At 41.7% G+C, this 43,168-nt stretch carries 37 protein-coding genes; 19 read left to right on the top strand and 18 right to left on the bottom strand.

What is annotated here, in order from left to right:
* Positions 1-184: 184 nt before the first annotated feature.
* Positions 185-697 carry a hypothetical protein gene (locus tag V7L31_RS30420; protein WP_334699681.1) on the bottom strand — a complete coding sequence of 171 codons (513 nt, stop codon included), beginning with the start codon at positions 695-697 and terminating at the stop codon, positions 185-187.
* 246 nt (positions 698-943) lie between these two features.
* On the opposite strand from V7L31_RS30420, the gene nfi reads away from it, so the two are divergent.
* From nfi to V7L31_RS30400, 4 genes are all read left to right on the top strand, one after another.
* A complete protein-coding gene (nfi, locus tag V7L31_RS30415) occupies positions 944-1,609 on the top strand; it encodes a deoxyribonuclease V (RefSeq protein WP_334699680.1) in 666 nt (221 codons plus the stop codon).
* A gap of 107 nt (positions 1,610-1,716) precedes the next feature.
* On the top strand, positions 1,717-2,268 hold the full coding sequence (locus V7L31_RS30410; protein WP_334699679.1) for an FHA domain-containing protein: 552 nt from the start codon (positions 1,717-1,719) through the stop codon (positions 2,266-2,268).
* A gap of 76 nt (positions 2,269-2,344) precedes the next feature.
* On the top strand, positions 2,345-4,303 hold the full coding sequence (locus V7L31_RS30405; protein WP_334699678.1) for an FHA domain-containing protein: 1,959 nt from the start codon (positions 2,345-2,347) through the stop codon (positions 4,301-4,303).
* Between the two features lie 67 nt (positions 4,304-4,370).
* On the top strand, positions 4,371-4,859 hold the full coding sequence (locus tag V7L31_RS30400; protein ID WP_334699677.1) for a hypothetical protein: 489 nt from the start codon (positions 4,371-4,373) through the stop codon (positions 4,857-4,859).
* Between the two features lie 148 nt (positions 4,860-5,007).
* Here V7L31_RS30400 and V7L31_RS30395 read toward each other — a convergent pair whose 3' ends face one another.
* Positions 5,008-5,268: a hypothetical protein gene (locus V7L31_RS30395; protein WP_334699676.1), complete on the bottom strand. Its 261-nt coding sequence runs from the start codon at positions 5,266-5,268 to the stop codon at positions 5,008-5,010.
* Positions 5,269-5,402: 134 nt separating this feature from the next.
* On the opposite strand from V7L31_RS30395, the gene V7L31_RS30390 reads away from it, so the two are divergent.
* Entirely contained in the window at positions 5,403-7,919 is a 2,517-nt protein-coding gene (locus V7L31_RS30390; RefSeq protein WP_334699675.1) for a tetratricopeptide repeat protein, read from the top strand.
* 34 nt (positions 7,920-7,953) lie between these two features.
* Here the strand turns inward: V7L31_RS30390 and V7L31_RS30385 are convergent, their stop codons facing one another.
* Together V7L31_RS30385 and V7L31_RS30380 are read right to left on the bottom strand one after the other, a co-directional pair.
* The gene (locus V7L31_RS30385; RefSeq protein ID WP_334699674.1) at positions 7,954-8,103 is read right to left on the bottom strand and encodes a hypothetical protein; all 150 of its coding nucleotides are present in this window, start codon (positions 8,101-8,103) and stop codon (positions 7,954-7,956) included.
* Positions 8,104-8,183: 80 nt separating this feature from the next.
* Positions 8,184-8,318 (bottom strand): hypothetical protein, encoded by a 135-nt coding sequence (locus tag V7L31_RS30380; protein ID WP_334699673.1) that lies wholly within the window; start codon positions 8,316-8,318, stop codon positions 8,184-8,186.
* A gap of 2 nt (positions 8,319-8,320) precedes the next feature.
* Between V7L31_RS30380 and V7L31_RS30375 the strand changes: the two genes are divergently transcribed.
* Entirely contained in the window at positions 8,321-9,700 is a 1,380-nt protein-coding gene (locus tag V7L31_RS30375; protein WP_334699672.1) for a tetratricopeptide repeat protein, read from the top strand.
* Positions 9,701-9,751: 51 nt separating this feature from the next.
* The gene (locus tag V7L31_RS30370) at positions 9,752-9,919 is read left to right on the top strand and encodes a type II toxin-antitoxin system HicB family antitoxin (RefSeq protein WP_334699671.1); all 168 of its coding nucleotides are present in this window, start codon (positions 9,752-9,754) and stop codon (positions 9,917-9,919) included.
* 76 nt (positions 9,920-9,995) lie between these two features.
* On the opposite strand, the gene V7L31_RS30365 is transcribed toward V7L31_RS30370, so the two are convergent.
* Positions 9,996-10,493: a pentapeptide repeat-containing protein gene (locus V7L31_RS30365; protein ID WP_334699670.1), complete on the bottom strand. Its 498-nt coding sequence runs from the start codon at positions 10,491-10,493 to the stop codon at positions 9,996-9,998.
* An 85-nt stretch (positions 10,494-10,578) separates the two neighbouring features.
* Between V7L31_RS30365 and V7L31_RS30360 the strand changes: the two genes are divergently transcribed.
* From V7L31_RS30360 to V7L31_RS30340, 5 genes are all read left to right on the top strand, one after another.
* Positions 10,579-10,767, top strand: a complete 189-nt coding sequence (locus V7L31_RS30360; protein ID WP_334699669.1) for a hypothetical protein — start codon at positions 10,579-10,581, stop codon at positions 10,765-10,767.
* Positions 10,704-11,840, top strand: coding sequence for a glycine cleavage system aminomethyltransferase GcvT (gene gcvT, locus V7L31_RS30355; RefSeq protein ID WP_334699668.1), 1,137 nt, complete (start codon positions 10,704-10,706; stop codon positions 11,838-11,840). The genes V7L31_RS30360 and gcvT overlap by 64 nt, the downstream gene beginning before the upstream one ends.
* A gap of 124 nt (positions 11,841-11,964) precedes the next feature.
* A complete protein-coding gene (gcvH, locus tag V7L31_RS30350; protein WP_179065104.1) occupies positions 11,965-12,354 on the top strand; it encodes a glycine cleavage system protein GcvH in 390 nt (129 codons plus the stop codon).
* A gap of 227 nt (positions 12,355-12,581) precedes the next feature.
* The gene (gene gcvP, locus V7L31_RS30345; RefSeq protein ID WP_334699667.1) at positions 12,582-15,545 is read left to right on the top strand and encodes an aminomethyl-transferring glycine dehydrogenase; all 2,964 of its coding nucleotides are present in this window, start codon (positions 12,582-12,584) and stop codon (positions 15,543-15,545) included.
* 271 nt (positions 15,546-15,816) lie between these two features.
* A complete protein-coding gene (locus tag V7L31_RS30340; protein WP_334699666.1) occupies positions 15,817-17,271 on the top strand; it encodes a hypothetical protein in 1,455 nt (484 codons plus the stop codon).
* A gap of 93 nt (positions 17,272-17,364) precedes the next feature.
* On the opposite strand, the gene V7L31_RS30335 is transcribed toward V7L31_RS30340, so the two are convergent.
* From V7L31_RS30335 to V7L31_RS30320, 4 genes are all read right to left on the bottom strand, one after another.
* Positions 17,365-18,228: an SDR family oxidoreductase gene (locus V7L31_RS30335; protein WP_334699665.1), complete on the bottom strand. Its 864-nt coding sequence runs from the start codon at positions 18,226-18,228 to the stop codon at positions 17,365-17,367.
* A gap of 78 nt (positions 18,229-18,306) precedes the next feature.
* Positions 18,307-19,050 (bottom strand): tetratricopeptide repeat protein, encoded by a 744-nt coding sequence (locus V7L31_RS30330; protein WP_334699664.1) that lies wholly within the window; start codon positions 19,048-19,050, stop codon positions 18,307-18,309.
* 836 nt (positions 19,051-19,886) lie between these two features.
* Positions 19,887-21,581, bottom strand: a complete 1,695-nt coding sequence (crtO, locus tag V7L31_RS30325) for a beta-carotene ketolase CrtO (protein WP_334699663.1) — start codon at positions 21,579-21,581, stop codon at positions 19,887-19,889.
* Between the two features lie 109 nt (positions 21,582-21,690).
* Positions 21,691-22,449, bottom strand: coding sequence for an LmeA family phospholipid-binding protein (locus V7L31_RS30320; RefSeq protein WP_334699662.1), 759 nt, complete (start codon positions 22,447-22,449; stop codon positions 21,691-21,693).
* A 390-nt stretch (positions 22,450-22,839) separates the two neighbouring features.
* On the opposite strand from V7L31_RS30320, the gene ribD reads away from it, so the two are divergent.
* Positions 22,840-24,051, top strand: a complete 1,212-nt coding sequence (ribD, locus tag V7L31_RS30315; protein WP_334699661.1) for a bifunctional diaminohydroxyphosphoribosylaminopyrimidine deaminase/5-amino-6-(5-phosphoribosylamino)uracil reductase RibD — start codon at positions 22,840-22,842, stop codon at positions 24,049-24,051.
* Between the two features lie 25 nt (positions 24,052-24,076).
* Here ribD and V7L31_RS30310 read toward each other — a convergent pair whose 3' ends face one another.
* Both V7L31_RS30310 and V7L31_RS30305 read right to left on the bottom strand, forming a co-directional pair.
* Positions 24,077-24,295, bottom strand: a complete 219-nt coding sequence (locus V7L31_RS30310) for a hypothetical protein (RefSeq protein ID WP_179065111.1) — start codon at positions 24,293-24,295, stop codon at positions 24,077-24,079.
* Between the two features lie 341 nt (positions 24,296-24,636).
* Complete coding sequence (locus V7L31_RS30305) at positions 24,637-26,463, bottom strand: protein kinase domain-containing protein (protein ID WP_334699660.1); 1,827 nt, start codon at positions 26,461-26,463, stop codon at positions 24,637-24,639.
* 438 nt (positions 26,464-26,901) lie between these two features.
* Between V7L31_RS30305 and V7L31_RS30300 the strand changes: the two genes are divergently transcribed.
* Entirely contained in the window at positions 26,902-28,056 is a 1,155-nt protein-coding gene (locus V7L31_RS30300; RefSeq protein ID WP_334699659.1) for a hypothetical protein, read from the top strand.
* A gap of 288 nt (positions 28,057-28,344) precedes the next feature.
* Here V7L31_RS30300 and V7L31_RS30295 read toward each other — a convergent pair whose 3' ends face one another.
* Positions 28,345-29,403 carry a hypothetical protein gene (locus V7L31_RS30295; RefSeq protein WP_334699658.1) on the bottom strand — a complete coding sequence of 353 codons (1,059 nt, stop codon included), beginning with the start codon at positions 29,401-29,403 and terminating at the stop codon, positions 28,345-28,347.
* A gap of 477 nt (positions 29,404-29,880) precedes the next feature.
* On the opposite strand from V7L31_RS30295, the gene V7L31_RS30290 reads away from it, so the two are divergent.
* Both V7L31_RS30290 and V7L31_RS30285 read left to right on the top strand, forming a co-directional pair.
* Complete coding sequence (locus V7L31_RS30290; protein WP_334699657.1) at positions 29,881-31,809, top strand: alpha-amylase family glycosyl hydrolase; 1,929 nt, start codon at positions 29,881-29,883, stop codon at positions 31,807-31,809.
* 754 nt (positions 31,810-32,563) lie between these two features.
* A complete protein-coding gene (locus V7L31_RS30285) occupies positions 32,564-32,746 on the top strand; it encodes a CsbD family protein (protein WP_292853925.1) in 183 nt (60 codons plus the stop codon).
* A 283-nt stretch (positions 32,747-33,029) separates the two neighbouring features.
* Here the strand turns inward: V7L31_RS30285 and V7L31_RS30280 are convergent, their stop codons facing one another.
* Positions 33,030-34,124 carry a hybrid sensor histidine kinase/response regulator gene (locus V7L31_RS30280; RefSeq protein WP_334699656.1) on the bottom strand — a complete coding sequence of 365 codons (1,095 nt, stop codon included), beginning with the start codon at positions 34,122-34,124 and terminating at the stop codon, positions 33,030-33,032.
* A gap of 394 nt (positions 34,125-34,518) precedes the next feature.
* On the opposite strand from V7L31_RS30280, the gene V7L31_RS30275 reads away from it, so the two are divergent.
* Complete coding sequence (locus tag V7L31_RS30275) at positions 34,519-35,238, top strand: response regulator transcription factor (protein ID WP_334699655.1); 720 nt, start codon at positions 34,519-34,521, stop codon at positions 35,236-35,238.
* 193 nt (positions 35,239-35,431) lie between these two features.
* The gene (locus V7L31_RS30270) at positions 35,432-37,120 is read left to right on the top strand and encodes an NAD(P)H-quinone oxidoreductase subunit 4 (protein WP_334699654.1); all 1,689 of its coding nucleotides are present in this window, start codon (positions 35,432-35,434) and stop codon (positions 37,118-37,120) included.
* Positions 37,121-38,228: 1,108 nt separating this feature from the next.
* Here V7L31_RS30270 and V7L31_RS30265 read toward each other — a convergent pair.
* The 3 genes from V7L31_RS30265 to egtC all read right to left on the bottom strand — a co-directional run bounded on the left by V7L31_RS30265 (position 38,229) and on the right by egtC (position 41,066).
* Positions 38,229-38,426, bottom strand: coding sequence for a hypothetical protein (locus V7L31_RS30265; protein ID WP_334699653.1), 198 nt, complete (start codon positions 38,424-38,426; stop codon positions 38,229-38,231).
* Between the two features lie 391 nt (positions 38,427-38,817).
* Positions 38,818-39,705 (bottom strand): pirin family protein, encoded by an 888-nt coding sequence (locus tag V7L31_RS30260; RefSeq protein ID WP_334699652.1) that lies wholly within the window; start codon positions 39,703-39,705, stop codon positions 38,818-38,820.
* Between the two features lie 572 nt (positions 39,706-40,277).
* Positions 40,278-41,066 (bottom strand): ergothioneine biosynthesis protein EgtC, encoded by a 789-nt coding sequence (gene egtC, locus V7L31_RS30255; RefSeq protein ID WP_334699651.1) that lies wholly within the window; start codon positions 41,064-41,066, stop codon positions 40,278-40,280.
* Position 41,067: 1 nt separating this feature from the next.
* On the opposite strand from egtC, the gene V7L31_RS30250 reads away from it, so the two are divergent.
* Positions 41,068-41,826 carry a nucleotidyltransferase domain-containing protein gene (locus tag V7L31_RS30250; RefSeq protein WP_334699650.1) on the top strand — a complete coding sequence of 253 codons (759 nt, stop codon included), beginning with the start codon at positions 41,068-41,070 and terminating at the stop codon, positions 41,824-41,826.
* Positions 41,827-42,015: 189 nt separating this feature from the next.
* Here V7L31_RS30250 and V7L31_RS30245 read toward each other — a convergent pair whose 3' ends face one another.
* Together V7L31_RS30245 and V7L31_RS30240 are read right to left on the bottom strand one after the other, a co-directional pair.
* Positions 42,016-42,378: a hypothetical protein gene (locus tag V7L31_RS30245; protein ID WP_334699649.1), complete on the bottom strand. Its 363-nt coding sequence runs from the start codon at positions 42,376-42,378 to the stop codon at positions 42,016-42,018.
* The gene (locus V7L31_RS30240) at positions 42,375-42,701 is read right to left on the bottom strand and encodes a DUF5674 family protein (RefSeq protein ID WP_334699648.1); all 327 of its coding nucleotides are present in this window, start codon (positions 42,699-42,701) and stop codon (positions 42,375-42,377) included. The genes V7L31_RS30245 and V7L31_RS30240 overlap by 4 nt, the downstream gene beginning before the upstream one ends.
* Between the last annotated feature and the right edge of the window lie 467 nt (positions 42,702-43,168).

The raw sequence follows: 43,168 nt of genomic DNA, 5'->3' as shown, positions 1-43,168 counted from the left end.
AATCACAATCAAACTAATATATTTTAAGCCTTCGCCCAAAACTACCATATTTTGGGTTATTTTTATCGAATTTTTCTTAACATTCAACACTTTTGATTTAAAAGTTACTTTAATTTATTAGACTTCTTGCAAAAAAACGGTTATCAATTCTTTATCAACGTCTATACTTGAGCAACATTAAATACTAACGTTCTTTTGTGATTGTGGAGCTACCATTACTAATACTTACTTTTTGAATAAAAACGTTAGTAGAAGATGATAAAATATCAGTGCTGATTTGATTAGCAATAAATTCAAAATCTTGGTTTGTTAATCTCTGTGCGATATCGCCACTTAAGTTAATACAAATAGTTAAATTTTGAGGATTACTATAAGACTCTACCGCTTCTATTTCAGCTTCTTCTATGCCCAAATCAAACTCTTTACTCCAATCTGGAAAATCCTTACCAGTTTGTTGTCCATAAACTTTGACTATTTCAACAGATGCAGCCCCTAAAGCTGTTAAACCTTTGCGGATAAATGCAACTAAAATTTGCTGATTTAGTATTTGGGTAGATTCTAGTATTACCTCTAAGCAAGCATCTTTGAAGGCAACTTTTGCATTGATCCTTTTGGGGTGTAGGTGGCGGTTCATCAGAGATGCGATCGCATCTGCATCTCCCTGCTTTGCAAGTTTGAGAATATTTGGCTGTGTCATAACCACTAAAAGAAAAATCTCGGAAAATAAACTTATATTCTCAGGATTCCCTCTTGACAGCCTTAAGTAACATTATGATGCAAAATCTCAGCTAATCTAAGCTAAAATATTTAGTATAAAGATAGTCTTTACACAGATTTTTAAAAAAATTATATTTCCCCTAAAACAACATCAAAAACTAGTGTTTTTGTGCTTGCCAAATTAACAATATTAATATTAATCAGTTTACTTCCAATTTTAATAAATATGAAGTTTTATCGAGATCATGCTTGGCCATCGACGCTAGAAGAAGCGATAGTTATCCAAGAAGCGCTGCGAGATCGAGTAATTACTGAGGATCAACTGCAAGAACCTATCCAGTACGTTGCTGGAGTAGATATGGGTTTTGAAGCTGATGGAACCATTAGCCGTGCAGCTGTGGCAGTATTGAGTTTTCCTGATTTGCAAGTAATTGAGACAAGCCTAGCACATCGTCCTACGACCTTTCCTTATGTTCCTGGGTTTCTCTCATTTCGGGAAATTCCAGCCGTTCTCGATGCTCTAGAAAAGATTAAAACAACACCTGATATCATCCTGTGTGATGGTCAGGGAATTGCTCATCCCCGCAGATTAGGTATAGCTAGCCATTTAGGTTTACTTATAGATATGCCGACAATTGGTGTAGCTAAGTCCAGGTTGTTAGGGAAACATGAAGAATTGGCAGAAACCAAAGGCAGTACGCAACCACTGATATATGAGGGTGAAACCGTTGGGGCTGTTTTGCGATCGCGCACAGGAGTAAAACCTCTGTACATCTCCAGTGGTCATCGAATTAGCTTACCGACAGCGATTGACTATGTATTACGCTGCACGCCAAAATATCGGCTGCCAGAAACTACACGTATTGCTGATAAATTAGCGTCGGACAGATAAAGCTTGTTGAAGTTTTTTCTAAATACTTGCTTCCACCTACTCAATCGTGTTAGGAATCGCACAGGAAGATGTTGAAGTAGCTAAATACGATTTACAAAGTTAGAACAATGAACGCACTAACTTTACAGTGGCATGATGCAGGTCAAGATAAAACTCAGAACATTTACGAGCAACAGCCAAGTCAAAATCCTGGCACTGTCCGCATCGGTCGCGACCCCCTCCGGTGCGATATTGTTCTGAGTCATCCCACCGTCTCTGGACTGCACGTTGAAATCTTTTTTCATCACCAGCAACAGCGCTTTTATATTAGAAATTTGCGATCGCAAAATCCCCCCGTTGTCGATGGACGGCAATTAGTCCAAGGTGAAATGCCTTTAACTGAGGGCACTAGTATCACTTTGGGACAAATAAAACTCAATGTTACTAGCGTTTCGACGGGTAGCATTCCAGCAACAATTTTGCTGCCACCCCATCCACCAGTAAACATCGGACATCACCACCATCCACCAACACCCTTCGCACCACCGCCAGCAGGAGTTTATGGCTTAGAATGCCCCAAATGTCATAAAGTTTCCCCAGGAGAGAATCTACAAATTGGCTGTCATTGGTGTGGGACATCTTTAGCGGCGGCTGTAAGTGTTTTGGTAGCAAGGAATTAGGGAGCAGGGGGCAGGGGGCAGGGGGCAGGGGGCAGGGAGCAGGGAGCAGGGGAGAATAACTAATGACAAATGACAAATGACAAATGACTTACAAATCCAATTAAGTTGGGAAGAACCAGCGACAGGTGAACGGCGAGAACCAAGGTTGAATATGCCGATCGCTTTTGGTCGAGAATTCGCTCGTTTACCTGCTGAACTTAAGGGAGTGCGCGTTTCTCGGATGCTGCTTAACAGTAACGAAGTTTCTCGCTACCATGCCCTAATTGAGTGGGAACAAGACCATCTAGTGGTGATTGACCAAGGCAGTGTTAACGGTGTCTATGTCAATGGTCAACCACAAACGCGGAGTGTCCTGGCGAATGGCGATACCTTGCAAATTGGCCCCTATTTAATAACGGTGACATTTGTTGCTAACGCCTCTGCACCAGATACTAGCCCCCCTTCAACGATTCGCTTTAACGCAAATACCAATCTTCCAGACCCCAGCTTGCCTGTAGTCCAGCCGCTAACGCCTTTGACAAGTAATTTCCCGCCATTGGCATTTCAAACACAAAAGGTGGCTGTGCAGGCACTTCATGCTACGGGATTGCCAGTAGATGAATCTGATTATCTAGCGATCGGGGCGGGATTGGGTAGCTTTTTATGGACTGATTTGCTGCGAATTAGTGGTGTACGTGCTGACAAAATTGTGGCTTTGGGATTAGAGGCGGAACCTTATGCCCGTTACAAGCGCCTCTGTCTGAATTCGCAAATTCCCTTATATGAAAGACTGCGTTCTAATTCTGACTCTTGTCCTGATAATATTTGGGGCTGGCCTAGTTATGCCTTGCGAGAAGCTTGGGGAGACTTAGGCAAAGGAGAGATAAAGTCAGCATTCAAGTATTTGTGGCAAGTGTTTGCTGAACCAACATTTGCCGAAACTTATACTCCCCGTGCGGGTAACGTCTTTGATTCTATAGATAGGGAGACAAAGCGTATTGGCTGGAATCAAATTTATCGCTATGGGCGAGTTAGAGGAATTCGCAAAACTGATGATGGCAGATATTGCGTAGCTTATTCTCGCGGCCCTGGAAATTATGCTTTTTTAGTTAGTCGTTATTTACATTTAGCTACTGGATATCCAGCAATTCAGTTTCTCCCAGATTTACAAGCTTATAGGGAAAAATATCAAGATTTTAAATCTGTCGTCAATGCTTATGAAGCCCACGATCATGTTTATGAACAACTAGAGCAACATGGTGGTACGGTATTGATTCGGGGGCGGGGAATTGTGGCTTCGCGGATTGTGCAGCGGATTTATGAAGCGAGAAAACGAAATCGGAATATTGCAGTTTTGCATTTAATGCGATCGCCTAAACCCCAAGGTAACAAATTTCAAAGAGCCACGCGCCTAGTCAAAAATCATTACGAATTTCAACCCTTTAACTGGCCGAAAGCCTGTTGGGGCGGCGAACTCCGGGCAATGTTAGAAAAAGCTAGTCCCGATGAACGCAAGCGTTTACTAGCAGACTGGGGTGGAACTACCACCGCCGACCGTCAAGACTGGCAGCAAATTACTGCCCAAGGGTTAAGCGAAGGTTGGTATCAAATTACCTTCGGTGAGGTGCTGGATGTAGAACGAGATGCCCAAAACCGGACTATTACCCGTATCCGAGAGCAAAGTTTTGGGGAAATGAAATTGCTCGCTGACTTTATTGTTGATGCTACTGGACTGGATGCCAAAGTAGATACCAATCCCCTTCTAGCAGATTTGGTGAAACATTACAATCTCCCAGTGAATCATCTGGGGCGATTGACTGTAGCGAACAATTTTGAATTGGTAGAAATGCGTAGTGATAGAGGTCAAATGTATGCTGCTGGGGCGATTACTTTAGGTGGCCCTTATGCAGCAGTTGATAGTTTTTTGGGCTTGCAATACGCCGCATTAGTCGCCGTTGATGGACTCGCCGCCGCCCGTGCTACTGGAGTGCAAAGGTTGAATGTTTTAAGTTCCTTTAGTCAGTGGTTGAAGTGGGTGTTAAATCAGTCACCTTAGTATTAGGGGGCATGAGGCATGGGGGATAGAGTATTTATCTGGCTGTTTTGAGTAGCAAATCCCAACATTGAGGATAAAAGGTGCAACATTGAGGATAAAAGACGCAACGTTGAGGATAAAAGGTGGAACGTTGAAGATAAAAGACGCAACGTTGAGGATAAAAGGTGGAACGTTGAAGATAAAAGGCGCAACGTTGAGGATAAAAGGCGCAACGTTGAAGATAAAAGGCGCAACGTTGAGGATAAAAGGCGCAACGTTGAAGATAAAAGGCGCAGCGTTGAGGATAAAAGGCGCAACGTTGAAGATAAAAGGCGCAACGTTGAGGATAAAAGGTGCAGCGTTGAGGATAAAAGGTGCAGCGTTGAAGATAAAAGGCGCAACGTTGAGGATAAAAGGCTCAGCGTTGAAGATAAAAGGCTCAACGTTGAGGATAAAAGGCGCAACGTTGAGGATAAAAGGCTCAACGTTGAGGATAAAAGGCGCAACGTTGAGGATAAAAGGCTCAAATGGCGATGTCTACGACTGGCTACGCCTACGCAAAATTCTTGTTCTCTGATATTGTGAATAAAATCGGCGGTTAGAAACCGCGTCTACACAGGCAAAACCCACCTCCGTGGGTTTCAACGCTTCAATTTTTCCTTAGTCCGCGCAGGCGGACTTTGTTTGTGTAGCCGCGAATTCCATTCGCCCCAGTTCTAAATTGACTACTTCTTATTTTCCCTTGTCGGCTGCACCATTACAGGCACTAAAGTTTTAACTAAACCCGTAATCGCCACAATCACAGAAGCAATTCCCCCAATGGACAATGAAGTTAAAATTGCCGCCGCCAGAATAATTTCAGTAGGACTGTATCCATCTCGCATCCAGGTAGATGGATTCTCTACCGATGTTGGCGAGGCGGGGATTAATTGCGAAGTTTGGGTGGTTTGATTGGAGTTGACTGGAGTTGTTAAGGCAGTTTTCATGGCTGAACCTCTTCTAAATGTTTCTATGCAAATGGTATTTCTGCCAGAAGAAGAGGAGATTCCCTAGAAATGGAGACAAAGTAGAGAGAAGGTAGAAATTAAGTAGAATCAAGAAGAAATCTCACAAGCTGTCTATGCAATGGGCTGATTTTCTAGCCAATGAAGCTGCTACTAATAGCTTATCCCCAGAGCAAACGGCAGCTTTTGTAGAGCGTTTGAAGACTGAAAACTCAGGGAAGAGTGAGGCAAAACTTGCTAGCGAATTAAACATTGGTGCTGCTGCTCTCAAAAAACGGATGACAGAGGTTTATAACAAATTTGCCCAGAGTTATCCTGAGTTGGCCGCTTCTCAAAGCCGGGGAAGACTAGAAAAGTTACGGGCTTGCCTGACAAACAAATATAATGGCGGGCAAGATCCCCAACCCACAATTAAAGAAATTCATCAAAATATTCCCCCTGCTGTTCCATTTGAAAAATTTGTCGGACGTGAGATGGAACTACAAAACCTGCACCAGCAATTACAAACATCTGGGCAAGTTGCCATTGTAGCTGTGGCGGGTATGGGTGGAGTTGGCAAAACTGAACTCGCTACCCAATACGCCAAACAGCATTTGCAGAATTATCAAGGTGGGGTTTGCTGGTTATCAGCGCAGGGAATAGATGTCGGAATTCAGATTTTCAGATTTGCAGAATTGAAATTTCAACTCATTGCACCGGACGATTGGGAATTAGCAGATAGACTGAGATACTGCTGGCAGAATTGGCAACAAGGTAATGTGTTGCTAGTGTTTGATGATGTCACCGACTATAAAATACAGGTTCAGCCTTATCTACCACCAGAATCACCCCGGTTTAAAGTATTGCTGACAACGCGCCTGGAGTTTGATAGAACTTTGCCGCAATTACCTTTGGGTGTTCTCAAACCATTGGCGGCGATGAAATTATTAAAATCGCTGGTTGATAGAGAACGACTGAAAAGCGAACCTTGGGTTGCGAGAGAAATTTGTAAATCCTTGGGATATTTGCCTTTGGCGTTAGAGTTAGTGGGGCGATATGTGGATACAATGCCAGATTTGTCTCTGGAAAAACTGCTGAAGCGGCTAGAAAAAAAGCGACTGGAACACGAAGCAGTAGCCAAAGCTAACCCATTGATGCATTATGAATACGGCGTTGCTGAAGCTTTTGCATTGAGTTGGGAACAGTTAGATGAGAAAGCACAAGGTGTTGGCTGTTGGCTGAGTTTGTATGCTTTAGCTGATATTCCTTTTTCTGTTGAGGCGATAGAAGATGATGATGCACAAGAATTCTGGGAGAAAGCTATAGCTGAGTTGTGGAAACTGCATCTAATACAATGGCAAAGTAAAGGAATATATCGTTTACATCCACTGATTCGGCAATTTTTCCAAATGAAGTTGGATGAGTTAAGTAATGCAGATGAGGTGAAAACAAACTTTACAGCGCAGATGGTAGAGGTGGCAAAGCAAATTCCGCAACAGCCTAACCGTGAAGATATTTTAAATCTCACTCCCTTTATCTCTCACATTGCAGAAGTTGCAACCCACTTATCCAACTATCTCAGCAACGAGGATTTAATTTGGCCTTTCACACGCTTAGGCTGGTTTTATAAAGGTCAAGGACTTTATCAGCAAGCAGAACCTTGGTACAAACTATGTGTAGAGGTAGCTGAAAATCGTCTTGGTTTACAACATCCCAATGTCGCCGCTACCCTGAACAATCTCGCAGAACTTTACAAATCTACAGGACGGTACCGCGAAGCTGAACCTCTGTATCAGCAAGCTTTAGCACTAACAAAACGCCTACAAGGAGACAACCATCCCGATGTCGCCACTAGCCTGAATAATCTCGCAGGACTCTACGAATATACAGGACGCTACAGCGAAGCGGAACCTTTGTATCAGCAAGCTTTGGCACTAACAAAACGCCTACAAGGACACAACCATCCCGATGTCGCCACTAGCCTGAATAATCTCGCAGGACTCTACGAATCTACAGGACGCTACAGCGAAGCAGAACCTCTGTATCAGCAAGCTTTGGAACTGAGAAAACGCTTACTGGATGACAAGCATCCCACTGTCCCTACTAGCCTGAACAATCTTGCAGCACTCTACTGTTCTACAGGACGGTACAGCAAAGCAGAACCCCTGTATCAGCAAGCTTTGGAACTAATAAAACGCTTACTGGGAGACAACCATCCCAATGTCGCGTCTAGCCTGAACAATCTGGCAGTACTCTACTATTCTACAGGACGGTACAGCGAAGCCGAACCTCTGTATCAGCAAGCCTTGGCACTGAGAAAACGCTTATTGGGAGACAACCATCCCCATGTTGCCAATAGCCTGAATAATCTCGCAGCACTTTACGATTCTACAGGACGTTACAGCGAAGCAGAACCCCTGTATCAGCAAGCTTTAGAACTAAGCAAACGCTTACTGGGAGACAACCATCCCAATGTCGCCGATAGCTTGAACAATCTCGCAGGACTCTACAAATCTACAGGACGCTACAGCGAAGCGGAACCTCTGTATCAGCAAGCTTTGGCAATTTGTGAACAGACTTTAGGTGTAGGTCATCCCGATACAATGAGGATTCGGGGAAATTATGCAATCTTTTTAAGAGAAGCATATCGCTAACGATCGCACCCTTTCACAAAACCACACCAAAATTTTAGCAGCGATCGCCCATCAATTCTAACTTCAAAGGGCGATCGCTCCTTGTTCTCTCTTCCTTTGCGCCCTTTGCGTCCTTTGCGGTTCGATTCTCATGCTCATTAACAAAGGGCGATCGCTCATTCATCTCTAAATTAAACTGAAACATAGAGCGATCGCTTACTTCTAAAAAATTCCGACTTTGCCGCTATTGTTGACGATAGGGCAGCATGGCGTTGCGGTCAAGCATTAGGTATTACTACTATCAGACCCGGAGGCTTCGCCATCAATTGTAACTTCAAATGGCGATCGCTCCTTCTTCACTCTTCCTCCCTGTCCTCTGCGCCTCTGCGGTTCGATTCTCATGCTATTAACAACATACATATTTGTCATTAGCGTTAGAGTTAGTGAGAGAATATCTGGATAAAAAACCAGATGTATCTCTGGAAACATTGCTGACGCGGCTAGAGAAGAAACGAGTGGAACATGAACCAGTGGTCAATGCTAATTCATTGATGCCTTCTGAATATGGTGTAGCTGAAGCTTTTGAAGTGAGTTGGGAAAAATTAGATGAAAATGGCCAAAGCTTTGGCTGTTTGCTAAGTTTGTGTGCCTTAGCTGACATTCCCTTATCTATTGAAACCATAGAAGATGACAAAAAACAAGAACTCAACGAGAAAGCCATAGCCGATTTACTGGAATTGCATTTGCTACAACAGAAAAGTCAAGGAATTTATCGTCTCAATCCAGAGATTCGGCAACTTTTCCAAATGAAGTTGGATAAGTCAAGTGAGGCAGATGAAGCAAAAACTAAATTTGCCGCCATGATGTTAGAGGTAGCAAAGTTAATTCCGCAACAGCCTAACCCTGAAGATATTCTCAACCTGATTCCACATATCCCACACATTACAGAAGTTGCAACCCAACTATCCCAGTATGTGGGAGATGAAAATCTCATTACTCTATTTACCAAATTAGCCTGGTTTTATCAAGGTCAAGGACTTTATCAGCAAGCAGAACCTTGGTTGCAACAGTGTGTAGAACTAACTAAAAATCGTCTTGGGTTAGAACATATTGATGTCGCCACTAGCCTCAGCAATTTAGCAGGACTCTACGAATCTACGGGACGCTACAACGAAGCCGAACCCTTGCTTGAACAAGCTTTAGCACTGAGAAGACGCTTGCTAGGAGAAGAACATATTGATGTCGCCACTAGCCTCAGCTATTTAGCATTAATCTACGAATCTACAGGACGCTATACCAAAGCCGAATTTTTGTATCAGCAAGCTTTAGAACTCTGGAAACGCCTCGTGGGAGAAGAACATCCCCATGTTGCCACAAGTCTGAACAATTTAGCAGCATTGTACTGTTATACAAGACGCTACAGCGAAGCCGAACCGTTGCTTGAGCAAGCTTTAAAATTGAGAAAACGCCTGCTGGGAGACGAACATATCGATGTTGCCACTAGCCTGAATAATTTAGCACAACTCTACGAATCTACCGGACGCCATACCAAAGCCGAACCCTTGTATCAGAAAGCTTTAGAACTGAGTAAGCGCCTGCTGGGAGACAATCATCCCGATGTTGCCATTAGCCTGAATAATCTCGCCGCACTCTACCGTTATGCAAGACGCTATAGGAAAGCCAAACCCTTATTTGAGAAAGCTTTGAAAATTTGTGAACGAACTTTAGGTGTAAGTCATCCTACAACTATGACAGTTCGGGAAAATTATACAAGCTGTTTAAGAGAAGCAGCATATCATTAGCGATCGCCTAAAAGTAATTCAAAATAAAAAAAGTAGTTACAAAACTCCAGCATGAAGATAAAAGTCCTATTAGAACCCAGTGATGAAGGCGGATACACCGTCTATGTTCCCTCACTTCCAGGCTGTATCAGTGAAGGAGAAACTATTGAAGAAGCACTAGAAAATATCCAAGAAGCAATAGAACTTTTTCTTGAGCCTAGCTTTTTAGAGTTATTGTAAACGCGATCGCTCTCTATATCCTCAACAGTTTAAAATAATATTCCCCTCTTCTTGACTGATAAAGAGGGGTGAGAATTTACTTACATCCTAAAGACTTGCGAGTATCCACGCCAGTTTTAGAATTTATACCACTTGCCTTAACACAAAGCTTTTTCACTTGAACCCCATCTAAAATTGCATTTGTAAAATCAGTACCCGTGATATCCACGCCATCAAAAGTAGAACGCAGCATCATGGCATCGGTCAACACAGCATCACTTAAATCAGCATTCTTAAACCTTGTTAGATAGGCTATGCCTTCACTAAAATCAGCACCATGCAGATTTACTCCCTCCAATACGCTACCGTTAAACACGCCACCGCGTAAGTCAGCATTGCTAAAATTAGCATTCTCTAATTTGAGATTGGTAAACTCAGTACCAATTAAACTTTGACCAGAATAATCCTTGCCCTTAAGTTCATCATTCCCCACAGAACGGGTAATACTGGAAGAACTTGCAGCTTGTGCCGATAGAGGAAACAAAAAAAGAACCATAGCTAAAACAAAGCTAGCTAACAGTTGCCAATATTTCATAATGTCTTCTTAATAAATCTCAACACTTTCACCTTAACTATTAAACCTTACAGAAGGGGACAAGGGGGGAAGAGGAGTGTGGGGAGTGTGGGAGGTAAGACTTCTTCCCCATCCTCCCACACCTCCCACACCTCCCACACCCAATGCCCAAAACTGGAAAGCATCTCGTAGGATGATAGATGTTGAGGTGCGATCGCAATATAATTACCTGTGGCTAATCAAGAAGACAACGCCCAATCCCTGGCGCGAACCCCTTTATATCAATTGGGTGTAGAACTCAAAGCCCGCTTTACCAGCTTTGGCGGCTGGGAAATGCCTGTGCAATTTAGTGGAATTAGTCGCGAACACGAGGCTGTCAGAAATACAGCTGGAATGTTCGATATTTCCCACATGGGCAAATTTACCCTCCAAGGTAAAAACCTAATTTCCCAACTCCAGCCACTAGTGCCTTCCGACTTGAGTCGTTTACAAGCTGGCCAAGCACAATACACCGTATTGTTAAATCCCCAAGCCGGAATTATTGACGATATCATTGTTTATTATCAAGGTGAAGACACCACTGGGATACAGAAAGCATTCATCATAGTTAATGCGGCAACCTCCAGTAAAGATAAAGCATGGCTATTGCAACACCTTGACCTAGATAAGTTGCAATTCCAAGACCTTTCACCAGATAAAGTCTTAATCGCCGTCCAAGGGCCAAAAGCGATTAAATATCTCCAGCCATTAGTCCAAGAAGACTTACAACCAATCAAAGCCTTTGGACATTTGGAAGCAACCCTACTAGGTAAACCTGCTTTCCTAGCCCGCACAGGTTACACCGGAGAAGATGGCTTTGAGGTGATGGTAGACCCAGATGTGGGGATAGCATTGTGGCGAAGTCTCCATAAAGCTGGTGTTATCCCTTGTGGACTCGGTGCGAGAGACACTCTGCGCCTAGAAGCGGCGATGGCACTTTACGGACAAGATATCGATGACATCACCACACCTTTAGAAGCAGGTTTAGGGTGGCTAGTTCACCTAGATACCAAAGGCGATTTTATTGGTCGGGAAGTTTTAGCACAGCAAAAAGCTGCTGGAGTGCAGCGCCGATTGGTCGGTTTGCAAACCCAAGGACGCAACATTGCCCGTCACGGCTATCAAGTTTTATCCGCAGGTAAAGTTGTGGGGGAAGTGACCAGTGGCACTTTGTCGCCAACACTGGGTTATCCCGTTGCCTTAGCATACATCCCCACCCAGCTAGCAACTGTCACTCAGCAGCTAGAAGTTGAGATTCGCGGCAAAGCTTATCCAGCAGTTGTGGTTAAACGTCCCTTCTATCGGTCAAAAAATCGTGTTGCCAACTAACAAGCGCCAAGGTTTTTGAGGAATAATGTGTTGTGAGTTATTCAATCTACACTAAGGTTCATTACCAGATATGGCTTGGATGACTATCGAGGCAATAATTTTTTAATAAGGGAGAGGAAGTGATATGTCTTTTGAATATCCTGAAGATTTCAAATACCTAGATTCTCATGAATACGTGCGACTAGATGGTGAAATTGCCACCATTGGCATTACTGAGTTTGCCGTACATGAATTGGGTGATATCGTGTTTTTGGAACTGCCAGATATCGGCGAAGCTATTAGCAAGGGAGATAAAATTGGCACAATTGAATCAGTGAAAGCCGTTGAAGAACTGAATTCACCAGTGACCGGCACAGTCATAGAACGTAATGATGCTTTGATTGACGATCCCGAACAAGTGTCAGATGACCCCTACGGCGAAGGATGGTTCTTGAAAGTGCGCGTCGATGATCCTGGTGAAGTTGACGACGACTTGACAGCGGCTCAGTATCGCGCACTGGTAGAAGGGGAATAGGGAGTAAGGGTGCAGGGTGCAGGGGGCAGGGGGAAAAACTACAAATATCTTCTCCCCAACTCTCCCTGCTCCCTTGCCTCTTTTCTATCCCCCTTGCTCCCTGCTCCCTGCCTCTTTCCACTCCACTCGAAAAGAAGTCATGAAATTTAGATAAACTGAAAAGTTACACCTACTTCTCATCAGTATTTATTGCAAAATATTAAATAGTACCATCTGGAGAGTAATTTGTGGTATCACACGCCCCTATTCTCAAGTCTAATGAGCAGCAAGTGCTGGACGAAAAAAGTCAAAAGTTAAGTAGTTTTGTGCCAAGACACATTGGCCCTAACACTGATGACATCCACCAAATGCTGAAGGTTTTGGGGTTTCCTAGCCTGGATGCCCTAATTGACCAAACAGTTCCACAGTCAATCAGGTTGAAGCAACCGCTAAAGTTACCAGCAGCAGAAAGTGAGTATGCAGCGCTGGCATCTTTAAAAAAAGTTGCAGCCAAAAATCAGGTTTTCCGCTCATACATTGGTATGGGATATTACGACAGTATTACCCCTCCTGTGATTGGGCGTAACATTCTAGAAAACCCTGGTTGGTATACTGCCTACACTCCCTATCAGCCAGAAATTGCTCAAGGACGACTAGAAGCGCTGCTGAATTTCCAAACCCTAATTATTGACCTCACAGGTTTAGAAATTGCCAATGCTTCCTTACTTGATGAAGCCACAGCAGCAGCAGAAGCGATGAGCTTAAGCTATGGTGTCTCCAAAAATCACGCAGATGCCTATTTAGTCTCTCATGATTGCCATCCCCAAACTATTGACGTGTTGCAAACACGCGCTAAACCATTGGGGATTAAAATTATTGTTGGCGATCATCAAACATTTGATTTCGAGCAACCAATTTTTGGGGCTGTTCTGCAATACCCTGCAAGTGATGGCACCATTTTCGACTACCGCGCTTTTATAGAAAAAGCCCATGCTAAGGGTGCATTGGTGACGGTAGCAGCAGATCCTTTAAGTTTAACTTTGCTAACCCCTCCTGGGGAATTTGGCGCTGATATTGCTGTCGGTAGCACTCAGAGATTCGGTATTCCCTTGGGCTTTGGGGGCCCTCATGCGGCATACTTTGCTACGAAGGAAGAGTATAAGCGGCTGGTTCCAGGGCGAATTGTGGGAGTATCAAAAGATGCTCAAGGTAAGCCTGCATTACGTCTCGCGTTGCAAACCCGCGAACAGCACATCCGCCGCGAAAAAGCTACTAGTAATATTTGTACAGCACAGGTTTTGCTGGCGGTAATGGCGAGTATGTACGCCGTCTATCATGGCCCTACTGGACTGAAGCAAATTGCTGAAAATATCCACTCTTTGACAGTGTTATTGGCGGAAGGACTGAAGCGTTTGGGGTATAGCATCAGTTCCAAAGATTTCTTTGATACGCTGCGAGTAGAACTGGGAAGACAAAATTTAAAAGATATTCTGGCAGCTAGCGAACAGTTTCAAATTAACCTACGGGTTTTTGATGCAACTACTGTTGGTATCTCGCTGGATGAAACAACTACACCAGAAGACTTAATCGAACTCTGGCAGATTTTTGCTGGTACAGATGATTTACCCTTCACTTTAGAAGAATTAACTTCTTCCTCATCCTCTCATCTCCCTCTTTCTCGCACCAGTACCTATCTCACTCACCCAGTCTTTAACCGCTATCACTCAGAAACGGAGTTATTACGTTATCTGCACAAGCTAGAAAGTAAGGATTTGTCGCTAACAACGTCGATGATTCCTTTGGGTTCTTGCACAATGAAGTTGAATGCAACTGCTGAAATGATTCCGGTAAGTTGGGAGAAATTTTGCAAGATTCATCCATTTGCCCCGGCGTCGCAAACGCAAGGTTATCAAATCCTATTCCAGCAACTTGAGGCATGGTTAGCTGAAATTACTGGTTTTGCGGGAATTTCTCTACAACCAAATGCTGGTTCTCAGGGCGAATATGCTGGACTTTTAGTAATTCGTCAATATCACGAAAATCGAGGTGAAGCACACCGCAATGTCTGTTTGATTCCCGCTTCTGCACACGGGACAAACCCAGCAAGTGCGGTGATGTGCGGGATGAAGGTGGTAGCAGTTGCCTGTGACTTACAAGGTAATATTGATGTTGATGACCTGAAGAGTAAGGCAGAAAAACACAGCAATGAACTCGCCGCCTTAATGGTGACATATCCCTCAACTCACGGTGTATTTGAGGAACCAATTCAGGAAATCTGCGCTGTTGTCCATAGTCATGGTGGACAAGTTTACATGGATGGGGCAAATATGAATGCCCAAGTGGGAATTTGTCGTCCTGGAGATATTGGCGCGGATGTCTGTCACTTGAATCTGCACAAAACCTTCTGTATTCCTCACGGTGGCGGTGGCCCTGGTATGGGGCCTATTGGGGTTGCATCTCATCTTGTACCGTTCCTACCTGGACATCCTGTGGTAGCGATTGGGGACTGGAGACTGGGAACTAGAAAAGAGGAAATTCCCAATACCCAATCCCCAATCCCCAGTACCCAGCATATTGGTGCTGTGGCGGCTGCGCCTTGGGGTAGTGCGAGTATCTTGGTAATTTCTTGGATGTACATTGCGATGATGGGTGCAGATGGTTTAACCCATGCAACGAAGGTGGCGATTCTCAACGCTAACTACATCGCTAAGAAACTGGAATCGTATTATCCGGTTTTGTATCAAGGGAAAAATGGTCTAGTTGCCCATGAGTGTATTTTAGATTTGCGATCGCTCAAAAAATCAGCTGCGATCGAAATCGATGATGTCGCCAAGCGTCTCATGGATTACGGTTTCCATGCGCCGACTGTCTCCTGGCCTGTCGGGGGTACAATCATGGTGGAACCTACAGAAAGTGAATCTAAACAAGAGTTAGATCGTTTCTGTGATGCGTTGATTTCTATTCGCCAAGAAATCGCCGAAATAGAAGTCGGCAAAGTGGATGCTCAAGATAATGTTTTGAAGAACGCACCCCACACTGCCGAAAGTCTCATCACCAGAGAATGGAATCATCCCTATTCTCGTGAACAAGCTGCCTATCCTGCGCCTTGGACTCGTGAATATAAATTCTGGCCTGCTGTTGGTCGCATTGATGCAGCCTTTGGTGACAGGAATTTTGTTTGTTCTTGTCTGCCAATAGATGCTTATTCGTAGTACCTCAGCGCTAGCCGCCTTTCTGTTTACAGAAAAGCGGCTACTATTTGGAGTTTCGGAATAATGGTATGGATTTTGTTTCGTCCCAAGACGCAAGATGAAAGATTGCTTTATTAATACTAATTTTCCATGAAGATGCAGGTAATATTTATTAAACGAACTACAAAGGAAGAGATAAATTAAGTAATTATCCAGTGTAAGTTTACCAAAGATTAGTATAATATTTTATAGCTACTGATGTTTTTTTACTTAGCTATGGAATTTAGTATATATGGTTCGATACGCATTAAATAAGAACCGTATTTTTGTTGATGCTCAATTGAGCCTCTACAAAAAGGATGAAATTTTCACATGTATATTCTGCGATCGCCCACTTTTCTATAAAAAAGCGCACCATAAAACACGCAAAGAAACATCTTTCTGGGTCTGTGGACATTTTTCTCATAACGTCAATATAGAAGAAGCACAAGAAACAGAAATAGATTGTATCAGCAATCAATTTGTCAGTACTAGAAGCGAAAGTGCAGTACACAAATATGCCAAAAGTCGAGCAGAAAATATACTTAATGCAACTACTCAAACCTACTTTAAACAAGAAAGTTTTGAGTCAATTCAAGAATACCAATACCCAGGCAGAAGAACTGATATTGCACTTGTTAATAAAAAGGGAGTAGGTTTTCTAAATTACGAAATACAGACTTCTCCTACAAGTTTTAGTTCTATTACAACAAGGGTAGAAAAAGATAAAAGTAACCATGTAGGAGCAACGATTTACGCAATCGGGGAAATCAGCAGAAGAGGATCTGCTGATGAATGGGGTAAAGGTGTTGGTGGTCTGGGTGCAACTCAGGCAGTACTGTTAGCTTCATGTCTGGAAGCTTATGGAATGGCTCAGGATATTCAAAAAGTTGCAACTCATCATGAAATCACACATTTGGAAGATACTAGAACCGGATTCATCTATATAGAGGAAAAAGATATATATGGAGACATTCAATTTAATCAGCATAAACTTATAGACAGACATAACGAAATCAGTAATGTAACTACAGACACAACAGCCGAAGTTATATATCAAGCAATACTTGAACATGAGAAACTACTCAAAGACCCTATAATATTTGACATGGGTTTTGCTGGCAACCCTTCTATTTCACATGTGAGCGATACAGTCGAACGATTTGACGGTGATGACGATAATACAAAGAGATATGAAACACCTTTGGCAAAATTAGATTTAGAGTTACTTCAGAAACTCAAGCTACTGTGTCAAACACATCAAGGACATATAGGGGCTGCAATAGAGTTTGATATTAATATCCAAAGAGCAAAAGTTGTCTTGCTAGGGCAAAATATAGAGTGTTATGAGTGGATAGACTTTCAAAACTTATTTATCTCAGAAGCAGATTTTATATCTATGACAAGCTCATACAAAAACACTGAATTAGAAAAAGAAGAAGGTAATACCTCTTGGATAAAGAGAATTAAGACAGAAATAATTCCTTACAATATACTCAACCCAATAAAAGATTGGAGCCAGGAAACTGCAAGTCGAATACAAAGACTTAAAATAGGTGACAGATGCACCTGGATTGATGTACCTAATTGGTGGAATCCCAAAGGAGAGGAAATCAATGATATTGCCCAAGATGGAAGAGTGCGTCTTGCTTATAACGGTAGATATATTCCTAGAGACGAAGTGATTCTTATTGAATCTGCGGAATAAAAACCAAGCACTTGTCCACCAAATAGTCTAGAAATTGTTCTACTTACTCATGGGCTAATTTTTGTCTAAATCCCATTGTTTAAGTGCCACCAACTATAGCATTTTTAATTCTTCCTTTACAGATAAAGGCTGATACCCCAACGCAAAAGCTTTGGAACTATCCAAAGAAACATCCGCCGGTCTAGGTGCTGCCATTTTCACATCTTGTTGTCGGCAGGATTTAAGACCAGTGCTAGGAAGTTGAAATACTTCCACTAATATCTGTCCAAAATCATAACGCGAAATTCGCTCTTTGCCACCTAAGTGAATGATGCCGTTCACTTTTTCTAATGCTAATAAAAGTCCTTTGGCGGCAGTTGTTCCACTTACTGGTGTGCGAAATTCATCTATAAATAAACTTAGTTCTTCTTCGGCTTGTAAAGTCTGAATAAATGGCTGAATAAAGCTTTTAGCTGTGGGTGTTGCTGCACCAAACATTAACGGCATTCGACACACTGCGGTCATAGGATATCTTTCTAGCATATCTGCTTCTGCGATCGCCTTTTGCTCACCGTAAAGATTGACAGGGCACACGGCATCTGTTTCTTGATATGGGGCATTTAAGCCATCAAAAACTAAATCAGTTGAAGTAAAAGCACAAGGAATAGAACTATCTGCACACAGTCCGGCAATATTGCAGGATGCTATCACATTAATTGCGTGCGATTCTTTGGGGTTGGTTTGACAAAAATTTGGTTGCGAATGGGCAGCAGTATGAATAACTGCCGTTGGTTTGACATTATTAAATATGCGTTTCAATTCCTGAAAATTTGTTAAGTTTGCTTTTAACATTTTCATGTCAGGAATTTCTAAGGGATGGGATAAATAAGTGCCATAAATCTCCCATTCTTCTTTTGCAAGCTGGCAAAGATGCCATCCTAAAAAACCGCTTGCTCCGGTGATTAACAATTTTTTCATGTCTAATCTTAAACCGCTAGCATCACGAAAAAAATCTTGTTAGGCTTATATTCTACACTGAGTAGTGGTAATAAAATACTATTGCAGTAATTTCTGAAACTGCTTTTCACTACGCACTTTGCTAAAGTCGGGATCAGTTTTGGCTAATTTCTTGTATTTATCAGGAACAAACTCGATTGCTTTATCTAGATTCTCAATTGCTAATTCTAGATTGCTTTGTAAAGCATAAGAGCAAGCTTTGTTGTAATATGCTTGGTGCAAATCCGGCTTAATGGCGATCGCTCTATTATAAGATGCGATCGCATCTTGGTAGCGGTGCAGCTTTGTCAGAGCTATGCCTCGGTTGATTAAGGCTTCATATTTGTTAGGTTTGGTGGCGATCGCTTTGTCGTAAGATGCAAGAGCATCTTGGTAGCGGTGCAACGATGTTAGGGCGATGCCGCGATTATACCAAGCTTCATATTTGTCGGGTTTGATGGCGATCGCTTTGTCGTAAGATACAAGAGCGTCTTGGTAGCGTTGCAACGATGTTAAGGCTATGCCACGGTTAATCCAAGCTTCAGGATTCTCAACTTTGATGGCGATCGCTTTGTCATAAGCTTTTATAGCATCTTCATAAAGTTGTCCATCTAATAAATGATTGCCTTGATGAAAGAAATCTTCTGCTTTTTGCGTAGCCTTCGCTTCTATGAAAAGTTGGGTTACATTACTTTCTTGAACAAATTGTGTAGTATTTTCTATCGATGAATTTGCCCCATTACTACAACCAAATACTAAGAAAACTATCATGTTAGATGCAACGAAGCAGTGCCGAAAAACCATGCTGTACCTACAAAACTTATTAAATGATGTTAAAATCTGCTTGTCTTTTGAGTATTATCAAAATACACTAGTTTTTAGCCATTAATTTACTTTTATTTTGAGAAAGAGCTTTGTTGGCGATGCAGAGATTTTTATAAAAATCAAGCGTAGATTAGATTATCATATTAGACACACGCAAAGCAATCACTTAGGTTCTATTTCAATAAAAAAATAATAATTTGTGTTGCTGCCTACGTTGCGTAAGCATAACTCGTCATAGACATCGCACTCGTATATGTAGTATTTCCCTTTAATTAACAGGGATGCTATTGTAGTAGCTTTTGACAATAAAAGGCTGTTATTTGCTTTATTGTGTCAAGCAATTATCTAAGCTAATCATTATTCAAACTCTGTGTTTGCGTCTTTTTCGTGATTGAAAATATGCAGCTTACAGCAGGTTTCATGTATTTGAACCACATCTGCCGTAAGGGCACAGCATTGCTCATTGGTGTCAACTTAAGGTGAAAATAGCTTAACTGTTGGCTTCCATGCCCGCCCGGAAATAAATTTCCGGGCTAATAGGCTTAAGTCTACTGAAGTAGACTGGAGATTTTTGGCGATATTTAGTCATCTTCAGATGACTTTAGCTATGAGACGGGAATTTCAATTCCCGGCGGACAAGCGGTTGTACGTTAAGTTGACACGTATGAGCATTGCTGTGCCCCTAGCGCCTGGTCTATTTGCAATTTGTAGGTGCAATAGCTTGCCTTCATGTCTTTGTAATACCAAAATCATATTTTCAGTACCAAGACACAAAGGCAAAAAATAGAAGAGAATAGGCTCTATTTTTGCAAGGTTTAATTGATTCCAAAAACTGACTCGACAGTTGACTTAATCGAATCTCGTGCATCCTTTAGAGTTTGGCTAATGGGATGTTTTGCCTGTAAAAATGCGCGGGCACAATTGCGTCCCGGCATTCCCGAAATTGAACCACCTGGATGAGTACCTGCACCAGTCAAAAATAGATTATCAATTGGTGTTTTGTAGTTCGCTATTTCTGGCAAGGGGCGGAAAAAGATCATCTGATCCAGAGTCATGTCAACATGGTAATAGTTGCCTTTATATGCACCTAACCTTTCTCCTAGTTCTGCTGGACTTTCTACACGACGGGCAATAGTTGCATTCTTGACATTTGGTGCATAGTCTGCCAACTTATCAATTACTCTATCTGCAACTTTGTTTTTCAATTCATCAGTCCAACCAGTACCTTTTAAACCAGTGCCTTCTGCGCCAGCAATTTGATAAGGGGCAAAAAATTCAATCCATAGGGTGTGCTTACCTGATGGTGCTAATGTAGGATCTAAATAACTAGGCATTACCAAATACATTGATGGGTCAGCATCAGGAATCTCTCCCAAGGTACATTTGCTATGAGCCTGTTCTACATGAGCTACGGAATCTGCAATTAAGATAGAACCAACGAGATATTCGTCTTTGTGGGCGTGGTATGGAAAGTGCAGTGGTTCATCTAAAGCCAAATCTATTTTGAGGATAGTTTCGTTGTTATTAACGATACGGCGTTCTAATCTTTCCCATAGATTTGGATCGGCTGCATCAACATCGCTTTGATCAGTCATTTGTAAAAATAATCGCTTGGCATCAATATTAGAAATAACCCCATATTTAGCGCGATATTCTTTACCACCAGCAATGCGTACACCTACAGCTTTGCCATCATCAATTAAAACTTTTTCAACATGCTGGTCTGTAAGAATCACGCCACCTTTACTTGTGACTAAATTCACCAAAGCTTGCACAAGTGCGCCAGTTCCACCGCGAGGTCTGGCCATTCCTGGATTATGACGCATTGCCATCATAATTGCACCGATAGCAAGGGTTTTTTGTGATGGCGGTGCGCCAAGTTCTGCTGCTAGTCTGGCTAGTGGTGCTTTTAGAAATTCCTCATCAAACCACTCGTTAAGTAAATCTTCAGCGCTGGTTAACATCGTGCGAATGAAGTCCAGCGTTTTGTTTGGAGAACCAATCACCGAAAATAAATCTTTCAGTTTTGTGATGTCGTAGTTACCAAGGATATCTATAATTGACTTTGGTGGTGCATTGAACATCGGAATCATTGCACCTAGCGATCGCTGCCAAAAATCTACAAATTCTGCGTATTTTCTGGCATCGCGTTCATTGTAACGAGCAATTTCTGCACAAGTCTTTTCCACCGACTTATGTCCTAAGAAATACTTGCCATCAGGATGAGGACAGAAAACAACCGGATCGCACTCTAAATAATGCAAGCCGTATTTTTCTAATTCTAATTCTTCAACAACTGGCCCTAAGTGAATAAATTCATGGTCAATAGCACACAAATTAAATTTAAATCCTGGGGCTTCTTGGGGTAAACACTCTTCAGTTGTTGCTGCACCACCCGGAACAGAGCGCTTTTCTAGTAACAGAACGCTATAACCAGCTTTTAGTAAATAAGCTGCACAAACTAGCCCATTATGTCCAGCACCGATCAGGACAACATCATACTCTTGCATAACTTGAAATTTAAAAATAAGTAGCTTTCCAAAGTTATATTAGAAAAATTTTCTGACATTTACATCATCCTTCAGTAACAAAAATTATCTTTAACTCCTGTCAATCTTACTAAGGAGATAGTAGAGTTGATGATGAGCGTATTTGCCTTACCTGAGCTTCTAGCATAAGGAGTAAATTACCCTTCTGTGCTTCTATATTTTTGATATTAAAAGCGATATCTTTCCATTCAAAATATGGTATACTCATTAGCTCTTTAGCTTTCTGCATCAACGCTATAATTAATTCTATTGAAATTCCCTCTCCCTCAGTGCAGTTAAAACTCTCCAACATCGCGGGTTGAGAATGACTTGGTGGACGTGCGATCGCAGCATAAGCTAAAGGGCGAGTATTTCCCATTTCTTTTAACAGCAACTTTCCCCTTAATTCTATTTTGCCATCACCAGGTAAAAATACCTTAGTTTCTTCCGGCTCAAAACTTACAATTTCACCATCTACATTCAACTCAAAATTCTGTATTTTATTGCGAACAAAATCTGAGTCCAAAGCAGTATTAATATCTAATTCACTGAGTGTAATTTGAGCAATGGCATTTACCGGTTGATTGAGTTCTATTTGACCAAAAAGAGCGGTGAAAGGATTGATGGCAATACTATCTGTTTGCAGTTTTATTTCTTGTACCCGAATGTCTGGTTGGATAACGAATCCTTGACCTGTAAGTGAAACTCCATCAGCCGGCCCTTGAACTATTTTCAATAGATCGGTTTGTATATCTATTTCTATTTTTTCTACTTCATCTAGCTGACTGGATATTCTTTTTTCAGCTTCTTGGGATAGAAATTGTTCCTCCAAGCGATACTCTTCAGGCATAAATTAGTAATCTCCTAAACATCCTATTATTAGTTACTGTAAAGGCTAGTTGTGAAGATTAAATCTATATTCGGGTATATGTCCTCTCCGACTCGAAACCAAACAGTATTGTCTTAGTAGTCTATTTTTTTACCGCTAATTAGATTGGATACTACATAACTCATCGAACCCAATCCCCGGTTCCCAGTACCCAATCCCCAATCCCCAGTTCAAATCTGCTAAAGTTTCAGTTACGCTAAATTGTAATGTCAATATGACAGACTCATCCAAGTTAAGACAGGCAATAATAGCGCCTGGATATTACTGTTTAATTACCAGGATCAAAGCGCGATTCTCCTGTGGAGAGGCTGCGCGATCGCGTGCAGAATATTTACAGTATTGCCCAAAATTATGGATAATTCCCCAGTGGTCGCTCAAGCAGATGCATCCTTACCAAACTACACTCAGGAAAATATACCTCTAGTGCAGTCAGCAGTTGGCTCGAATTCACCACCAAAGCAAAAAGTAGGAACTGACTTTGACTCTCGTATGATGTTGCGGTGTTTGGAACTTGCACGCCGCGCTTTAGGGCGGACTTCGCCAAATCCGCTAGTGGGGGCGGTGATTGTCAAGGATGGCCAGATTATCGGCGAAGGGTTTCATCCTCGTGCAGGCGAGCCTCATGCAGAAGTATTTGCCTTAAAAGCCGCAGGTGTTGGCGCTGCCCGTGGTGCAACAATCTATGTGTCACTTGAACCTTGCAATCACTACGGACGTACCCCCCCTTGTTCGGAAGGATTGATCCAAGCAGGGGTGGCAAAAGTAGTAGTGGGTATGGTTGATCCCAATCCATTGGTAGCTGGAGGTGGTATTGCCCGTTTGCGGGCGGCGGGGATCGAAGTCTTGGTAGGAGTAGAAGAAGAAGCTTGTCGTCAGCTCAATGAAGCTTTTGTACATCGCATTCTCTACAAACGACCTTTAGGAATTTTAAAATATGCCATGACTTTAGATGGGAAAATTGCTACTACCTCTGGTCATAGCGCTTGGGTGACAAGCCAAGAGGCCCGCAATGAAGTACATCAACTGCGGGCGGGTTGTGATGCTATAATTGTCGGCGGTAATACAGTCCGGCAGGATAATCCTTACTTAACCAGCCATCAGCTAGAGGCACATAATCCCCTGCGGGTGGTGATGAGTCGCCATCTTAACTTACCGGAAAGTGCCCATCTGTGGCAAACTACGGATGCTCCAACTTTGGTTTTGACACAGAAAGGTGCTAATCCCGATTTTCAACAACTGTTGCTCAAACAGGGTGTGGAGGTGGTGGAATTAACATCACTGACACCGGATAAAGCAATGGCATACTTATATGAACGGGGTTTTTGTAGCGTGCTATGGGAATGTGGTGGTACTTTAGCAGCTAGTGCGATCGCTCAAGGAGCAGTGCAAAAAGTTTTGGCATTTATTGCCCCAAAAATCATTGGTGGTAACATTGCTCCCACACCAGTGGGCGATTTAGGTTTTACTACCATGACCGAGGCGTTATCTCTAGAACGTGTTCGTTGGCGTGTAGTAGGCTCTGACTGCTTAGTAGAAGGTTATTTTCCTCAAAAAGCCAGTTGACTATCAATTCATGCTGATTTTGCAATTATGAACACTGACGTTCATAAGCAATATCGCGTATAAGGGCTAGCCGAGATTGAATGTAGTGGCACAGATAATCAGTTTCGTGAGAATTTAACAAAACTTGCGTTTCGGTTTGTTTCACTAACCACTGCACCAAGCTAGCATCATCAAGTTGTAAGAGGAGCTTGGCTTGGGCGGTTTCAACCACTGACCAAAGCTGACGCATAATTGTAGGAGTCATCAGATCTCAATTGAATAATTTAGCTTTGCTCTTTTTAGATTACACAATTCCAATCGCAATTTACGACATGAATGTAGAAGCTGAGACAAGTATTATTAAAAACTTAATAATGGTATTTATAACTTTATGAAGATTAAGAATTTGAAATGGGTATTGGGCATTGGGTAACGGGCAAGAAAACAAACGAGCTAATTCTAAAAATTTAGTTTTTGTGCTTGTGAAGACTGAAATTGTCTCGATCATAGCCCAATTAAGACAGTTTTGTAAGCACTATCTTGAATACTGAATCTGTCTTACGGGATACAAAAATTTAGTTTTTGAGAACAATGTTTTTCAAAAAATTAACACTGTTTGGCTGTAGATGGACTGACAAAATCATGTAAATTTCCATCCCAAATGCTGATGTAAATAAAATCACATTGTTGGCGGATAATCTGACCTTTAACTGAGCCATTCTTAAAACTAAAATTATCAGATTTACGCTGTTGTACCTGTTTAAGTCCCTGCTTAATTTCTTCAGTGGCTTGCCCACTTAACATTCCATTCAAGGTATCTTCCATTACTTGTGGGTCTACTGATTGGGCAAAAGATACCTCAGTTTGGCGCAGCGATTTAGAATTACGATCGAATAAGTAGCCAAGATCAATTTTGTTTGGCACTAGTTTGTAAACGACAGCCCGAGTCTTGCCCCATGCGCCTCTTAAATCTTGATTTGGTTTGCCAAGGGTAGCCTCTACAGTGCTTCTTGATGTACCTGTAGGAAATGCTGGAACGCTAGCGACTTTCCTGGTCGGCTGTTCGTTGGTTTGTGGCGCTGAAGGTGCTTCTGGTGTGGGAACTGCACTTGCCTCATTCTTTGGTTCTGGCTGTGGTGTAAGTACTGCTACTGGTGTTGGAGTATCTGAAGTTACAGGCTTCCTTTTTGGCTGTGGTATAGATACAACCGGAGGATTAGAAGTTGGCATTTCGGGAATTACTGGCTGTTGTCGTGGTGAGATCGGTACAGTTGGAACTGAAAGTGGTGAAGTTTGGGAAGAAATGGGCGGTTCGCTAGATATAGGATTCGGAAAAGATTCTGGCGATGGGGTAGGACTTTTGGCAATGGTTGTTTCTGGCTGTTGCTGACGAATGATGCTAGGTATTACAACTGCACCAATCAAGCCGCCTACCAGCAAACTACCAACAATTACAGCAGATTTTTGCCAGTTTCCAGGAGCAGAAGATCCTGCGATTGCAGAATTTTTTTGCGGAGAATATAATGGCTGAGTTTGTCGAGTCGATGTCGCAGTAGCAGAAAAACTGACTGTGGCAGTATTTGCAGCTAACTCAGGAGGTATATTGCTAGCAGATTGCAGGGCATATAGCATTTTACTGGCAGTGCTGTAGCGATCGCCAGCATGAGGTCTAATTGCCTGATTGAGTATCGCCGTCAATTGAGAAGAGACATGAGGCGCGTGCTGATGCCAAAGTATTTCCCCAGTTTTCAGATCGGTTAGTAGTTCTTGTGGGTGTTTGCCAGTCAGCAGATAAATTGCTGTTAAACCTAAGCTGTAAATATCAGTGGCGTAAACTGGGCGGCCAACAGCTTGTTCGCTAGGCATATATCCGGGTGTACCAATGACGAGCGATCGCGTCGGGTATCCTGAAGGATTCACCACAGAACGGATTGTTTCTTTAACTGCCCCAAAATCAATCAAAACTGGCTCGCTATCAACAGAACGGAGAATAATGTTATCTGGCTTGATATCGCGGTGAATAATGCCTTTGCTGTGAACATAATTTAAAACTGAAAGCAGACTCAAGAGGATTTGCCGAACCACAGTTTCACTTTCAAATCCTTTGGCTTCGACAATTTTTGTCAGGGTTTGGCCGTGAATCCATTCTTGAACAAGGTAAAATTGCCCGTTCTCAGAAAAGTAGGCATAGAGTTTAGGAATTTGGTAGCTACTTTCACCCAAATACTCCAAGGTTGCGGCTTCCCTTTCAAATCGTTGTTGAATAAGCTGATAGGTTTGCGGGTCATTATTCGTGACCGGTTTGAGTTGCTTAATCACGCAGCGACGGCGAGAAGGCATGTGGACATCTTCTGCTAGAAAGGTTTCGCCAAACCCACCAGCGCCGATTACCTGGATAATTTGATAGCGATTGTTCAGCAGGGTTATTGTCATGAAAATTATAAGCGTAGACACCCAATGCGGAGCTAGAGACTTCCTCTCTTCTCCAGGCTTGTCGTCAGACATCGCCCTTTCCAAATGTACATCAGATGAGTTATGGACATTAAATTAGGGGTGGGGATTGGGGACTGGGGATTCAGACACCAACCAAAACAATCAATAAATTTCTTGCCCAATCTTTAGTCAAGAGTTCCAAAGTGTCTATTACTCGCCTTCAAGCTTGGCCGATCTAACAGTGCATCTCGTAAAGAGACTTAACGGGAAAAGTTAGGTAAAGTACACGTGAATTTACTGTAAAAAAGCGACCTCTTAACCCATCTATAACCTATTTATCATCGACAATCCGGTAATCTAAATTTTCTAACTTAAATGGCGTGGGTAGCGGCTAATCAAAATGCGCTCACAGACCCAAGGAATAATCGAGGATTATAGATGATGGCAAAGGTTGGCTACTCAGTATTTAAACGCGTCACCACAGCGCGTTTGCTAAGTCAAATGTGTTTACTGGCGCTGACTGTGCCATTGTTGGCAAGTTCGGCAATCAGTTTGGCGACTGCCAACGAGAATGAGTATGAGGGCGAGAACGAGTCATACGCCATCGGACTTTGGGGCGATCTCCCCTACTCGGATTTGCAGGCGACAACAGGGGTTCCAAATCTCATTGCTGACATGAATGCCCAAAACCTGGCCTTCACAGTCCACGACGGCGACCTGAAGGCGGGTAACTCTATAGCCGGCTCGGTGACGCCGACCACTTGTAGCAATGACCTCTACACCCAAGCACTTGGCTACTTCAATGCTCTGAAAGCACCAGCAGCCTTCACACCAGGCGACAACGATTGGACTGACTGCGATCGCGCCTCAAACGGTGGATTCAACTCACGCGATCGCCTCGACTATGAGCGTCAGGTATTCTTCAGTACGAATTTCTCCCTCGGCCAGCGTCGGCTAGCCCAGGAGGTGCAGACAGCACAGCTGTGCCTTGGTGCAAGTGGCACTGCGGTGCCCTGTGTTGAGAACCGCCGTTGGACGGTCGGTAAGGTTACTTATGCCACACTCAATATCCAGGGTTCGTGCAACAACCTATGCGACACTGCGCCTGACCCGGAGGAGTACGCGGCGCGAAATGCAGCTGATATTATATGGATGAGAGAGACCTTTCAAGTGGCAAAAGCACGCAAATCGGTGGCGGTTATGTTTATCTCCCAAGGCGATCCGGGGTGGGATCTGACCGACGGAACTAGAGCGCCTTTGCGCGATCCCAAGACACTCGCGGAAACCGATGGACAGCCTGATGGCTTCCAGAGCTTTTTATTAGCGTTGCGGGATGAGGTAATTGCTTTCCGTAAACCGGTTGCCTACGTACATGGTGACTCGCATTATCATCGCATTGACAGGCCGTTTCTGGATGCTCAAGGCAGACGCCTCGAAAACTTCACTCGTGTCGAGACATTTGGCGACAATGCGGCAAACGGTACCAACGATGTGAATTGGGTCAAAGTGACCGTAAATCCCCGTAGTCGAGAGGTGTTTTCGTATCAGCCACAGATTGTTCCCGGTAATCGAGTAGCGGTTCCATCTCCGTAAAGCTACGGCGTATACACAAGTCCTAAAAACCTAGCTTGAAGGCTTGACTCGTTCCTAGTCTCTAACAGGGAACAAGATAATCTCTCAAAACGTTAGAGAGACATGATAAGGGATGTCCAAATAAAAAAATATTCAATTAACTCTTGTGGGGTGGGCATCTTGCCCGCCCAGTCTATAATATTGCGCTCATGTTGTCCACCCCACAATATTGGATAATTTATTTCTTGGAGTTCCCTAAATCACCGTCTCTACAAAGAATTTATCCATCAATTATTTATTGACAGACTACTAGGCGAACTCTATAGTTTCAACAAACTCTAAAATACTCTCCTTGATGTCTTCAGCCTCTTCTTCAACAGAATCGGGAGTTTCGCCGTTAATAAAGCTGTGTTGACTACTAACTATATACAAAAATTCACCCCTGATAAAGGTAAGCAGTCCTCGGTACGCATCCAATCTGATCGCAGTTCCATTATTTTCTTGCTTAGAAATCGTGGAACCTTTGGGCATATCGATTAACACGTAGTAAGCGCCTCGCAAAGTATTTTCCAGATATTCGGTATACTCCACAGAAGCATCTGGTACATTGGCAAAAATCGCCTGCGGTACATACTTGTCTACTAAAATTGTTTGTAAATATTCTTCTTGTCCAACAGCCTCCAATTCCTCTAACTGTTCCAGGGGGAAAGGATAATAATCGATTCTCAGCAAAGTACCGATGTCATCAGAAAAGCCAACTACTCCTTCCTGGCTCTGAATTCTACCGCCCTGCTGGGGATCAACCGGAATCGGCACAGTAAAATTACCTAATGGGGATTGATATGCCTGTTCGCTAAAATCTTCGATGACTACTGTTTCATCATCATCCTCATCATCATCTGCATATTCTTCATCTTCTGCTTCTTTAAAGGCTGCAATTACCTCCTTGATGATTTCCTCTGCTTCTTCATCCTCCAGTTCTAAGGCTGCTTGTAGCTTTTTGAGGTAGGCTTGTTTCGGTTTGGGGATGGCGAGTTCATCGTCTAAAAGTACTATTACCCCAGCAGCAAAACCATCTAGCACTAATTCATCTGAGAGAGATACTTTAGCGACATTAAACAAAGGCCCAATTCCCTCTTCTTCGGCAATGGAGATGAGTCTATCAACTATTTCTGTGATTTCATCTTCTGAGTATTCCTCAAAAACCTCGAATTCCCAGAGAATACCCGCTAAACTTTCTGCATCTACCTCATCAATCACTGAATCTGCGATCGCAGTGACAGTTGCGATCGCTGCCACCGCTTCCTCTGGACTTAGTGATTCCTCTGATGTCTTTGGTGAGTTAAAAACCTTGTCATATTTAGTCATATTTGCTACCTAAATTAATTCCTTGATAGTAATAACAGATTGAAAGTGACAATGGTCAGTTTACCAATGGAGCGAATCTTCTAGAAAAAAAGTTGGCTAATACGTTATTTACTCAGTATTGCTCAGATGTCACAAAACCTTGTTGAAAGCTAATCTCTAAAGGGTTGAGGTGTTCTCAAATCTGTTGTCGAATATACACTTAAACACCAGCTAGACTCAATATTTACCGAAAGTCAATTTAACTAAATATTGTAAATTTTTGTGATCGAGCAATTATAGTTAATAACTCCTATATTTCTTTGTTTTTATCCTCTAGCAGATGAATTATATCTATCGATAGAATTATAAACTAGCTAGCGATAGATACCTATACCGTTGGCAGGATGCCACAATACCAAGGTTTGTAGCAATACACAATACTCGAAACGTTATAGTGTGGTCTACAAGTATGAATTACATTAAATTTTGAGTTCTTTTATGGTACAAACCCCTCCATCTCAGTTTTCACCAGATCAATATAAAGTTGATTCTGCACAAGAAAAAGTAGACGCTATTATAGAAACCCCACCATCGGAAGCTGAAATTGACCTAGAGTTTCTTTACACCAGAGATATTGAATTTCGTCAAGAAACTATTTACTTTCTTGTGGTCGATCGCTTTTATGATGGCGATCCAGATAATAGCGAAGGTGCAAACTCAGAACTGTACGATCCAACTAGAAAAGATTGGGGTAAGTATTGGGGTGGCGACTTGCAAGGTGTCATCGATAAATTAGATTATCTCAAAAATATGGGAGTGACAGCCATTTGGTTAACTCCACTGTTTGAGCAGGTTGAAGAGTTATTTGTTGGCAATGCAGCGCTACATGGTTATTGGACAAAAGACTTTAAGCGGATTAATCCTCGCTACATTGCTGATGGAGAGAACCCTTCTTTAAACGCTACTCAAGAAGAAAAAAATACCACCTTTGACAAGTTAATTACAGAACTGCACAAGCGAAATATGAAGCTGGTGCTAGATATTGTCTGCAACCATAGCAGTCCTGACACTAGTGGTAGCAAAGGCGAATTGTATGATGATGGCGTTAAAATTGCTGATTTCAATGATGATGTTAATCATTGGTATCACCACTATGGTGAAGTGCAAAACTGGGAAGACGATTGGCAAGTACAGAACTGTGAACTATGTGGTCTAGCAACCTTCAATGAAAACAATACAGAATATCGAGAATATATTAAGTCAGCAATCAAACAATGGCTAGACCGGGGTGTGGATGCACTGCGCGTGGATACTGTCAAGCACATGCCGATTTGGTTTTGGCAAGAATTCACTGGCGAGATGACCAATCACAAACCAGATGTATTCATTTTTGGTGAATGGATTTATAGTAATCCGAGTGACGATCGCTCGGTGGAATTTGCCAATCACTCAGGGATGACACTTCTAGACTTTGGTTTGTGTGTGGCAATTCGAGCTGCATTGGGGCAAGGTTCAGAAATGGGATTCCAAACCATTCAATATATTTTCGATCAGGATTATCGCTACAAGGGGGCAACAGAGTTAATTACCTTTATCGATAACCATGATATGTCCCGCTTTCAATCGCTGAACCCCGATCCAGCGATGTTGAAGGTTGCGATCGCTTTAATTATGACCTGTCGCGGTATTCCCTGCATTTACTACGGTACAGAACAGTATCTCCATGACGACACCGATGGCGGTAACGACCCATACAACCGCCCAATGATGGAAAATTGGGATACTGATAGTGAAATTTATCGTTGCATCAGGCTGCTGTCTGGCTTACGGCGACTGAATCCAGCCGTATCAATGGGTAGCCACTGGCAAAAATACTTAACAGCAGATGTTTACTGTTATGTACGCCGTTATCGTGACTCTGTGTGTTTTGTCGCTTTAAACCGGGGAGGAGAAGTTACTTTACCAGAAGTAGAAACAGAATTGCCCGATGGAGAACATACCTGCGTGGTGACTCGCAACAAGTATGAGGTGAAAGATGGCAAGATTTATAACCTAGTACTAGAAGAAAGGGGAGTGATTGTTTTCAGCCACGTTGGCGAACGGATCAAAGCACAAACAATTGTCCGCGTCCAACTCAATGGCGTAGAAACCCAACCAGGTGAAATCGTTGTGGTGACAGGAGATTGCCCAGAGTTAGGTAACTGGGATATCAGCAAAGCGTATCCCTTAGAGTACATCAACACCAATACCTGGTCTGCGGAGATTCCCTTTGATGAAAGTGCTGGTAAGCTGATTGCTTATAAATATGCTATGTGGCGGGAAGGGCGATCGCCTCTGCGCGAAAATCTGGTAAACCGCCGCTGGGTGATTGCCAAAGAAGGTACTGTCAAATGGCGTGATACCTGGGCATCAGGAAGAGAATCATAGAGTTTATCAAGAGGCAGGAAGCAGATAGTGCGGCGTAAAGCCTCTTCAAGAGAAGGCTTTACGCCGCACTAAGCTAAAATACATCTATATCTTGCATATTAAAATTTTATTAATATCTTGTGGGGTGGGCATCTTGCCATAGGTGTCAAGTTAAGCTCAAACTAATTATGTCAATAAGCATTTATGCTTAAAAGCTTGGTTTGAAAGGGACAAAAAACGAACTTTTTCAGGGACTATTAATGCTTTGTTTATTAGCATCACTCCCGGCTTGCGTATAAAAGTCAGAATAGGTTCACTTTTATACTTAGTTCCTAACAAAACCCATCGTTGACAAATGGGTTTTAACCTTAAGTTGACACTAATGGCATCTTGCCCGCCCTGATTATGCAACTTGAATACTGATTAGCCGATCGCCACTAAGTTAGAAGCTTCCCTACCCTGTTGACATATTTATCATATCCAGTGGTAATAAGCCAATTTGCAGTTTACCATCATCGCTATCTACCTGAAGTTATAAATTATTTTTGTCTCAAGATAGAACAATATAATGATACCTTTCTCTCTTTTGGATATTACTTGAATTCTCAATGATGAATTTAAGCGCTGAATAACTATGTACAACGGACACAAATATTTGTCATAATAACATCGTCAGATAGAAGAATTAAAACTTGTTTAAAAGTAACTTATAGATATTGCAGCGCTTTTCAAGTGAGCAAAAAAATCAACACTTAACATACTAGGAACAAAAAAAATGAGTATTGAAGATAAAGCAAAAGCTTTTGCTAAAAACGTCGAAGGAAAAGTACAAGAGGCAATTGGCGAAGTAACTGGCGATCCTAAAGATAAAGCTGAAGGTAAAGCAAAACAAGCTGAAGCTGAAGTTCGCAACACTGCTGAAAATATCAAAGATGAAGTTAAAAAGACTTTAGACTAGTCTAGGCGGAAGTTTGCCCTATCTTTAATAATTTGCTCAATTAGGGGCAAGTCATGAATTTCCCCTAATTGTCTGCTTAGTTTAGATTTTAGCTGGATTTACACCGTAGTATACTAGGTAAAAATTTATTTAGTCAGAAGGTTCAGTAAATAACTATTTACTGAACCTTCTTTTTTGATTGAATCTGTGTTTTGTCTGAGATTTTTAGGCATTTGGACAAGAGCGATCGCAAAATATTTCCTCAAAGCTGCTAATTCATGATTACTCTTCTATTTACCTATTTTTAGTGTTCACTAGCCACAGGTAGACGTATAGTGAATGTACTACCCTTGCCTGGTTCAGATATTACATCGATAGTGCCTTGATGTGCTTCGATAATATAGCGAGATAGATATAGTCCCAAACCGCTACCAGAACGTTGGTGTTTCCCTTGACGAAATCGCTCGAATAATATGGCCTGATCTGGTTTAGAAATTCCTGGCCCTGTATCTTGGATATCAATATTCACAGCTACAGGAGTGAGATGACAGTGAATATCTACAGAACCTTTGTCTGTAAATTTGATGGCATTACCGATGATATTTGTCAAAACTCGCCGCAGTTCGACGCGATCGCCCATGATAGTGCTTGCGGTTTTGTCTTTTTCAAGGTTGACAACTAATCCTTTTTCTTCAGCTAGGGGAGTTAATTCTTGGGAAACTTCACTAACTAATTCCTGAATATTGCAGGGAGAAATTTTTAAGATTTTACAGCCCGCTTCGTGACGATAAACTTCTAGCAAGGTATTTACCATTTCCAGCAGGTCTTGATTGCTGCCAATCATGGTATCAATTATTTCTTGCAATTGTGGCGAAACTTCGCAAAACCTGCCTTCTAGCAATAATTTTAATACGCGGTTAGAAGCTACTAAGGGTATACGTAAATCGTGAGTAAAACGTGAGACAAAATCTGCCCGGAGGTTAGCCATCTGATCTCGTTCGTCGATGCTATGCTTGAGACGCAAGAGCGATCGCACTCGTGCATGAAGTTCATCAGGATCGAATGGTTTACGAATAAAGTCATCTGCACCAGCATCGAGTCCTTCCACAACACTAGACTGATAGTGAGCCGTGAGCAGCAGAATGGGGATAAATGGCAATGCCTGATTCTTTCGGATGCGTCGAGTAAATTCATAGCCATCAAGCTCCGGCATCATCACATCTAAGAGAATTATGTCAGGTGGTGACTCCTCAACCATAGCCAGAGCTATTTTGCTATTTTCCACCAACGTAATTTCATAGTCCTCATCTTCTAGGACTGCTTCTAAGACCAGTAGATTGTCAAAAACATCATCGACAACGAGAATTTTATCTTTTTTGACAGTTTTAGTTAAAGACATAGGCTAAATAAAAAAGAAGTGCTTGGCTATTCCTAGCAAATCTAGTAATAGCTTACTTTACGAGCGCTGACATTATTAAGAATTTAGATTTTCTTTTAGAGTTTCCTAAGCTAAATATTCCATTTTCTAAGTATATATACGATTAAACCTTGAGCTATTGTATTAATAGTGACTTTTTTGTTTTAGTATAGAACCCCAGTGTATTTATATCTGAGTTGTTGACACCGAAACTCTTGCCTTAGAAAGGCTTACGAGATAAGGTTATTTATGTCTCATGGGAGATGAAGTTTAGGGAAAAATAGCAACTGCATTGCTTTTTGTATAAGATCCCGAATAGAAGAACGAGATTATTTTAATCTGTACTTTAGATAAATAACAGTAAAGTTAAGCAACTATGAGTGAAATCAAGATCCTTTTGATTGAAGATCACAACCTGACAAGAATCGGCTTAAGGTCTGCTTTACAAACTCAGCCAGAGTTCAACATTGTCGGTGAAGCAGCCAATGCAGCCGACGGCATTAAGCTCCTGAAAAGTCTCAAGCCGGATGTTGCAACTATTGACATTGGTTTGCCTGACATGGATGGTATCGATCTAACACGCACATTTAGGCAATATCAATCAGAAAACGAGGATTATACAACAAAGCTGCTAATTTTAACGATGCAGAATAGTGAACAGGCAGTTTTAGCCGCATTTGCAGCAGGTGCAGATTCTTATTGCATGAAGGATATCGAAACTGAGAAACTAGTAGAGGCTGTACAAACAACTCATGCAGGTAGCTCATGGATCGATCCAGCGATCGCAGACCTTGTATTACAACAAATACGTCAAGATTTCCCCGACGGTAGCAGAGGAGCATCTGGAAAAAGAGTCTTAATTGAAGGCATTGACCCAGATGTTGAGAAAAGTATAGTCAGCTATCCTTTAACTCATCGGGAAATGGATGTTTTAGAGTTGATTGTCGCTGGGTGTGACAATGCAGAAATTGCCAAAAGACTCTATCTAACAGTCGGTACTGTCAAAACTCATGTTCGAGGTATTCTCAATAAACTCTGTGTTGCTGACCGCACACAAGCTGCTGTCCGTGCTTTACGTGCTGGATTAGTACCTTGAGCAATAATGTTGTAATCATCAACTGCCTACACAAGAACACTTAACAAATAAATAAACAAATAACAATATTTCTTCCCCAGTCCCCAGTCCCCAGTCCCCAGTCCCCGTGATCCGGGACAAAGATTTATTAAGAAATTGTTACAAAGTTTAGTACAATGACATAATTGACAAATAAGTATTTTTCCTCATATACATGATAGCGGATCAATTTCCTTGGCTTACCGCAATTGTCTTGCTGCCACTCGTTGCTTCCCTGCTCATTCCTGTGCTGCCTGATAAAGACGGCAAGCGCGTGCGGTGGTATGCCCTGGGTGTAGGTATTGTAGACTTTGCCTTAATGTGCTACGCCTTTTGGAAGTATTACGATGCCAGTAGTGCTAGTTTTCAACTCGTGGAAAATTATGCCTGGGTGCCTCAGTTAGGTTTTAACTGGGCGGTATCGGTGGATGGACTTTCAGCGCCACTTGTGCTTCTAGCAGGATTTGTCACCACACTCTCGATTTTTTCGGCATGGCAAGTTGATCATCGACCCCGCCTCTTCTATTTTTTGATGCTGGTGCTGTATTCAGCACAGGTAGGGGTGTTCGTTGCCAAAGACTTGCTGCTATTTTTCATTATGTGGGAAGTAGAACTGATTCCCGTCTACCTATTAGTTTGCATTTGGGGTGGGCAAAGGCGTCGTTATGCGGCTACGAAATTTTTGTTGTATACCGCAGCGGCTTCTATATTCATTTTAGTTGCAGCCCTAGCAATGGGGTTATATGGCGGCGGGAATATGACATTTGACATCACCGCCCTCGCCAGCAAGGAATATCCTCTGAGTCTACAACTGCTACTTTATGCAGGATTGTTGATTGCATTTGGTGTCAAGCTTGCTGTTTTCCCCATGCATACCTGGTTGCCTGATGCCCACGGCGAAGCATCCTCTCCTGTGTCGATGATTTTGGCTGGTGTGCTGCTGAAAATGGGCGGATATGGACTGATTCGCCTAAATCTTGAGTTGCTTCCCGATGCACACATTTACTTTGCGCCCGTTCTAGCCATTCTCGGTGTTGTTAATATTATCTATGGTGCATTGAACTCCTTTGCTCAGACCAATATGAAGCGGCGTTTGGCTTATTCGTCGATTTCTCACATGGGGTTTGTACTGCTTGGAATTGCCTCATTCACTGATTTGGGAATCAACGGCGCGATGTTGCAGATGATTTCGCATGGCTTGATTGCATCAGTGCTGTTCTTCTTGGCAGGCGTTACTTACGATCGCACCCACACAATGGTAATGAAAGATATGGGCGGTATTGGTCAAGCCATGCCCAAAGTCTTTGCCCTGTTCACAATCGGAACGATGGCATCCCTAGCACTTCCCGGTATGAGTGGCTTTGCTGGTGAACTATCGGTATTTGTTGGGATGACAAGCAGCGATGTTTATAGTTCAACTTTCTGCACCGTCACAGTTTTTCTAGCTGCCGTTGGAGTCATCCTCACACCAATCTATCTACTTTCTATGCTGCGAGAGGTGTTTTATGGTAACGACGCAGCACTCCTATGCGACATTAATAATGCAGGCTTGGAAAATCAAGAAGATGACGGAACAGTTTGTTTTGGTACAGACTGTTTGGTACCAGAAGATGCAGTCTACGAGGATGCTAGACCCCGTGAAGTCTTCATCGCTGCTTGCTTTCTGCTAATGATTATTGGTATTGGTTTCTATCCCAAAATGGCGATGCAGATGTACGACGTGAAGACAGTTGCAGTGAATGCTAATCTTCGCCAGTCTTATGCCATAGTCGCGCAAACAAATCCCCAGGTTTATGCTAATAGATTCTTGGTTCCGCAAATTTCAGAGGTTGAGGTAGCGCCCGTTTTGGGAACTTTGAAGTAAGTTTTTTGACTAATAGATTTGTCTGAATGCTCTACGCAACCGATAATTACTGCATGATAGTATAAATAATTAGGTTGCGTATGAGTAATACTTCCTTCTTCTATGGACATAAAGAGCAATCTTTATAAAAGCTAGAATTGTTGAGAGTATCTGCATCCTGATATTTGATTAACAAACGAGTTATAGTTGCCTGATAGTGCGTCAAATGTGGTGCGATCGCACCACATTTGTCACCTGATCTTTAACACAGCTTCATAAAAAATTGGTATCAGCATTCACCTGACATTATAGAACTCCTATCTAATTTAAAAAAGCTCAGTACAACGCAAAAAAGCTGAGGACGTTCGGCGAAGCCTCAGCCGCCTCACAGCAGAAGCCTACTCCCTGCTTATCGAACTTGCGCTTCTCTTTCAGAGACGCTAACGCGAACGCACACCACGCAAATAAGTTCAAAAATCAAATCGGATTGCTATAGTCAAATTTGTATCTATTGCTGAACATATACACGTATTTATTGACGAAAGCTAATTAATCAAACTCAGCTTGTGTTAAAAATTCATATACTTTTTGCTTAAGTTAGTTAAATATGCGAATTAAGAGTTGATTTTAGATAAATCAGCATTTTAAAAAAGTTCAGTAACATTGCTCTTTTAATAACAAGTTAAATCTAACTAAAATATTAATAGTTGTGCTGGCTTAGTTGATAAAAAACTTCAATTATTCCACGTGTATCTATTTGTCAACTCTCTATCAGACTGATTCATTAGTACTAAAATAAGCGCTCTATTTTTACGAAGGAGAAGTTTATTTTCACCTTACCTGATAGAAAAGGTAGCGGATTAACGTACTAAGAACTAGTAAGTCTATTCATTTAGAAATTGCTGTAATTAGGTTTTATTAAACAACAGCGTCATGATTTATGCTGGGAAATTGCGGTTTTTTTCAATTAATAACAAACACAACTTCTTTCAGCTTTGAATATTTATTAACCCATTTTAGCAATTCCCATGCAACAATATATTTCTCATTTGCTCCTACTAGTACTAGGAACAAGTTCAACTTTCATGATTACTCCGTGTCAAGCTCAAACTCCGGCAAAACCCAACAGTCAAAATACTGATAAGATTAATTCCATATCTTCAAATTCATCTTCTACTATCCAATTGAGTGATTTTGCCAATTCTACTAATAGCAAATCATCTATTGTCTCTGAAGCATCATCTAATAATTCTTCTGCCGCTAATGCCAATATAACAGAAAATAAGCCTAAGCTACGGGTTCCTATATCGAGCAGAATTTTTCCCACACATTCGATGCAGCAATAATTAGCGGCTAAATATTGAATTTACTTGCTTAGGCTGACAGGTATCTAAATTCATACATGATATACAATATTGCCTAGTGAAAATACTACCCTAGTAAGAGATTTTTAAGAGAACTCCACAGAATGATTGATCCAAAAGCTGTCATTGCGAGCGAAACGGAGTGTAGCAAAGCAATCCCAATATTTTGCGGTTGCTTCATTTCGCTTCGCTCCATACCCTTCGGGAACGCCAGGGGCGAACGCAATGACAATTGGGCATTTCTTTTTGTGGAGGTCTCTAATTTTTCTCTTTTGTTGGAGTAGGATAAGTATCATCCATCTATAGCGGCTCTCGTATTATGCGGGAAGCCGCTAGATAATGTAGTGTCTACATTCATTGAAAAACTGGCGTTACACCAGAAGTTGCTTGACGATCTCCTGCCTCGCGCAGACGTACTTCAATTTCAGAAATACGCGCCTCACCTGCTTGCAAAGCCTCGGCAGAGGTATGTACGGAATAGTATCCCAGTTTTAGCTCATACGGATGGCGAACTGCCGACCCCATTATAAAGACCGCTCCGTTTTTTTCATCAGCCTGCATGGTGATAACGCCATTACCAGAGGAAAAAGTCACTAACTCACCCTCACTGGCAATATCTGGTGTAGCCACCGCTCCCCGACTGACACTTAGCCAAGCCACATCCTGATCGACGGGGGGCTGGTATTCCCAGCGCTCACCTGGGGCAAGCGTGACCAACAGATAATTTATGCCTTCAGGAGAGCGTACGGGGCTTTTCACTCCAGCATAACTACCAAGAATGATACGGGCTGAACCTACGCCTGGAATCTTATCAGCTTCGAGATATTGACTATCAACTGGCCCATTTTCGAGTTCAGGTGGAAGAGCGATCCAAAGTTGATACCCACGCACACGCTTTGATGTACCAGAAGTCATTTCTTTCCCGTGCCAGACACCACCACCAGCACGCATCCATTCCACACCACCATAAGATATAGTACCCCTACCAGATTCAGGATCATCGAAGCGAACGTCACCTTCAATAATAAGAGTTACAGTCGCAATACCTGAATGCGGATGGATTGGCATAGATTCCGCCAGACTTGTATCGGCATCAATCAAATCCAAAAAAACAAAAGGTTTCAGCAAATGTCCTAAATCAGAAGGACTCATAAGCCGGATAATCGGCCCGTGACCTTGACCGCGTGTCCGATGGACAATTCTCCTTGTTTCTGTTTTTAGTGACATTTCTTTGCTATTCATAAATTATCTCCTTATTATTCGTTTCTGTGCAGTGATTTTTATTTGTAGCTGTGTCAAATTAATTTCATAAAATTTATAAAGCTTGAATTTTCTAGGGTCACAGCAGGTTTCATATATTTGAATCACATCTGTCGTAGGGACACAGAATTGCTCATTGGTGTCAATTTAACGTGAAAAGAAGTCTATAACTAGCTTTTAGATTGTCTCTGATGAGAATTGCTGTGCCCCTACCACTTAGTCTATTTACATGAAAATGGCTGTAAGCTTAAAAAAATTACAAATAACTTACAAGCTGTATCAACAGAAACAAATTGTTGTAATCCTAAAGTTGGTAAAGATTAACTTGATGACATGAATTTGTTTCAATACTATTTAATAATAAAACAAATATATAAAATGAAAAGTACGCACTTAAAAGTAACGTAGTCACCAAAAAGATACTGTACAATTTTCGGTTATATTGTCAAAAATTACAAAGGACAGAAACTCGTCATCATCTTGGAATAGTGCAAAAGTTTTCGAGTGATATTCATCGAAAGCTTGAAAAATAACCTCTTTCACACTAAATTTGCTCAGATTTGCTCAATTTGGATTTCACCGTCTATTCTCACACTAATGATGCTGTTTTCTGGGCAAGCAATCCAATTACCTATAAATAGTGGTTCAGACGCAATAATTACGGATTGGGGAAAAGTCGGATCATCTCTTATCCAGTAAAGAGATGGAGGCGGTGAAGTGGTAGCAAAACGAGAAGCTATTAAATGATTTCCGTCACTAAAAATCACGTTGAGTGAGGCTTCTACTTGATAGCGTTTTGCCATCTCTAAAAGCGTTAATAATGTAGTGCGTAAAACATATTCTGGAGGTCGATGTTTGTTAATTTGACTTTGTGAAAGTAATAATGCAAAAATGTGTTCGGAGTCAGTACTGCCATTAATTTTTTCGTAAAATTCTTGGGTTAAAGCGCTGCGAATTTTTCTGTGTAATGTTTTGCGGAAATTCTCAATTCGTCCATTGTGGATAAATAGCTGTTGTTGATGGTTAAAAGGCTGACAATTAGCAAAATCTACAGCTTGTCCTGGTGTAGCACTACGGACATAAGCAAGTACACACTTTGATTCAACGTAACGGCTGAGACTGGATAGGTTTATATCATTCCAAATAGGTAGAGTATTTTTATAGATGAAAGGATCAATATCTTTTTGATTATGATACCAACCCACACCAAAGCCATCTGCATTTACTAACCCTGATAGCATTTCGCGGGGTCGATAACTCTGGACTATGAGTGAGTGTTCTGGTTTATACAGAAGATGTTCTAAAGAAACAGGCGAACCAAGGTAAGCAAGTAAACGGCACATTATGAATATTCCACCTTCTATCAACACAATTATTAGGCAACAGCCTTACCCGTTTTTATTCACCACTATCAGTGGTTCCCACTTATATGGTTTTCCTTCACATGATTCTGATTATGATTTGCGTGGTGTGCATATTTTACCAGTTCAAGAAGTAGTGGGATTAAAGACTATAAATGAAACTATTGAAGTTTCAGAAATTCGTGAGTCTTTAGAAATTGATTTAGTAACTCATGATGCCAAAAAGTTCTTTTTGATGCTAATTAAAAAGAATGGTTATGTATTAGAACAATTATATTCTCCTTTAATATTAACAACTTCACCAGAACATGAGGAATTGAAAACTATTGCCAAAAATTGTATTACCCGTCATCATAGCTACCATTATCTTGGCTTTGCCACAACCCAATGGAAACTTTTTCAGAAACAATATACGCATCAACTTAAGCCATTACTTTATGTTTATCGAGTATTATTAACTGGAATTTACTTGATGCAGACAGGAGTAATCGAGGCTAATTTAATTAAGCTGAATGAAGTTTTTAACTTATCATATATTCCTGATTTAATTGCCCAAAAATTAGCAGGTACAGAAAGGTCTATTTTGTCAGATATTAATGTAGCTTTTCATCAAAGAGAATATGAGCGTCTACGTAATCAGTTACAGGAGGCATCTCAATCTAGCCAATTACCTGAAGCACCTTCATCTACTGCGGCTTTGCATAATTTGCTGGTACATCTGAGATTGAAGAGTGAATTATGAGTTGTTAAATTATGCCTTACCTATAGACAACAATAAGTAGGTAGGGGACTTGCAGGAAAATAAAGTACCAGCTAAACCGGGACAATTGTGATATCCCATTTGGGTAATGTTTCAGAACGCTGCCATAGTAATACCAGCAGATTCTAGTTTGGGTTGTGGTAATGGAGGTTGGGATTGAGTCATTATCAGTTAGGATTGTTGTACAGCAGGTAATTTTGACATTTGCAAAACACTGTCTAACCAAATGCCAAGTTCTTGAATAATCTGGTTTTTAGCATCTGTGTCATTCCAAGCTTGTTCCCAGTTAAACAGCCAGCGTGTGAGAAATCTTCCTAAGTTTGCTAACTCAAAAGCATTATCAATATCTATATCTGGGCCTATCCACTCAATAAAATACATAGTCTCTCTAATCAGGCTTTTGACCACATCCTCATCCGTAGAGTCACTGAAAAGTTGACTTATCCGTGCTAAATTAGTTGCCAATTTTTCCAATCTAACAGGAATACTATCTTGCACAAAGGTTTCTTGCTCATAAGTTAAGCCACTATTCATCCCAGAAACTCCATAATAATTGCGGCAACAATATCTCTAATCTTAACGTCCATAATTTCCATTGAACGATTCTGTCGGGGACGGAGATTAACCATAGACTCATAGATTACCTGTTGTGTATCAGGTCTGAAACGATGCGACCTAATATCACTCTGCTTACTGCCATCTTCTAGCAACGCCTGTTCACAGTAAAAGTGCATTTCACCTCCCCCAGCCAGAATCCGATGTTCAATATCTACCGCTACCTTAATATAAAACTTTAACTCTTGTAGCATCTGCTCAATTTGCCCCGGTGTAGCACGAACTCTAATAATCTCAATCAAAAAACTTACTTCTATTAAACATACGCTTGCCCTGGCTATCTTGCCTAATTACATCAGCCTTCAACTATCAACATTAAAACCCAATTGGTGCGTAGCTTTGTAACTAAATTTTCTACTTCCTGCAACTGGACTTCCTGCAACCGACAATACGCTGTATATCTGTATTGAAGCATAATTAATCGAAGTAATTAATTTGCAGCTTACCGCTGCATGGGAGAGATGTTATATTCTCTCCACCATGCCAGTAATTAATCTTGCCGATATTCAACAAATTACTAAAACACAGCAACAACTACTATTACCCAGTCAAAAATATCATCCAAATCGCTCTGCCTTTGACTCTATAAGTAGGTGGGCGAGAAAATTTATCAATATGTAACGAAATGTTAACTATGAGAATTAGAGTTAAATTTAACACGTTCTGTACTGTAATTTCCTTTTTCTCCCCTAGCTTCAACACCATGAAT

Source organism: Nostoc sp. (assembly GCF_036916655.1).
Classification (GTDB): domain Bacteria; phylum Cyanobacteriota; class Cyanobacteriia; order Cyanobacteriales; family Nostocaceae; genus Nostoc.
The sequence above is the reverse complement of the archived record's forward strand: the minus strand, read 5'-3'. Positions and strand labels throughout refer to the sequence as shown.

Coding starts and splice junctions, on each gene's coding strand:
- V7L31_RS30420 (WP_334699681.1), bottom strand. CDS start 697: ATGACACAGCCAAATATTCTCAAACTTGCAAAGCAGGGAGATGCAGAT.
- nfi (WP_334699680.1), top strand. CDS start 944: ATGAAGTTTTATCGAGATCATGCTTGGCCATCGACGCTAGAAGAAGCG.
- V7L31_RS30410 (WP_334699679.1), top strand. CDS start 1,717: ATGAACGCACTAACTTTACAGTGGCATGATGCAGGTCAAGATAAAACT.
- V7L31_RS30405 (WP_334699678.1), top strand. CDS start 2,345: ATGACAAATGACTTACAAATCCAATTAAGTTGGGAAGAACCAGCGACA.
- V7L31_RS30395 (WP_334699676.1), bottom strand. CDS start 5,268: ATGAAAACTGCCTTAACAACTCCAGTCAACTCCAATCAAACCACCCAA.
- V7L31_RS30390 (WP_334699675.1), top strand. CDS start 5,403: ATGCAATGGGCTGATTTTCTAGCCAATGAAGCTGCTACTAATAGCTTA.
- V7L31_RS30385 (WP_334699674.1), bottom strand. CDS start 8,103: ATGTTTCAGTTTAATTTAGAGATGAATGAGCGATCGCCCTTTGTTAAT.
- V7L31_RS30380 (WP_334699673.1), bottom strand. CDS start 8,318: ATGTATGTTGTTAATAGCATGAGAATCGAACCGCAGAGGCGCAGAGGA.
- V7L31_RS30370 (WP_334699671.1), top strand. CDS start 9,752: ATGAAGATAAAAGTCCTATTAGAACCCAGTGATGAAGGCGGATACACC.
- V7L31_RS30365 (WP_334699670.1), bottom strand. CDS start 10,493: ATGAAATATTGGCAACTGTTAGCTAGCTTTGTTTTAGCTATGGTTCTT.
- gcvH (WP_179065104.1), top strand. CDS start 11,965: ATGTCTTTTGAATATCCTGAAGATTTCAAATACCTAGATTCTCATGAA.
- V7L31_RS30340 (WP_334699666.1), top strand. CDS start 15,817: ATGGTTCGATACGCATTAAATAAGAACCGTATTTTTGTTGATGCTCAA.
- V7L31_RS30335 (WP_334699665.1), bottom strand. CDS start 18,228: ATGAAAAAATTGTTAATCACCGGAGCAAGCGGTTTTTTAGGATGGCAT.
- V7L31_RS30330 (WP_334699664.1), bottom strand. CDS start 19,050: ATGGTTTTTCGGCACTGCTTCGTTGCATCTAACATGATAGTTTTCTTA.
- crtO (WP_334699663.1), bottom strand. CDS start 21,581: ATGCAAGAGTATGATGTTGTCCTGATCGGTGCTGGACATAATGGGCTA.
- V7L31_RS30320 (WP_334699662.1), bottom strand. CDS start 22,449: ATGCCTGAAGAGTATCGCTTGGAGGAACAATTTCTATCCCAAGAAGCT.
- ribD (WP_334699661.1), top strand. CDS start 22,840: ATGGATAATTCCCCAGTGGTCGCTCAAGCAGATGCATCCTTACCAAAC.
- V7L31_RS30310 (WP_179065111.1), bottom strand. CDS start 24,295: ATGACTCCTACAATTATGCGTCAGCTTTGGTCAGTGGTTGAAACCGCC.
- V7L31_RS30305 (WP_334699660.1), bottom strand. CDS start 26,463: ATGACAATAACCCTGCTGAACAATCGCTATCAAATTATCCAGGTAATC.
- V7L31_RS30300 (WP_334699659.1), top strand. CDS start 26,902: ATGATGGCAAAGGTTGGCTACTCAGTATTTAAACGCGTCACCACAGCG.
- V7L31_RS30295 (WP_334699658.1), bottom strand. CDS start 29,403: ATGACTAAATATGACAAGGTTTTTAACTCACCAAAGACATCAGAGGAA.
- V7L31_RS30290 (WP_334699657.1), top strand. CDS start 29,881: ATGGTACAAACCCCTCCATCTCAGTTTTCACCAGATCAATATAAAGTT.
- V7L31_RS30285 (WP_292853925.1), top strand. CDS start 32,564: ATGAGTATTGAAGATAAAGCAAAAGCTTTTGCTAAAAACGTCGAAGGA.
- V7L31_RS30280 (WP_334699656.1), bottom strand. CDS start 34,124: ATGTCTTTAACTAAAACTGTCAAAAAAGATAAAATTCTCGTTGTCGAT.
- V7L31_RS30275 (WP_334699655.1), top strand. CDS start 34,519: ATGAGTGAAATCAAGATCCTTTTGATTGAAGATCACAACCTGACAAGA.
- V7L31_RS30270 (WP_334699654.1), top strand. CDS start 35,432: ATGATAGCGGATCAATTTCCTTGGCTTACCGCAATTGTCTTGCTGCCA.
- V7L31_RS30260 (WP_334699652.1), bottom strand. CDS start 39,705: ATGAATAGCAAAGAAATGTCACTAAAAACAGAAACAAGGAGAATTGTC.
- egtC (WP_334699651.1), bottom strand. CDS start 41,066: ATGTGCCGTTTACTTGCTTACCTTGGTTCGCCTGTTTCTTTAGAACAT.
- V7L31_RS30250 (WP_334699650.1), top strand. CDS start 41,068: ATGAATATTCCACCTTCTATCAACACAATTATTAGGCAACAGCCTTAC.
- V7L31_RS30245 (WP_334699649.1), bottom strand. CDS start 42,378: ATGAATAGTGGCTTAACTTATGAGCAAGAAACCTTTGTGCAAGATAGT.